Origin of the sequence: Rhodococcus sp. TAF43, assembly GCF_052113525.1 — a bacterium.
Taxonomy (GTDB): domain Bacteria; phylum Actinomycetota; class Actinomycetes; order Mycobacteriales; family Mycobacteriaceae; genus Prescottella.
In genome coordinates, this window is the sequence record NZ_JBFRDL010000034.1 from 1 (window position 1) to 52,302 (window position 52,302).

At 68.1% G+C, this 52,302-nt stretch carries 59 protein-coding genes, 1 tRNA gene and 2 pseudogenes; 32 read left to right on the forward strand and 30 right to left on the reverse strand.

The window, feature by feature from the left end:
- Nucleotides 1–206 precede the first annotated feature (206 nt).
- The 7 genes from AB4Z09_RS19320 to AB4Z09_RS19350 all read right to left on the reverse strand — a co-directional run bounded on the left by AB4Z09_RS19320 (nucleotide 207) and on the right by AB4Z09_RS19350 (nucleotide 6,880).
- Nucleotides 207–1,550 (reverse strand): MFS transporter, encoded by a 1,344-nt coding sequence (locus AB4Z09_RS19320; RefSeq protein ID WP_114721091.1) that lies wholly within the window; start codon nucleotides 1,548–1,550, stop codon nucleotides 207–209.
- A 165-nt stretch (nucleotides 1,551–1,715) separates the two neighbouring features.
- Nucleotides 1,716–2,720, reverse strand: a complete 1,005-nt coding sequence (locus AB4Z09_RS19325) for an amidohydrolase family protein (protein ID WP_114721093.1) — start codon at nucleotides 2,718–2,720, stop codon at nucleotides 1,716–1,718.
- 3 nt (nucleotides 2,721–2,723) lie between these two features.
- Nucleotides 2,724–3,245 carry a 3-hydroxyanthranilate 3,4-dioxygenase gene (locus tag AB4Z09_RS19330; protein WP_442240474.1) on the reverse strand — a complete coding sequence of 174 codons (522 nt, stop codon included), beginning with the start codon at nucleotides 3,243–3,245 and terminating at the stop codon, nucleotides 2,724–2,726.
- Nucleotides 3,242–3,709 carry a RidA family protein gene (locus AB4Z09_RS19335; protein ID WP_114721097.1) on the reverse strand — a complete coding sequence of 156 codons (468 nt, stop codon included), beginning with the start codon at nucleotides 3,707–3,709 and terminating at the stop codon, nucleotides 3,242–3,244. Before AB4Z09_RS19335 ends, AB4Z09_RS19330 begins: the two co-directional genes overlap by 4 nt.
- Nucleotides 3,706–4,485 carry a 2-keto-4-pentenoate hydratase gene (locus AB4Z09_RS19340; protein ID WP_442240475.1) on the reverse strand — a complete coding sequence of 260 codons (780 nt, stop codon included), beginning with the start codon at nucleotides 4,483–4,485 and terminating at the stop codon, nucleotides 3,706–3,708. The genes AB4Z09_RS19335 and AB4Z09_RS19340 overlap by 4 nt, the downstream gene beginning before the upstream one ends.
- 38 nt (nucleotides 4,486–4,523) lie before the next feature.
- Nucleotides 4,524–5,999 (reverse strand): 2-hydroxymuconic semialdehyde dehydrogenase, encoded by a 1,476-nt coding sequence (locus AB4Z09_RS19345; protein WP_114721101.1) that lies wholly within the window; start codon nucleotides 5,997–5,999, stop codon nucleotides 4,524–4,526.
- A gap of 122 nt (nucleotides 6,000–6,121) precedes the next feature.
- Complete coding sequence (locus AB4Z09_RS19350; RefSeq protein WP_442240476.1) at nucleotides 6,122–6,880, reverse strand: TetR/AcrR family transcriptional regulator C-terminal domain-containing protein; 759 nt, start codon at nucleotides 6,878–6,880, stop codon at nucleotides 6,122–6,124.
- A 121-nt stretch (nucleotides 6,881–7,001) separates the two neighbouring features.
- Here AB4Z09_RS19350 and AB4Z09_RS19355 point away from each other — a divergent pair, with 121 nt between their 5' ends.
- Nucleotides 7,002–8,765 carry a DEAD/DEAH box helicase gene (locus AB4Z09_RS19355; RefSeq protein ID WP_442240477.1) on the forward strand — a complete coding sequence of 588 codons (1,764 nt, stop codon included), beginning with the start codon at nucleotides 7,002–7,004 and terminating at the stop codon, nucleotides 8,763–8,765.
- Nucleotides 8,765–9,322: an SWIM zinc finger family protein gene (locus AB4Z09_RS19360; RefSeq protein ID WP_442240478.1), complete on the forward strand. Its 558-nt coding sequence runs from the start codon at nucleotides 8,765–8,767 to the stop codon at nucleotides 9,320–9,322. Before AB4Z09_RS19355 ends, AB4Z09_RS19360 begins: the two co-directional genes overlap by 1 nt.
- A gap of 13 nt (nucleotides 9,323–9,335) precedes the next feature.
- Here the strand turns inward: AB4Z09_RS19360 and AB4Z09_RS19365 are convergent, their stop codons facing one another.
- On the reverse strand, nucleotides 9,336–10,121 hold the full coding sequence (locus tag AB4Z09_RS19365) for an MBL fold metallo-hydrolase (RefSeq protein WP_442240479.1): 786 nt from the start codon (nucleotides 10,119–10,121) through the stop codon (nucleotides 9,336–9,338).
- A gap of 113 nt (nucleotides 10,122–10,234) precedes the next feature.
- Nucleotides 10,235–10,999, reverse strand: a complete 765-nt coding sequence (locus AB4Z09_RS19370; protein ID WP_114721111.1) for an SDR family NAD(P)-dependent oxidoreductase — start codon at nucleotides 10,997–10,999, stop codon at nucleotides 10,235–10,237.
- Nucleotides 11,000–11,132: 133 nt separating this feature from the next.
- Here AB4Z09_RS19370 and AB4Z09_RS19375 point away from each other — a divergent pair, with 133 nt between their 5' ends.
- On the forward strand, nucleotides 11,133–11,756 hold the full coding sequence (locus tag AB4Z09_RS19375) for a TetR family transcriptional regulator (RefSeq protein ID WP_114721113.1): 624 nt from the start codon (nucleotides 11,133–11,135) through the stop codon (nucleotides 11,754–11,756).
- A gap of 54 nt (nucleotides 11,757–11,810) precedes the next feature.
- Here the strand turns inward: AB4Z09_RS19375 and AB4Z09_RS19380 are convergent, their stop codons facing one another.
- The 3 genes from AB4Z09_RS19380 to AB4Z09_RS19390 form a co-directional block, all read right to left on the reverse strand.
- Nucleotides 11,811–12,641, reverse strand: coding sequence for an enoyl-CoA hydratase-related protein (locus tag AB4Z09_RS19380; RefSeq protein WP_254622775.1), 831 nt, complete (start codon nucleotides 12,639–12,641; stop codon nucleotides 11,811–11,813).
- Between the two features lie 120 nt (nucleotides 12,642–12,761).
- On the reverse strand, nucleotides 12,762–13,232 hold the full coding sequence (locus AB4Z09_RS19385) for a RidA family protein (RefSeq protein WP_442240480.1): 471 nt from the start codon (nucleotides 13,230–13,232) through the stop codon (nucleotides 12,762–12,764).
- Between the two features lie 5 nt (nucleotides 13,233–13,237).
- The gene (locus AB4Z09_RS19390) at nucleotides 13,238–13,402 is read right to left on the reverse strand and encodes a DUF4177 domain-containing protein (protein ID WP_005515911.1); all 165 of its coding nucleotides are present in this window, start codon (nucleotides 13,400–13,402) and stop codon (nucleotides 13,238–13,240) included.
- A gap of 54 nt (nucleotides 13,403–13,456) precedes the next feature.
- Between AB4Z09_RS19390 and AB4Z09_RS19395 the strand changes: the two genes are divergently transcribed.
- Together AB4Z09_RS19395 and AB4Z09_RS19400 are read left to right on the forward strand one after the other, a co-directional pair.
- Nucleotides 13,457–14,497 carry an ArsA-related P-loop ATPase gene (locus AB4Z09_RS19395; protein WP_114721119.1) on the forward strand — a complete coding sequence of 347 codons (1,041 nt, stop codon included), beginning with the start codon at nucleotides 13,457–13,459 and terminating at the stop codon, nucleotides 14,495–14,497.
- Nucleotides 14,494–15,633 carry an ArsA family ATPase gene (locus AB4Z09_RS19400; RefSeq protein WP_114721121.1) on the forward strand — a complete coding sequence of 380 codons (1,140 nt, stop codon included), beginning with the start codon at nucleotides 14,494–14,496 and terminating at the stop codon, nucleotides 15,631–15,633. The genes AB4Z09_RS19395 and AB4Z09_RS19400 overlap by 4 nt, the downstream gene beginning before the upstream one ends.
- 144 nt (nucleotides 15,634–15,777) lie before the next feature.
- Here AB4Z09_RS19400 and AB4Z09_RS19405 read toward each other — a convergent pair whose 3' ends face one another.
- Nucleotides 15,778–16,101, reverse strand: a complete 324-nt coding sequence (locus tag AB4Z09_RS19405) for a WhiB family transcriptional regulator (RefSeq protein ID WP_114721123.1) — start codon at nucleotides 16,099–16,101, stop codon at nucleotides 15,778–15,780.
- A 316-nt stretch (nucleotides 16,102–16,417) separates the two neighbouring features.
- On the opposite strand from AB4Z09_RS19405, the gene AB4Z09_RS19410 reads away from it, so the two are divergent.
- From AB4Z09_RS19410 to AB4Z09_RS19425, 4 genes are all read left to right on the forward strand, one after another.
- Nucleotides 16,418–18,724: a penicillin-binding protein gene (locus AB4Z09_RS19410; RefSeq protein ID WP_442240488.1), complete on the forward strand. Its 2,307-nt coding sequence runs from the start codon at nucleotides 16,418–16,420 to the stop codon at nucleotides 18,722–18,724.
- 97 nt (nucleotides 18,725–18,821) lie between these two features.
- A complete protein-coding gene (locus AB4Z09_RS19415; protein ID WP_442240481.1) occupies nucleotides 18,822–18,977 on the forward strand; it encodes a DUF6131 family protein in 156 nt (51 codons plus the stop codon).
- A 66-nt stretch (nucleotides 18,978–19,043) separates the two neighbouring features.
- The gene (locus AB4Z09_RS19420) at nucleotides 19,044–19,685 is read left to right on the forward strand and encodes a DUF2231 domain-containing protein (protein WP_174907843.1); all 642 of its coding nucleotides are present in this window, start codon (nucleotides 19,044–19,046) and stop codon (nucleotides 19,683–19,685) included.
- Nucleotides 19,682–20,245 carry a type 1 glutamine amidotransferase domain-containing protein gene (locus AB4Z09_RS19425; RefSeq protein WP_442240482.1) on the forward strand — a complete coding sequence of 188 codons (564 nt, stop codon included), beginning with the start codon at nucleotides 19,682–19,684 and terminating at the stop codon, nucleotides 20,243–20,245. The genes AB4Z09_RS19420 and AB4Z09_RS19425 overlap by 4 nt, the downstream gene beginning before the upstream one ends.
- A gap of 3 nt (nucleotides 20,246–20,248) precedes the next feature.
- Here AB4Z09_RS19425 and AB4Z09_RS19430 read toward each other — a convergent pair whose 3' ends face one another.
- Both AB4Z09_RS19430 and AB4Z09_RS19435 read right to left on the reverse strand, forming a co-directional pair.
- On the reverse strand, nucleotides 20,249–21,034 hold the full coding sequence (locus AB4Z09_RS19430; protein WP_174907840.1) for a hypothetical protein: 786 nt from the start codon (nucleotides 21,032–21,034) through the stop codon (nucleotides 20,249–20,251).
- A 98-nt stretch (nucleotides 21,035–21,132) separates the two neighbouring features.
- Nucleotides 21,133–21,609, reverse strand: coding sequence for a GatB/YqeY domain-containing protein (locus AB4Z09_RS19435; protein ID WP_114721129.1), 477 nt, complete (start codon nucleotides 21,607–21,609; stop codon nucleotides 21,133–21,135).
- A 64-nt stretch (nucleotides 21,610–21,673) separates the two neighbouring features.
- Here AB4Z09_RS19435 and AB4Z09_RS19440 point away from each other — a divergent pair, with 64 nt between their 5' ends.
- Together AB4Z09_RS19440 and AB4Z09_RS19445 are read left to right on the forward strand one after the other, a co-directional pair.
- Entirely contained in the window at nucleotides 21,674–22,654 is a 981-nt protein-coding gene (locus AB4Z09_RS19440; RefSeq protein WP_114721131.1) for a metallophosphoesterase, read from the forward strand.
- 54 nt (nucleotides 22,655–22,708) lie between these two features.
- Nucleotides 22,709–22,782: transfer RNA gene (locus tag AB4Z09_RS19445), tRNA-Pro, on the forward strand.
- A gap of 85 nt (nucleotides 22,783–22,867) precedes the next feature.
- Here AB4Z09_RS19445 and AB4Z09_RS19450 read toward each other — a convergent pair.
- Nucleotides 22,868–23,077 carry a tyrosine-type recombinase/integrase gene (locus AB4Z09_RS19450; RefSeq protein ID WP_254622773.1) on the reverse strand — a complete coding sequence of 70 codons (210 nt, stop codon included), beginning with the start codon at nucleotides 23,075–23,077 and terminating at the stop codon, nucleotides 22,868–22,870.
- A gap of 230 nt (nucleotides 23,078–23,307) precedes the next feature.
- Between AB4Z09_RS19450 and AB4Z09_RS19455 the strand changes: the two genes are divergently transcribed.
- From AB4Z09_RS19455 to AB4Z09_RS19495, 9 genes and pseudogenes are all read left to right on the forward strand, one after another.
- Nucleotides 23,308–23,469 carry a hypothetical protein gene (locus tag AB4Z09_RS19455; RefSeq protein ID WP_174907838.1) on the forward strand — a complete coding sequence of 54 codons (162 nt, stop codon included), beginning with the start codon at nucleotides 23,308–23,310 and terminating at the stop codon, nucleotides 23,467–23,469.
- Between the two features lie 217 nt (nucleotides 23,470–23,686).
- A complete protein-coding gene (locus tag AB4Z09_RS19460; protein WP_174907836.1) occupies nucleotides 23,687–23,830 on the forward strand; it encodes a hypothetical protein in 144 nt (47 codons plus the stop codon).
- A 196-nt stretch (nucleotides 23,831–24,026) separates the two neighbouring features.
- The gene (locus tag AB4Z09_RS19465) at nucleotides 24,027–24,332 is read left to right on the forward strand and encodes a type VII secretion target (RefSeq protein ID WP_174907834.1); all 306 of its coding nucleotides are present in this window, start codon (nucleotides 24,027–24,029) and stop codon (nucleotides 24,330–24,332) included.
- Nucleotides 24,333–26,027, forward strand: a complete 1,695-nt coding sequence (locus AB4Z09_RS19470) for an alpha/beta hydrolase (protein ID WP_442240483.1) — start codon at nucleotides 24,333–24,335, stop codon at nucleotides 26,025–26,027.
- Complete coding sequence (locus tag AB4Z09_RS19475) at nucleotides 26,024–26,587, forward strand: LppA family lipoprotein (protein WP_442240484.1); 564 nt, start codon at nucleotides 26,024–26,026, stop codon at nucleotides 26,585–26,587. Before AB4Z09_RS19470 ends, AB4Z09_RS19475 begins: the two co-directional genes overlap by 4 nt.
- Before the next feature lie 65 nt (nucleotides 26,588–26,652).
- Nucleotides 26,653–27,048: a YbaB/EbfC family nucleoid-associated protein gene (locus AB4Z09_RS19480; protein ID WP_174907832.1), complete on the forward strand. Its 396-nt coding sequence runs from the start codon at nucleotides 26,653–26,655 to the stop codon at nucleotides 27,046–27,048.
- Nucleotides 27,049–27,076: 28 nt separating this feature from the next.
- Nucleotides 27,077–27,607, forward strand: a pseudogene (locus tag AB4Z09_RS19485) (integrase core domain-containing protein); the annotation flags it as partial.
- Between the two features lie 349 nt (nucleotides 27,608–27,956).
- The gene (locus AB4Z09_RS19490; protein WP_114721136.1) at nucleotides 27,957–28,997 is read left to right on the forward strand and encodes an ABC transporter substrate-binding protein; all 1,041 of its coding nucleotides are present in this window, start codon (nucleotides 27,957–27,959) and stop codon (nucleotides 28,995–28,997) included.
- A gap of 64 nt (nucleotides 28,998–29,061) precedes the next feature.
- A complete protein-coding gene (locus AB4Z09_RS19495) occupies nucleotides 29,062–29,337 on the forward strand; it encodes a hypothetical protein (RefSeq protein ID WP_174907830.1) in 276 nt (91 codons plus the stop codon).
- Between the two features lie 191 nt (nucleotides 29,338–29,528).
- On the opposite strand, the gene AB4Z09_RS19500 is transcribed toward AB4Z09_RS19495, so the two are convergent.
- Nucleotides 29,529–29,936, reverse strand: a complete 408-nt coding sequence (locus AB4Z09_RS19500; RefSeq protein WP_174907828.1) for a RidA family protein — start codon at nucleotides 29,934–29,936, stop codon at nucleotides 29,529–29,531.
- 194 nt (nucleotides 29,937–30,130) lie between these two features.
- On the opposite strand from AB4Z09_RS19500, the gene AB4Z09_RS19505 reads away from it, so the two are divergent.
- Nucleotides 30,131–30,640 (forward strand): TetR/AcrR family transcriptional regulator, encoded by a 510-nt coding sequence (locus tag AB4Z09_RS19505; RefSeq protein WP_254622770.1) that lies wholly within the window; start codon nucleotides 30,131–30,133, stop codon nucleotides 30,638–30,640.
- On the opposite strand, the gene AB4Z09_RS19510 is transcribed toward AB4Z09_RS19505, so the two are convergent.
- The 3 genes from AB4Z09_RS19510 to AB4Z09_RS19520 form a co-directional block, all read right to left on the reverse strand.
- Nucleotides 30,637–31,098: a MepB family protein gene (locus tag AB4Z09_RS19510; protein WP_217487178.1), complete on the reverse strand. Its 462-nt coding sequence runs from the start codon at nucleotides 31,096–31,098 to the stop codon at nucleotides 30,637–30,639. The two genes, AB4Z09_RS19505 and AB4Z09_RS19510, sit on opposite strands and share 4 nt — an antisense overlap.
- Before the next feature lie 130 nt (nucleotides 31,099–31,228).
- Nucleotides 31,229–32,980 (reverse strand): cholesterol oxidase substrate-binding domain-containing protein, encoded by a 1,752-nt coding sequence (locus AB4Z09_RS19515; RefSeq protein WP_442240489.1) that lies wholly within the window; start codon nucleotides 32,978–32,980, stop codon nucleotides 31,229–31,231.
- 185 nt (nucleotides 32,981–33,165) lie between these two features.
- Nucleotides 33,166–33,981 (reverse strand): metal-dependent hydrolase, encoded by an 816-nt coding sequence (locus AB4Z09_RS19520; RefSeq protein ID WP_174907824.1) that lies wholly within the window; start codon nucleotides 33,979–33,981, stop codon nucleotides 33,166–33,168.
- Nucleotides 33,982–34,147: 166 nt separating this feature from the next.
- On the opposite strand from AB4Z09_RS19520, the gene AB4Z09_RS19525 reads away from it, so the two are divergent.
- From AB4Z09_RS19525 to AB4Z09_RS19535, 3 genes are all read left to right on the forward strand, one after another.
- A complete protein-coding gene (locus AB4Z09_RS19525; protein WP_442240485.1) occupies nucleotides 34,148–35,518 on the forward strand; it encodes an MFS transporter in 1,371 nt (456 codons plus the stop codon).
- Nucleotides 35,518–36,981, forward strand: coding sequence for a pyridoxal phosphate-dependent decarboxylase family protein (locus AB4Z09_RS19530; protein ID WP_442240486.1), 1,464 nt, complete (start codon nucleotides 35,518–35,520; stop codon nucleotides 36,979–36,981). Before AB4Z09_RS19525 ends, AB4Z09_RS19530 begins: the two co-directional genes overlap by 1 nt.
- A gap of 152 nt (nucleotides 36,982–37,133) precedes the next feature.
- Nucleotides 37,134–38,063 (forward strand): ABC transporter permease, encoded by a 930-nt coding sequence (locus AB4Z09_RS19535; RefSeq protein ID WP_217487177.1) that lies wholly within the window; start codon nucleotides 37,134–37,136, stop codon nucleotides 38,061–38,063.
- A 185-nt stretch (nucleotides 38,064–38,248) separates the two neighbouring features.
- Here AB4Z09_RS19535 and AB4Z09_RS19540 read toward each other — a convergent pair whose 3' ends face one another.
- A complete protein-coding gene (locus tag AB4Z09_RS19540) occupies nucleotides 38,249–39,715 on the reverse strand; it encodes a catalase (RefSeq protein ID WP_174907818.1) in 1,467 nt (488 codons plus the stop codon).
- A 19-nt stretch (nucleotides 39,716–39,734) separates the two neighbouring features.
- Nucleotides 39,735–40,265 (reverse strand): Fur family transcriptional regulator, encoded by a 531-nt coding sequence (locus AB4Z09_RS19545; RefSeq protein WP_174907816.1) that lies wholly within the window; start codon nucleotides 40,263–40,265, stop codon nucleotides 39,735–39,737.
- A 374-nt stretch (nucleotides 40,266–40,639) separates the two neighbouring features.
- Here AB4Z09_RS19545 and AB4Z09_RS19550 point away from each other — a divergent pair, with 374 nt between their 5' ends.
- Complete coding sequence (locus tag AB4Z09_RS19550; protein ID WP_174907814.1) at nucleotides 40,640–40,846, forward strand: hypothetical protein; 207 nt, start codon at nucleotides 40,640–40,642, stop codon at nucleotides 40,844–40,846.
- Between the two features lie 30 nt (nucleotides 40,847–40,876).
- Entirely contained in the window at nucleotides 40,877–41,263 is a 387-nt protein-coding gene (locus AB4Z09_RS19555) for a TraR/DksA family transcriptional regulator (protein ID WP_174907812.1), read from the forward strand.
- A 32-nt stretch (nucleotides 41,264–41,295) separates the two neighbouring features.
- Here AB4Z09_RS19555 and AB4Z09_RS19560 read toward each other — a convergent pair whose 3' ends face one another.
- Nucleotides 41,296–41,733, reverse strand: coding sequence for an SRPBCC family protein (locus tag AB4Z09_RS19560; RefSeq protein ID WP_174907810.1), 438 nt, complete (start codon nucleotides 41,731–41,733; stop codon nucleotides 41,296–41,298).
- Nucleotides 41,734–41,785: 52 nt separating this feature from the next.
- Nucleotides 41,786–41,941, reverse strand: coding sequence for a hypothetical protein (locus AB4Z09_RS19565; RefSeq protein WP_174907808.1), 156 nt, complete (start codon nucleotides 41,939–41,941; stop codon nucleotides 41,786–41,788).
- A 9-nt stretch (nucleotides 41,942–41,950) separates the two neighbouring features.
- Here AB4Z09_RS19565 and AB4Z09_RS19570 point away from each other — a divergent pair, with 9 nt between their 5' ends.
- Together AB4Z09_RS19570 and AB4Z09_RS19575 are read left to right on the forward strand one after the other, a co-directional pair.
- A complete protein-coding gene (locus tag AB4Z09_RS19570; RefSeq protein WP_302675472.1) occupies nucleotides 41,951–42,085 on the forward strand; it encodes a hypothetical protein in 135 nt (44 codons plus the stop codon).
- Between the two features lie 99 nt (nucleotides 42,086–42,184).
- Entirely contained in the window at nucleotides 42,185–42,784 is a 600-nt protein-coding gene (locus AB4Z09_RS19575; protein WP_174907806.1) for a hypothetical protein, read from the forward strand.
- A gap of 64 nt (nucleotides 42,785–42,848) precedes the next feature.
- On the opposite strand, the gene AB4Z09_RS19580 is transcribed toward AB4Z09_RS19575, so the two are convergent.
- The 6 genes and pseudogenes from AB4Z09_RS19580 to AB4Z09_RS19605 form a co-directional block, all read right to left on the reverse strand.
- Complete coding sequence (locus AB4Z09_RS19580; protein ID WP_174914379.1) at nucleotides 42,849–43,724, reverse strand: formylglycine-generating enzyme family protein; 876 nt, start codon at nucleotides 43,722–43,724, stop codon at nucleotides 42,849–42,851.
- A 76-nt stretch (nucleotides 43,725–43,800) separates the two neighbouring features.
- Nucleotides 43,801–44,742 carry an HAD family hydrolase gene (locus tag AB4Z09_RS19585; RefSeq protein WP_174907804.1) on the reverse strand — a complete coding sequence of 314 codons (942 nt, stop codon included), beginning with the start codon at nucleotides 44,740–44,742 and terminating at the stop codon, nucleotides 43,801–43,803.
- Nucleotides 44,743–44,747: 5 nt separating this feature from the next.
- Nucleotides 44,748–46,286 (reverse strand): arylsulfatase, encoded by a 1,539-nt coding sequence (locus AB4Z09_RS19590; RefSeq protein WP_174907802.1) that lies wholly within the window; start codon nucleotides 46,284–46,286, stop codon nucleotides 44,748–44,750.
- 123 nt (nucleotides 46,287–46,409) lie between these two features.
- Nucleotides 46,410–46,780 (reverse strand): annotated as a pseudogene (locus tag AB4Z09_RS19595) (AI-2E family transporter); the annotation flags it as partial.
- Entirely contained in the window at nucleotides 46,781–47,269 is a 489-nt protein-coding gene (locus AB4Z09_RS19600; RefSeq protein ID WP_174907800.1) for a DUF1269 domain-containing protein, read from the reverse strand.
- Nucleotides 47,270–47,426: 157 nt separating this feature from the next.
- On the reverse strand, nucleotides 47,427–49,286 hold the full coding sequence (locus tag AB4Z09_RS19605; protein ID WP_174907798.1) for a multicopper oxidase family protein: 1,860 nt from the start codon (nucleotides 49,284–49,286) through the stop codon (nucleotides 47,427–47,429).
- Nucleotides 49,287–49,543: 257 nt separating this feature from the next.
- Here AB4Z09_RS19605 and AB4Z09_RS19610 point away from each other — a divergent pair, with 257 nt between their 5' ends.
- The 4 genes from AB4Z09_RS19610 to AB4Z09_RS19625 all read left to right on the forward strand — a co-directional run bounded on the left by AB4Z09_RS19610 (nucleotide 49,544) and on the right by AB4Z09_RS19625 (nucleotide 52,203).
- The gene (locus AB4Z09_RS19610) at nucleotides 49,544–50,467 is read left to right on the forward strand and encodes a hypothetical protein (protein ID WP_442240487.1); all 924 of its coding nucleotides are present in this window, start codon (nucleotides 49,544–49,546) and stop codon (nucleotides 50,465–50,467) included.
- A gap of 9 nt (nucleotides 50,468–50,476) precedes the next feature.
- Nucleotides 50,477–50,818, forward strand: a complete 342-nt coding sequence (locus AB4Z09_RS19615; protein WP_254622769.1) for a sigma factor-like helix-turn-helix DNA-binding protein — start codon at nucleotides 50,477–50,479, stop codon at nucleotides 50,816–50,818.
- A gap of 275 nt (nucleotides 50,819–51,093) precedes the next feature.
- Complete coding sequence (locus tag AB4Z09_RS19620) at nucleotides 51,094–51,639, forward strand: hypothetical protein (protein ID WP_114721179.1); 546 nt, start codon at nucleotides 51,094–51,096, stop codon at nucleotides 51,637–51,639.
- A gap of 294 nt (nucleotides 51,640–51,933) precedes the next feature.
- Nucleotides 51,934–52,203, forward strand: coding sequence for a hypothetical protein (locus tag AB4Z09_RS19625; protein WP_217487176.1), 270 nt, complete (start codon nucleotides 51,934–51,936; stop codon nucleotides 52,201–52,203).
- The last annotated feature ends 99 nt before the right edge of the window (nucleotides 52,204–52,302 follow it).

Below are 52,302 nucleotides of genomic sequence, written 5' to 3' on the forward strand. Positions count from 1 at the left end.
CGCTGGATCCGATCGGCCACGCTGGATCCGATCGGCCACAGCGTCGGGGTCACGCTCTCGGCCGGTCGCACGCTGAGCCCGTCCGCGGCCGCGCTGGTGGACTTCCTCGCCGAGTTCGCGGCCGAGATCGCGCCCCAGCGAGGCTGATCCGGAACGGGCGGAGCCGCCCACCGGAAAGGTGGACGGCTCCGAATCCCCCGACAGGATCAGACGTGGACGACGGACGGCGCCTCGTCGTGCTGCAGGCCGCGGGACGAGTCCGGCACCACCCGGAACAGGGCGATGGCACCGAACAGGCTGACGGCGCAGATGATCGCGAGGTACCACGTGACGCCGGTGGACGATCCGGTGGCGTCGAGCAGCGCGGTGGCGATCATCGGCGCCAGGCCACCGCCCAGGATCGCTCCGCTCTGCAGGATCAGCGACGATCCCGAGTACCGAACCTTCGTGGGGAACGTGTCAGCGATGATGCTGCCCTGCACGCAGTGCGTGACGGGCACGATCAGGCCCATGCCGAGGAACGCGATCACGGCGACGACGGAGTTCTCGGTGTTGAGCAGCGGGAAGAACACGATGCACCACACCAGGATCGCGGCGGAGCCGGCGATGAACATGGTGCGCCGGCCGTGCTTGTCGGCGACCCTCGTCCACACCGGAATAGACGCGAACCACAGGACCGCGGCCGCCGTCACGCTCAGGATCAGGAACTGCTTGTCGTAGCCGAGGTGCTGCGTGCCGTACGACAGCGAGAACACCATGAAGGCATACGCGACAGCGGAATTCGCGAGGACCGCGAGCAGGGTCAGCGACAGTCGGGGGAAGCCGACCTTCAGCGCCTCGCGGAGCGGGAACTTGGCCACCTCGTTGTTCTCGACGATCCCGGTGAACGACGGCGACTCGGTGACCCGCAGGCGGATGACCAGACCGATGGCGACGAGGACGAAGCTGAGCAGGAACGGGATCCGCCAACCCCAGGAGGCGAACGCACTGTCCGACATCACCGAACTGGTGGTGAGGAAGATGCCGTTCGCGAGCACCAGACCCGCCGGGGTGCCCATCTGCGGGAACCCGGCGTAGAGGTTCTTCTTGCCGGCCGGGGCGTGTTCCATCGACATCAGCGTCGCGCCGGCGCCCTCACCGCCCAGTCCGATGCCCTGCACGACGCGCATGGCGACGAGCAGGATCGGGGCCCAGACGCCGATCGCGTCGTAGTTCGGGATGAGGCCGATCAGGGTCGATCCGATGCCCATCATCACGAGTGAGACCACGAGGGTCGCCTTGCGGCCGATCCGGTCCCCGAAGTGACCGAACACCAGACCGCCGAGCGGGCGGGCGATGAATCCGACCGCGAACGTGCTGAACGCGGCGAGGGTTCCGGCGGTGGGGCTCAGGCTGGGGAAGAACTGCTTGTTGAAGATCAGTGCGGCGGCGGTGCCGTAGAGGAAGAAGTCGTACCACTCGAGGGTGGTGCCGGCCAGGGTCGCCATGGCGACGCGGCTGCGCGCGGCCGCGACGGGGGCGGTGCCCCGGCCTGGTGTGCTGTCGGTCATCGCAGATACCTATCGGGTGTCGGGGGAGGCGGTCGGATCTCCGAGATCCGTTCTTCGCCAGGAGAATCCGGCGGCCAATTCGGCCTTGTACGGAAGATTCTGCACACGTGAGACATGACTCACAAATGCCGAATCGGCCGCCGGGTATCTCAATTTGGCTATGCCTCAGGCGATGTCGGAGAGCCCGAGGAACCGCTCGGCGTTGCCGCGCTGGATCAGATTGCGTGCGGTCTCGTCGAGGAACTCACTCTTGCGCACGACCTCCCCGACCGGCCGCTCCCCCAGCGGGTACGGGTAGTCACTGCCCACCATCACCCGGTCGACACCGACGGTGTCGACCAGCAGGCGCAGTGCGCGGTCGTCGAACACGACGGAGTCCACATAGAAGCGACCGAGGTAGTGTGACGGCGGCATCTCCGAGGTACCGATGATGTCGTTGCGCCGATGCCACGCGTTCTCCATCCGTCCGAGCCAGAACGCGAAAGATCCACCGCCGTGCGCGAATCCGATCTTCAGTCGCTCGTCGATGCGGTCGAAGACGCCGCCGAGGACCAGGGCGAGGATCGACAGGTGGGTCTCGGCCGGCATCGCGGTGAGCCACTGCGCCATCCACCGGTTCAGGCGCGGCGACGAGTCCATGTCCCACGGGTGCACGAACACCGGGACGTCCAGCGACGCGCAGTGCTGCAGGAACGTCACCACGCCCTCGCTGTCGAGGTCGCGGTCACCGACGTGGTTGCCGATCTCCACGCCGCGGTGCCCGTTGGCGACGCTGCGCTCCACCTCACGGCAGGCGGCGTCCGCGTCCTGCAGCGGGACCTGACAGAACGGGATCAGCCGGTCCGGGGCGGGTGCGACGATCTCGAGCGCGAGATCGTTGAAGATCCGCGAGATGCGGGCGGCCTGCTCGCCGGTGCGTCCGTAGTTGAAGAACGCCGGCGTCGGCGAGACCACCTGGGTTCGGACACCGTCGGCGTCCATGTCCCGCAGCCGGGTCTCCGCGTCCCACGCGTCGGCCTGGATCCGACGGAACTCCTTGGAGCCCATCATGATGACGGCCTCGGACTCGCTCTCGACCCGCAGCCACGGCGCCTCCGGCCCGGCGTCCGCGGTGAGGTCGGGCCACCCCTTGGGGACGTAGTGCGTGTGGATGTCGATGATGCCGGACACTCGTCAGCCCTTTCCGGGGTGCAGGGCGCCGCACTTGTCGCACGTGCGCGCCTGCTCGTCCTCGTAGAACTRCACGAACACGGGCGGCAGGTCGGCGACGATGTCGCGCACCTGCAGTTCGATCTCGTGGATGAGGTGGTTGCATTCGAGGCAGTACCACTGGAACTTCTCGAGGGTGCCCTCGCGGCGCACTCGCTCGATGACCAGGCCGATCGAACCCGCGGTGGGCCGCTGCGGCGAGTGCGGCAGGTTGCCGGGGAGCAACCAGGTCTCGCCCTCGCGGATGTGGACCCGCTCGGGTCCGTCCTCGGTCATGACGTCGACGTGGATGTCGCCCTCGAGCTGGTAGAACCACTCCTCGTACGGGTCGAGGTGGTAATCGGTGCGCTGGTTGGGTCCACCGACGACCTGCACGATGAAGTCGTCACCGAGCGCCATCGTCTGGTTGTTGACCGGCGGCGCGAGCAGGTGGCGGTTCTCGGCGATCCACTTCTGGAAGTCGATGACGGGCGGGATACGGGTCACGAGTGGTCCTCCGAGTCTGCGGCGGTGGTGATGTTCTTGCGACGGTCGGCGGGCAGATACGCCACGCCCTGGATCTCGATCAGCAGATGCGGGTGCGGAAGCTGGTGCACCGCAACCGTGGTGCGGGTGGGTCCGGTCTCGTCGAACATCTCGGCGTACACCTCGTTGTACCCACCGAAGTCGTTCATCGAGACCAGGTACGACGTGACCTGGACGAGATCGCTCAGTTCGGCACCGACCTCGGCGAGGATCGCCTCGATGTTCTCGATCACGGCGCGAGTCTGGGCCCGGATGTCGAGCTTGGTGGTGCCCATCTCGTCCACCTCGACGCCGACGAACGTGTTGTCCGGCCGACGCGAACTGGTGCCCGAGACGTACACGAAGTCGCCGGCCACCTTCACGTGCGGGAACCGTCCGCGCGGGGTGGCGAGGCGTTCGATCACTTTGGCTGCGTTGTCGCTCATGCGATTCCCTTCACCGTGACACTGCCCAGACCCTCGACGTCGCACTGTGCGGTGCCCGCGGCGAACGGGATCGCCGCCGTCGCCGCACCGGCGAGGACGACGTCCCCGGCCCGTAGCGGAATCTGCCGGCGTCGACTCATGTCGAGCAGCGCGTGCAGCGCGTTGACGGGATCGTCGAGGATCGCCGCCGTCGAGCCGGTGACGGACTCGCCGCCGGCCTCGAGCCGCACCGCGAGCTCGCCGACCCCCCGCACCGGCTGCCACGGGCCGATCACGTACGCGGCCGCAGAGGTGTTGTCGGCGACGACATCGGTGTAGGTGAAGCGGAAGTCCCGGTAGCGGGAGTCGATGATCTCCATCGCGGGAGCGACGGCGTCGACGCAGGATTCGATGTCGACGGTCGGATCGTCGACRTCCACGTCGCGCGCGAGACGGTACGCGATCTCGGGCTCGATCTTGGGGTGGATGAAGCGGTGCAGGTCGACGTCGCCGCCGTCCTCGACGCACATCGCATCGGTGAGCCGGCCGACGATCACATCGGAGACACCCATCTGGGCCATCTTCGCCTTGCTCGTGAAGCCGAGCTTCACACCGAGGAGCGTCTCGCCGCGCCCGCAGCGGAAGCCGATGAGCGACTCCTGGATGCGGTACGCGTCGTCGATGTCCACGGCGACGTCGTCGGCGAGGCTGAGGGTGTCGTGCACGCCGACCTGAGCGTCGTCCAGGCGCCGGGCCAGCGCTTGGATCTCGTTGCTGTCCAGTGGTTTCGTTTCCATCAGTCCTCGTTTCCCAGAAGTCCCATAAGTCCCAGAAGTCACAGCGCCACGCACACGTTCGTCGGCTCGGTGTAGAAGTGCAGCGAGGACTCGCCGCCCTCCCGCCCGATGCCGGACAGCCCGACGCCGCCGAACGGTGACCGCAGCTCACGGGTGAACCACGTGTTGACCCAGGAGATTCCGACGTTCATCTTCTGTGCGACACGGTGTCCGCGACGCAGGTCGTTGGTCCACACCGAGGCGGCCAGACCGTACTTGGTGTCGTTGGCCAGCGCGATCGCCTCCTCCTCGGTGTCGAAGGGCACCAGCGCGGCGACCGGCCCGAAGATCTCCTCACGGAGCACAGGATCCTCGTTGGTCAGCCCGGTCCACAGGGTGGGCTCCACCCACGATCCGAACGCGAACTTCGAGCCCAGGTCGGGGATTCCGCCACCGGTGAGCACCTTCGCTCCGGACTGCTCGGCCATCTTGAAGAAGCTCATGACCTTGTCGCGGTGTGCCTGCGAGATCAGCGGGCCGGTGGTGGTGTTCTCGTCGGTGGGATCGCCGAGCCGCAGTTGCTGCGCCCGCTCGACGAGGCCCGTCGCGATGTCGTCGAAGATCGCCCGGTGCACGTACACCCGTTCGGTGCACAGACACACCTGGCCGGTGTTGGTGAACACCGACTTGGTCAGCCCGGTCAGCGCCTCGTCGAGGTCGACGTCGTCGAACACGACGGCCGCGTTCTTGCCACCGAGCTCGAACGACACCGGGCGCACCCGCGGGGCAACGGTCTTCATCACGTGCGAGCCGGTCGCGGACGAGCCGGTGAACGTGACGCCGTCGATGCCGGGGTGCGTCGTGAGGTACTCGCCGGCGGAGTTGCCGCCGAAGCCGTGCACCACGTTGTACACGCCGGCGGGCAGACCGACCTCGGCGAGCACCTCGGCGAGCAGCGTCGCCGTCGCGGGCGTCTCCTCGCTGGGCTTGACGACCACCGCGTTGCCGCACGCCAGCGCGGGCGCCACCTTCCAGGTGAGCAGCAGCAGCGGCAGGTTCCACGGCACGATCACCGCCACCACGCCGAGCGGCTTGCGCACGGCGTAGTTGAGCGCCTGACGACCCCCGGCGAGGTCGGTCATGAACGATTCCTGACCGGCGGCCGCCGCGACGTCGGCGAAGGTCCGGAAGTTGGTGAGCGCGCGGGCGACATCCAGTTCGCGGGCCTGCGTGATCGGCTTGCCGGTGTCCGCCATCTCGGCGGCCACGAACTCCTCGAACCGCTCCTCGATGCGGTCCGCCGCCCGACGCAGCAGCGCCGTGCGCTCGCGGACCGGGGTGTCGGCCCAGCCGTTGTCCAGCGCGCGGCGCGCGCCGGTCACGGCACGGTCGACCAGCACCTGGTCGGCCTCGTGCACCTGGGCGAGGACCCGCCCGGTCGCCGGGTCGATCTGGTCGAAGCCGCGCTGCGGGTCGGGATCGACGAATGCGCCGTCGACGAAGTTACGGATCCAGCCGTCGAGGGTTGAAGTCATGGATCAATGGTCGAGCCCCGATCCATGCCGAACAAATGCCAAATCGGGTTCTACCCATGCCCTTGTAGGCATACGTCCCGCGCAGAGCCCACGGAGAACCGGCGCAGGGTTGCGGAGATGTGTCAGTCTGCCGAAACCTCACGCTCGATCCCGTCCAGCAGCTTGGCGAGCCCGTACTCGAACGCGCCGTCCGGGTCTGCGGGCGCCTGGTACAGCTCCCCGACCGTCGAACCCACCCGCGACGACAGCGGGAACAGACTCGGCGGCATGGCCGCAGCGAACAACGGGCCGTGCACCTCCCACCACTGGGCGTCACTCAGTTGCCGCGTCGCATCGATCGCCGCGACCGCCACTCGGGCGTTGCCCGTGGCGAACTCCGACAGCACCGCGATCACCCGGTCCATCGCAACATCCGACAGGCCGATGCCCTCGATCGCGGCCAGCTGCTGTTCGTAACGCCGCATGCGCCCCGGCCCGAGCACGAGCCGCCAGGGCGGCACTTCCAGGAGCCAGGGATGCGCGATCAGTTCGGCGCGGACCTGACGGGCAATGGAGGCCATCCGTTCGCGCGGTGCGAGGTCCCCCGAAATCGAGGTGGTGTCCTCGTCGGCGACCGCGTCGACCATGAGGATCGTGAGTGCGTCCTTGCTGGGGACGTAGGTGTACAGGCTCATCGGCCGCAGACCCAGCTCGGTGGCGACCGAGCGGATGGAGACGCTGGCGTAGCCCTCCCGGTCGGCGAGCGCGATCGCCGCGGCGACCACCGCGTCGACACTGACCGTCTGCTTCGGGCCGCGCCTGGCAGGCTGCGGCGGAAGCTCGTGCCGCCACAGCAGGTTCACCACCTGTTTCGCCTGCTCGGCGCTGATCTCCTCGCCCACGGAGCCCCTTCGGAACAAATCCAGTACGGTGTACGTTGTCAGGGATACTCCGTACACCATACGCTACTTTCGGGGGTCTACTCTGCCCAGCACAAACGCCACCTACCTGCCGGATCGGCACATGTTCGCGCTCTGGACGTGGACGGGCCGCGGCACCGGCCCCGCCCCGAGCGTCCACGGCGACCGCGAGACCCTGGCGCTCGCGCTCCCGGTCGGCGCGGACGGCGCGATCGAGGTTGCCGACGTGGACACCACGCTCGTGGACACCACGACCCTCGCCGGACTGACGCTCGAACCGGCGGGAGAGTCGGTGACGCTGTGGCAGGACGCAGTGCACGCCACCGACGGCGGCCCGCTCACCCCGCCGGCCACCGACAGGCCGTCCCTGCCCGTCGCGGCGCACGCGGTGCCGAACGCCTCCGGCACCGCGATCGTGTCGGCGGAACACGCCGTTCGCGTCCTGCGCGAATCCGAGGCCGTGGCGGCCGAACTACGTTCGACGCTGGAGGCGCAACTCCGGCCCTACCAGGCACGTGGCGTCGGCTGGCTGCGGGAGACCGTCGACGCTCACGGCGGCGCGGTGCTCGCCGACGAGATGGGCCTCGGCAAGACCGTACAGACCATCGGCTTCCTCCTCGGTCGCGCGGAGGCGGAGCCGCAGCTCGTGGTCTGCCCGACCTCGCTGGTCGGCAACTGGGCACACGAGATCGGGCGATTCGCGCCGGGACTACATGCGACGGCGTGGCGCGGCGGGCAGATCCCCGCCGAACCGGGAACCGTCGTCATCGTGGGATACCCGACCTTGCGCATACACGGCGAACTGCTGGCCGGACAGCACTGGAGCACGGTGGTCTTCGACGAGGCGCAGGCGCTGAAGAACCCGCGCACCCAGATCTCGAAGGCTGCGCGGGCGTTGGACAGTGCGGCGAAGATCGCGCTGACCGGCACACCGGTGGAGAACCACCTCGACGAGCTGTGGGCGCTGGTGAACCTGGTCGCGCCCCGGATGCTCGGGCACCGGGCGCAGTTCCGGCGGCGGTTCGTCCAACCGATCCAGGAGGGCTCGGTCGCCGCCGCGACCCGGTTGCGCGACACCATCGAGCCGATCATGCTGGCGCGCAAGAAGGTCCAGGTGGCCGCGACGCTACCGCCGAAGATCCACAACGACATGCTGTGCGATCTCACCGCCGAGCAGGAGGAGATCTACGACCTCCTCCTCGCGGAAGCCATCGATGACGGGTTCGGTTCCGGTATCGAACGCCACGGCCGTGTCCTCGCGGTGCTGACCTCACTGAAGCAGGTCTGCAACCAYCCCGGGCTGGTCACCGGCGAACTGGAGTCACTCGCCGGCCGGTCCGGGAAGCTCGACCTGTGCACCGACATCCTGGCCACCAATCTGGAAACCGCCAGCCCGACACTGGTCTTCACCCAGTATCGCCGGACCGGTGAACTACTCGTGCGCCATCTCGCCGATCAGTTCGCCGTCACGGCGCCGTTCCTGCACGGCGGGCTGGCCCCGGCCGAACGCGCCGAGATCGTGTCCCGGTTCCAGACCGAGGACGGACCGCCGGTACTGGTCCTGAGCCTGCGCGCCGCCGGCACCGGTCTGACACTCACCCGCGCCGCCGACGTCATCCACTTCGACCGCTGGTGGAATCCCGCGGTCGAGGCGCAGGCCTCCGACCGGGCACACCGGATCGGTCAGACGCGCACGGTCACCGTCACCACACTCACCTCGACCACCACCGTCGAGGAGCACATCGCGGGCATGCACGACCGAAAGGCTGCACTCACCGATCTGAGTGACACGGCGGGCATCGCCGCGCTCGCGGGACTCGACGACGACCAGTTGATCGAGATCCTTCGCCGCAAGAGGGAGAACTGATGGTGGACAACGAATTCGGATACACCGCATGGGGCATGGACTGGGTGCGGCTGGCCCAGCCGCTGCGCCAGAGCGGACCGGCGCGCCTACTCCTGCCTCGTGCTCGCAGCCTCGCACGCAACAACCTCGTGAAGGCGACGGTCGAGGGAGGGATCGTGCGCGCCTCGATCCACCGCGGGGGTCAGGCATCGGTGACCCAACTGGAGGTGGCGCCGCTGACCAGAGCGTCGATCACCGGCATCGCGGCGATAGTTCCGGACACCGCCGTGCTGACCGACGACATCCACCAGGACATCGTCACCGCCGGGATCGCGCTCGCACCCGTTCTCGCGGACACCGACTGTTCGTGTTCGGCGCGCTCCGCTCCCTGTCTGCACCTGCTCGCCGTCCTCTACGAAATCGCGCACCGAGTCGACGAGAACCCACAGCTCGCGCTGGACATCCAGGGCTACACCACTGCGATGCTGCATGATTCGGCGGTACCGGCGTCGACCGCGCGTTGGACACCCGTCAGCGCGCTCGATCCCGCGGCATTCTTCGAGAGGGCGTCGGGCTGAGCCCTGCCGGGACTCAGCTCCGCAGGTACTCCAACTGCACCCGCACCGACTGCTCGGCAGCCGGCCACAGCGTCTCGTCGACGTCGGTGTAGACGTGCTCGACCACCGCGCGGACGTCGGCGTCGGCGCCCAGGACGTCGAGTGCGCCGCGCACCTGCGCGAGTCGCTCCTCGCGGTGCGCGAGGTAGTAGCGGGCCACGGTCTCGAGGTCGGGCAGTTCGGGTCCGTGCCCGGGCAGGACCGTCCGGCCGGGGCCGAGGTCGATGAGGAGCCGCATCGACGCCAGGTAGTCGCGCAGATTTCCGTCGGAGGCGTCGAGGACCGTGGTGCCGCGGCCGAGGATGGTGTCGGCGGTGAGCACCGACCCGTCGTCCTCGATCACGAACGACACCGAGTCGGCGGTGTGGCCGGGGGTGCGCAGCACGCGCAGGGTGAGTCCAGCCGCCTCGATCGACTCGCCGTGCCCGAGTCCGCCGCCAACGCCGCGACGGAACTCCTCGCGGACCGCACGCACCGGCGCCCCGGTCAGTTCGTGGAACCGATCGAGGCCGCCGGTGTGGTCGTGGTGTCGGTGCGAGACCAGCGTCAGCACCACCGTGCCGACGCCCGCGACCCGTGCGAGGTGCTCGGGGTCGTCGTCGCCCGGGTCGACCACGATGCACTCGTCGCGACCCGGGCTCCGCAGGATCCAGGTGTTGGTGCCGTCGAGCGAGTACATGCTCGGGTTGTTCTCGAGCATCACCGCCGCGATCGGCGTGACCTGGCGCAGCTGGGCGTACGCGGGGTGCTGAAGCGTCATGGACGCCCCTTTCGTGACGGGCCGACAGCGTCTTCGGCGAAACCGAGCATCACTGTACGACTCCTGCCACGCCGCGGCCGCCCCGGACGACACCTACTGCGCGGCAAGCGCACTCACATGTGGGTGCCGCCGTCGATCCGGATCTCGGTGCCGGTGACGAACGCACCGTCGTCGGACGCGAGCATCGCGACGACGCCGGCGACGGTCTCGGGGCCCGCGAAGCCCTCGCCGATCCACGGGTACAGCTTGCCGATCAGGCTCGCGTCGACGTCCTCCGGGAAGCCCGGGTTGCTGGTCATGCCCGACGCGATGCTGCCCGGTGCGACCGCGACCGCGCGCAGGCCCTGCCTGGCGTACTCGAGCGCGATCGCATGCGTGAACGACTGGATGCCACCCTTCGACGCCGCGTACGCCGCCATGTAGGGGTGCGCGAACTGTGCCGACGTCGAACTGAAGTTCACCACGACGCCCTTGCCGGTCTCGAGCAGCGCGGGCAGCGACTGGCGGGTCACCAGGAACGTCCCGGTGAGGTTGGTGCCGATCACCTTGTTCCAGAAGTCGAGTTCGGTCTCGTGGGTGTGCGACGAGCGCAGGATGCCGGCCGCGTTGACCAGGACGTCCAGGCCGCCGAGCTGTTCGATCGCGCCGCCGATGTTCTCGCGGACCGAGTTCTCATCGGAGATGTCGGCGGTGACGGTGCGCAACCGGTCGGCGACTCCGGCCTGCTCGGCGCGCTCACGCGTCACTGCCAGGCCGTTCTCGACCACGTCGACGCCGGTGACGATGCCACCCTCGTCGAGGATGCGGGCCACCACGGCCTGACCGATGCCGGATCCGGCTCCGGTGACGAGTACTCGGCGTCCTTCGAATCGCTTCATGATTTCTCCTGTTCGCATAGAGTTGATTCACAGCTCTACTGGCACGGTAGGCCGAGATGGCACGTTGTGTCACGCATTTTCCGGAAACAAGACCGGTAGTCTGCGATCCGACACCACCCGAGGAGCCCAGAACATGCCCGGCGCACAGCCCGCCACCTCGCTGACCGAGCGACGGAAAGCGGAGACACAACTCGAGATCTCCCGACGCGCCGCAGAACTGTTCTCCGCACGCGGCGCGTCCGCGGTGACAGCCGAGGAGATCGCCGCGGCGGCCGGCATCGGCCTGCGCACGTTCTACCGCTACTTCCGCACCAAGGAGGAGGCAGTCGCACCCCTGCTCGCCGGCGGGGTCACGGGCTGGATCGCACACCTCACCGGCGACGGGGACGCCCCCTCGGACGAATCCGTGCAGGCCGCCCTCGAGCGGGCGACGCGCCAGGCACTGACGCCGTCCGACGACATCGCCGAGGAGATGCTGCAGTGGACCCGCGGACTGCTGCGGACGGTGCACGACGAACCCGGTCTACGAGCCGTGTGGCTGCGCGTACAGGCCGACTCGGAGGACGGACTGGTCGCGGCGCTCACGACGCTGATGGGGCCGACTGCCGACCCGCTGACCGTCCGGCTCACCGCGGCCTCCGCGAACGCCGCGATGCGGATCGCGGTCGAGACGTGGGCGGCGACCGACGCCCCGAGCACCGGCCCCGGCGGACCGGCGGATCTCGCGGCGCGCTGCATCCGCACCCTCGTCGGCTGAACCCCGAAGACAACTGAGCCGCACGCACCTCCCCACGGTGAGCACCCGGGCGGACTAGCCGAAAAGGTCGGGAAGGCCCTCCGAGATCCGATCCGGGAACACCGGTTCGCGTTTGGCCAGGAAGGCTCCCACGCCCTCGCGCACATCACCCGACGCACCACGCACGTAGATCGCCTGCGAGTCGGCACGGTGGGCCACCTCGGGACTCTCGGCTCCCAGCATTCGCCACATCAACTGCCGGGTGAGGGCGACGGACACCGGCGCGGTCCCGGCAACCAGTTCCCGCGCGACCTCGACCGCGCGAGCGAGTACCCGGTCGGCGGGGACGACCTCGCGCACGAGGCCGCGTTCGAGAGCTTCCGTCGCGGGCACCATCTTTCCGCCGAGGGTCCACTCCAGAGCGGTGGAGACGCCGACGACCCGGGGCAGGAACCAACTGGAGCAAGCCTCGGGGACGAGACCCCGCCTGGTGAAGACGAACCCGAATCGAGCTGTGTCGGAGGCGATCCTGATGTCCGCGGGCAGCATCATCGTGACACCGACGCCGGCCGCGGGGCCGTTGACGGCCGCAATGATCGGTTTCGTCGAGGCATAGAGGCGCAACGCCACCAGGCCGCCCTGGTCGGCGGGTGCACCGCCGGTCTGCGGATCGGTACCGAGCACGAAGGCCTCCCCGCCGGCAGCGAGGTCGGCTCCGGCGCAGAAAGCCCGGCCGGACCCGGTCAGCACCACCGCACGAATGTCGTCGTCCGCGTCGCACTCGTCCAGCGCCGCGACGATGCGCTCGCACATGTCGTAGGTGAAGGCGTTCAACCGATCCGGACGGTTGAGCCGCACGATCGCGATCTCACCGGACCGCTCCAACAGCACGACGTCGTCGTTCACGAATCCTCTTTCCCGCGACGATGTCGGATCAGCGTCGCCCGAGCCACGATAAGCCCGAAACGGCCTGAGCCGCATCCCCGTTCGGGAATGCGGCTCAGGTCGGACAAATTCGCGGACTGCTCAGCGCACCTCGGCGATGAGCTCGACCTCGACGGGCGCACCCAGCGGCAGTTCGGCCACGCCGACCGCGGAGCGGGCATGGATGCCGGCGTCGCCGAAGACCTCACCGAGGAACTCCGACGCCCCGTTGATCACGCCCGGCTGACCCGTGAATCCCTCGGCCGAGGCCACGAAGCCGACGACCTTGACGATCCGCGTGATCGAGTCGAGACCGACCAGCGCGTCGATCGCGGCGAGCGCGTTGAGGGCGCACGTGCGGGCGGCGGCCTTCGCGTCCGCGTCGGACACGTCCGCGCCGAGCTTGCCGGTGAGCGGCAGCTTGCCGTCCACGAACGGCAACTGCCCCGAGGTGTAGACGTGGTCACCGGTGCGGACGGCCGGCACGTACGCCGCGACGGGGGCGGCGACCGGCGGCAGCTCGATGCCCAGCTCGGCCAGGCGCGCGGTCCAGGACTGTGCGGTGTCTGCCACGAGCCTCAGCCCTTCGGACGCTTGAGGTACGCGACGTGCTGTTCACCCGTCGGACCGGGGAGAACCGTCACCAGCTCCCAGCCGTCCCCACCCCACTGGTCGAGGATCGCCTTGGTCGCGTGCGTGAGCAGCGGCACGGTCGCGTACTCCCAGGTAGTCAATTCACTCATGCCGGTGAGCCTATCCCCCGCACGTGTGGGCTCCTCGATATATAGGCTCGTGCCGTGGCAGCACCGACAGACACAGCCGCGCAGGAGCGGTCGCACCCCGCCGAGCCGGGATGGCCTCCCAACGCCGAGACGGCGCGACTGCACTTCGTCTCCGGCAAGGGCGGCACCGGCAAGTCCACCGTGGCGGCAGCGTTGGCGCTCTCGCTCGCGGCCGGCGGTCGGCGCGTGCTGCTGATCGAGGTCGAGGGCCGGCAGGGCATCGCGCAGTTGTTCGACGTGCCGCCGCTGCCGCCGCAGGAGACCAAGATCGCGACCGCGGACGGCGGCGGCGAGGTGGTGGCGCTCGCGATCGACCTGGAGACGGCGTTCCTCGAGTACCTCGACATGTTCTACAACCTCGGGTTCGCGGGGCGCGCGATGAAGAAGATCGGGGCGGTCGAGTTCGCGACCACCCTGGCTCCGGGCCTGCGCGACGTCCTGCTCACCGGCAAGATCAAGGAGTGCGTGGTCCGCACCGACAAGGCCGGCCGGCGCATGTACGACGCGGTCGTGGTCGACGCCCCACCCACCGGACGGATCGGGAAGTTCCTCGACGTCACGCGCGCGATGTCGGACCTGGCGAAGGGTGGTCCTATCCACTCGCAGAGCCAGGGTGTGGTGCGACTGCTGCACTCGGAGGAGACCGTCGTGCACCTGGTGACCCTGCTCGAGGCGCTGCCGGTGCAGGAGACGGCCGACGCCGTGGCCGAACTCGAGGCCGCGGACCTGCATCTGGGGACCGTGATCGTCAATCGCACAAACACCCCGTTCCTTCCGGAGGACGCTCTCGCCGACGCTGCGAAGGGCCGGATCGACGCGGACGCGATCCACACCGGCTTGGCGAAGGCGGGCATCACGCTGTCCGACGACGACTTCGCCGGTCTGCTGACCGAGACCATCGAGCACGCGGCCACCCTGGCCGCGCAGGACGAGAGCGCGGCCCAACTCGACGAGGTGAAGGTGACCCGGATGTATCTGCCCGCGCTGGTGGACGGCGTCGACCTCGGCGGGCTGTACGAGCTCTCCGAGAGCCTCACCGAGCAGGGTGTGCGATGAACCCGCCGCGGACCGCCCCGGCCCTCGACCTGGCCGGCGTCCTGACCGACCCGAAGACCCGGATCGTGGTGTGTTGCGGCGCCGGCGGCGTCGGCAAGACCACTACCGCCGCGTCGATGGCGCTGCGCGCCGCCGAGCAGGGCCGGCGCGTGGCCGTCCTGACGATCGACCCTGCGCGACGCCTCGCCCAGGCCCTCGGCGTGCAGGACCTCGACAACGAGCCTCAGCTGGTGGAGCTCGCGCCCGGCTCGACGGGCGAGTTGCACGCGATGATGCTGAACATGCGCCGCACGTTCGACGAGATGGTGCTCGAGCATTCCGCACCGGACAAGGCGCAGCAGATCCTGGCCAACCCCTTCTATCAGACCGTCGCGACCTCGTTCTCGGGAACGCAGGAGTACATGGCGATGGAGAAGCTCGGCCAGCTGGCGGCCGACGACCGGTGGGATCTGGTGATCGTGGACACCCCGCCGTCCCGCAACGCGCTGGACTTCCTGGACGCACCACAGCGGTTGGGCGCGTTCCTCGACGGCCGCATGATCCGGCTGCTCACGGCGCCGGGCCGCGGCATCGGTCGCCTCGTCACCGGCGCGATGGGCCTCGCACTCAAGGGCGTGTCCACCGTCGTGGGCAGTCAGATGCTGTCCGACGCGTCCGCGTTCGTGCAGTCCCTCGATTCGATGTTCGGTGGGTTCCGGGAGCGGGCGAGCCGCACGTACCAGTTGCTCCGGCAGGAGGGCACACAGTTCGTGGTGATCGCGGCCGCGGAGCCCGACGCGCTGCGCGAGGCCGCCTTCTTCGTCGACCGCCTCTCCGGCGACGACATGCCGCTGGCCGGTCTGGTGCTGAACCGGACGCATCCCACGTTGTGTTCGCTGCCCGCCGATCACGCCCTCACCGGTGCCGATCTCCTGGACGAGAGCGAACCCGTGGAGCCGGCGGACGAGCTGACCTCGGCTGTCCTGCGGGTCCACGCGCATCGCGCGGTCACGGCGAAGCGGGAGATCCGGCTGCTCGGGCGATTCACCGCAGCGCATCCACGGGTGCCGATCATCGGCGTGCCGTCCCTGCCGTTCGAGGTGTCCGATCTCGAGGCATTGCGCGCCGTCGGCGACCAGCTCGCACGACAGGGCTGAGAGGCACCGCGTAGGCACCGGTCAGGCACTGATCGGGCATGAAGGGCCGCGAGCAGCGGCGCCTGCACACCGCTGCTCGCGAACAAGTTGGGCTACAGATCGGACCTACTCCCCGACGAGGACCGAACTGCTGTGGTCTGAGCTTCAGACCGCCGACTGGTGCTGGCGCTGCGCCTCGAAGAACTCGGCCCAGGACTCCACCTCCGGATGCTGCTTGAGCAACGCGCGCCGCTGACGCTCGGTCATGCCACCCCACACACCGAACTCGACGCGATTGTCGAGGGCGTCGGCACCACACTGCATGAGAACCGGGCAGTGCCGGCAGATGGTGGCCGCCTTCCGCTGAGCCGCGCCACGTACGAAGAGCTGATCGGGATCTACTTCACGGCATCGGGCCTGTGCGACCCACTGAATACGGGCTTCCGCTTCCTCATAGTCGAGCCGTGTGGCTGTGGTGGTCATGTGCATTCGGTTCCCCTTCAGTCCGAACGCCGTTCCCCACGGCGTTCAGGATGTTCGCGCAATCGCTCTCGGTAGCACGTGAGGACTGCACCACATTCCTAATCCAGTGTTAGCTGTATCACACTGACTTCAGCCAATTTAGGTAAAGAACGCGCGGTGCGCAAGATCAGCTACCAAAATTCTGGTACGACCGTGCATGCTTCGCGGCAATTGCCCGAGTCGATCCGCACCTTCACCCCCGATCTCTCACGCCCGAGCGGCTGTCCACCGGGGCAATCGGTTCGTTCGACGTACTCTGTAGGGCGTGTCGAGAGCCAAAACGATCGCCAAGCTCGCGGGGTGTTCCGCACTCGCAGGTGTCCTGCTCGCCGGGTTGATGTTTCCGCTGGCAGGAGGCTTCGGATTCGCGTCCAACCGCGCCGCGGACGCCGTCAACAACGTCTCGGCGGAATTGGTGGAGGGCACAGTCCCCGCCGTCTCGACGATGACCGACGTCGCCGGCAACCCGATCGCGTGGTTGTACGAGCAACGCCGATTCGAGGTCCCCAGCGATCAGATCTCCAACGAGATGAAACTCGCGCTCGTCTCGATCGAGGACAAGCGCTTCGCCGACCACCACGGTGTCGACTGGCAGGGCACGCTGCGCGCGTTCATGACGAACACCACCAGCGGCGAGGTCCAGCAGGGCGCCTCGACGATCGACCAGCAGTACGTGAAGAACTACCAACTTCTGGTGGTCGCCCGGAACGACGCCGAGCGCCGCGCCGCGATCGAGACGACGCCGGCCCGCAAGATCCGGGAGATCCGGATGGCGCTCACGCTGGACAAGAAGCTCACGAAGGACGAGATCCTCACCCGGTACCTCAACCTGGTGCCGTTCGGCAACGGCTCGTTCGGCGTGCAGGACGCCGCGCAGACCTACTTCGGCGTCGACGCCAAGGATCTGAACCTGACGCAGGCCGCGATGCTCGCGGGCATGGTGCAGTCCAGTTCGGCCCTCAATCCGTACACCAACGAGGAGGGCGTCCTCGAGCGCCGGAACACGGTCCTCGACACGATGATCGCCAACATTCCGGACCGGGCCACCGAGATCCGGGCGGCCAAGGACGCACCGCTCGGGGTGCTGCCCGAGCCCAAGGCGCTGCCGCGCGGCTGCATCGCGGCCGGCGACCGCGGCTTCTTCTGCGACTACGCGCTGCAGTACCTCGCCGCCTCCGGCATCAGCCGGGAACAGATCAACAAGGGCGGCTACACGATCAAGACGACGCTCGACCCCGCCGTCCAGAACTCGGTCAGGTCCGCCCTGGCGGCGAACGCCGACCCCAAGCTCGACGGCATCGCGAACGTCATGAACGTCGTCCAGCCCGGGCAGGACCAGCATCGTGTCCTGGCGATGGGTTCGAGCCGCGACTACGGCCTCGACACCTCGGCGGAGCAGACCGTGCAGCCGCAGCCCTACACGCTCGTCGGACACGGCGCGGGCTCGATCTTCAAGATCTTCACGACGGCCGCCGCGATGGAACAGGGCCTGGGCACCAACGCGGTGCTCGACGTCCCCCGACGGTTCGAGGCCCGCGGCATGGGCAACGGCGGCGCGAAGGGCTGCCCGGCCGCCACCTACTGTGTCGAGAACGCGTCGCCCAACTACGCCGCGAAGCTGTCGGTCACCGACGCGCTCGCCCAGTCGCCGAACACCGCGTTCGTCAAGCTGATCGAATCCACCGGCGTCACGCCGACCGTGGACATGGCCGTCCGGCTGGGTCTGCGCTCGTACACCGCCACGAGCTCGTCCGGCTTCGGCGACGAGAGCATGGCCGAGATGCAGAAGTCGCAGAACCTCGGCTCGTTCACCCTCGGCCCCACCTGGGTCAACCCGCTAGAGCTCGCGAACGTTGCCGCGACCCTCGCCTCGCACGGCAAGTGGTGCCCGCCGACGCCGATCGACTCGATCACCGACCGTGAGGGCAAGCCGGTCTCCATCACGCAGGACGCGTGCGAGCAGGTGGTCGCGCCGGGCCTGGCCGACACTCTGTCGGTCGCGCTGAGCAAGGACGACCAGCCGGGCGGCACGTCGTTCGCGGCGGCGAACGCGGCGGGCTGGAAGCTGCCGATGTCGGGCAAGACCGGCACCACCGAGTCCCACATGTCGTCGGGCTTCCTCGGCTTCACCAACAACCTCGCGGGCAGCGTGCTGGTCTACGGCGACTCCACGACGCCGGGCGAGATCTGCTCCGCGCCGCTGCGCCCGTGTGGTGACGGCAACCTGTACGGCGGCACCGAACCGGCCCGAACGTGGTTCCAGGCGATGACACCCGTCGTCGGGAACTTCGGTCCCACGGCGCTGCCTCCGGTCGACGACAAGTACGTCAGGGGATCCCAGAACGCCCAGGTGCCCGACGTCGTCGGGATGACCCAGGACGCTGCGACGGCGGCCCTGAAGGCGGCCGGTTTCACGGTGAACGCGGTCGGCACCAAGTCGGACGCGCCCCAGGGCAGCATCACCGGCAGCGCGCCGTCGGGGCTGGCGGTTCCTGGTTCCGCGGTGACGATCTACGTCAGCGACGGCTCGGTGAAGGCGGCACCGCCCGGCTCCGCGGCACCGCGGCCGAACACGACGCCCGGCGGCTGATCAGCCCGCACGGAGGCGGTTTGCGCTCCCCGCGCCCGGGGTAATCGTGGTGCGCGGGGAGCCGTCCGGGTCCCCTCGACCGGATCGAGGTCCCGTCATGATCGTTCTCGGCTTGATTCTGCTGGTGGTCGGGTTCCTGACGAACATCTCGATCCTGTGGACCATCGGGATCGTGCTGATCGTGATCGGCGCGATCCTGGCACTGCTCGGTGCGACGGGGCGCGCTGTCGGCGGTCGGCGCTACTGGTACTGAGCGTGATATTGAGCGGCCACTCCCCCGCGGCGTTTGCCGGTCGCGATTCCCGGGTAGCCGGACGGGATGAACCTTCGTCATCTGTACAACCGGGCCGAGTCCGCGTCGTTCCTGGACGGCCTGAGCGCCGGGCTGCAGCACCGACTGCAGAACGGGCTGGGCCGCACGCCGGTCGGCGACCGACTGCGGGGCGACTGGCTCGGACACCCGGTGCATCCCGTCCTGGTCGCGATTCCGATCGGGGCCTGGACCAGTTCGCTGATCTTCGACGCGGTGCTGCGTGACCACCGCAGCGCCCGCCGTCTGATCGGCGTCGGGCTGGTCGCGCTGCCACCGACCCTCGCGACCGGCTGGGCGGACTGGAGCGAGCGCGACGTCCGTCAGCGTCGGGTCGGCCTGCTGCACGCCGGCGCCAACGCGGTGGGGATCACGCTGATGCTGGCGTCGTTCCGTCGCCGTCGGCGAGATCCCGCCGCATCTGACGCCCTGGCGGTGGGGCTGTCCGTGGCCGCGCTCGGTGCGGTCGGGGCGGGCGGCGCGCTGGGCGGGCACCTCGTCTTCGGGCAGGGTGCGGGCCTGGCGATGACGCCCGCCAACGACGGTCCGGCGTTCGACCCGGTGCTCGCCGAGGTCGATGCCCGGACCGAGCCGGAACACTCGAACGGCCACCTGGCACACATCGGACTGCACCGGAGGGGGCACCCGTGACCGGCAAGGGAACACTCACCGGACGCACCGTCGCGATCCTCGCGACCAACGGCGTCGAGGAGGTCGAACTCGTCGAACCGCGCAGGGCCGTCGAAGAGGCCGGGGCCACCACACGACTGGTCTCACTGTCGGGCGGCCGGATCCAGGCCATGCGCAGCGACGTGCACGAGGCCGGACGGTACGACGTCGACGTCACGGTCGGTGACACGTCGGCGGCCGACTACGACGCTCTGATCCTGCCCGGCGGGACCACCAATCCCGATCACCTGCGGATGGACGCGAAAGCCGTTTCCTTTGTTCGGGATTTCGTTCAGGCCGGCAAACCCGTCGGCGCGATCTGCCACGGTCCGTGGACACTCGTGGAGGCGGACGTGGTGCGCGGCCGCACCCTCACGTCGTACCCGAGCATGCGGACGGACATCCGCAACGCCGGTGGCAACGTCGTCGACCGCGAGGTGGTGATCGACGGCGCGCTGGTGTCCAGCCGCAATCCCCGCGATCTGCCGGCGTTCTGCGACGCGATCGTCGACGTCTTCTCGTCGACCTCGACGCGCGTGTGAGTCCTACCCGCGGCCAACGGTCACCGAGACCCCGCCCGGCACGGCGACGGCGTCGTTGACGATGCCACCGAGGCACGTGAGGTTCGGCCTGCGCGGCGCGACCAGGACCGGTTCACCCGTGTAGTCGATCGGCGTCGAGAACGACACGGGCGTGCCGAGACGCACACGGGCATGTGGAACTTCTCCGCACGATCCCGACGGACCGTAGTACCCGACGGACTGGTGACCGAACGGCATCATGCGGCGCAGCTCGTTGGTGATCTGGACCCCGCTGATCGACCGCTGCATCGTGCCGTCTCCGACATAGGCATGCCAGTAGTTGGATCCCATCTGTTCGACCCGCAGCGTGTACGTCCTGCCGAGTGCGAGGTCGAAGAACTCGCCGCGACATGTCATCCCACCGGGTCCGGGGACGATGGGTCCGCATCCGGCGTGCTGGACGTCGGGGCCGAAGTAGCTGAAGACCGTGCGGGCAACGAGCGGCGCGTCGATCGCGGGGCGCTGGACCTCGAGCCCGATGTAGCCGCCCTGCCAGTTCTGGAATCCGAAATGCTGCCCGACGGACAGCGTCTGCCCGGGTCCGGTCACACCGATCTCGTCGATCGTCACCGGGAATGCGAACTCGGAGACGCCCTTCGTGCCGCCGTTGGCGGCAAGCCAGTCGATCTGGACGAGTTCGCCGGGCACCACCGCAGCGGTGGCGGTGGCGGGCGACGCCATCACCACCGCTGCCGCGACACCGAATAGTGCGACGAGGGAACGTACTGTCCTCGAACCGATTCCACCCATCTCGACCTCCACCCCGTGGGAGGACCCCCACGGCCCCCGATCATCATGGTCATCATGCGCGGAGGTCCGGGCGTTACGGACGAAATCGGCTCACGGCACTACAGACGGTCCTTGACCGCCTTGGAGACGCGCGATCCGTCGGCCTTGCCGCCGGCGAGTGCGGTGGCGGCCTTCATGACCTGACCCATCTGTCGCGGGCCGGGGCGCTCGCCCAGCTCCTCCGCGACCTGTGCGATCGCGGTGTCGGCGACATCGGCCAGTTCGGCGTCGGTGAGCGGGGTGGGCAGGTAGCCGTCGATGATCTGGGCCTCGGCGCGCTCGGTGGCGGCCAACTCGCCGCGTCCGGCCTCGGTGTAGACCTCGGCGGCCTCACCACGCTTCTTCGACTCCTTGGCGAGAACCTTGAGCACCTCGTCGTCGGTGAGCTCGCGGGCCTCCTTGCCGGACACCTCCTCCGTCTGCACCGCGGCCAGGATCATCCGCAGCGTCGACAGGCGCAGCGGATCCTTCGCCTTCATCGCGGCGGTGAGGTCGGCACGGAGCGTGGACTTGAGCGTGGGAGTGGTATCGGCCATGCGCCGAACGGTACGCGCCCAGCGCGGTGTCCTGCACCTTCATTGCGTGCACCCGTATTCTGAAATGGTGTCTGATCTGTCTCGCAATACCCCGACCCGCCGCACCCTGAACCGCGCTGCCCTGGCCACTGCGGGCGCCGCCGCGCTGGGCCTCGGCTACGCCTCGCTGATCGAGCGCAACGCGTTCGCCCTGCGGGAGGCGACGATGCCGGTACTGGCACCGGGCTCGGCGACGCTGCGGGTGCTGCACATCAGCGATCTACACATGATGCCGAACCAGAAGCTCAAGCAGAACTGGCTGCGGGAGCTCGATCGACTCGAACCGGATCTGGTGGTCAACACCGGCGACAACCTGTCGCACCAGAAGTCGGTCCCGGCCGTGGTGCAGTCCCTCGGCGGCCTGCTGGCCCGCCCGGGCCTGTTCGTGTTCGGCAGCAACGACTACTTCGCACCCAAGCCGAAGAACCCGCTCAAGTACTTCAAGAAGGAGCACCGCCGGGTGCTCGGCGATCCGCTGCCGTGGGCCGATCTACGGGCCGCGTTCACCGAGCGCGGCTGGCTCGACGCCACCCACGTGCATCGCGAGATCGAGGTCGGGGGCGTGCGCATCGCCGCGGCCGGTGTGGACGACCCGCACCTCGAGCGCGACCGGTACGACACCATCGCCGGCCTGCCGAACCCGCTCGCCCACCTGAAGCTGGGCATCACCCACTCCCCCGAGCCGCGCGTGCTGGACCGCTTCGCCGACGACGGCTACGACCTGGTCCTCGCCGGGCACACCCACGGCGGCCAGCTGTGCCTGCCGTTCTACGGCGCGCTGGTCACCAACTGCCAGCTGGACCGGTCCCGGGTGAAGGGCCCATCGCGGTGGGGTGCGCACACCCGGTTGCACGTGTCGGCGGGCATCGGCACGTCGCCGTACGCGCCGGCCCGGTTCTGCTGCCGCCCCGAGGCGACGCTGCTCACGTTGGTCCCCGCACCGCGTGACACCGTGACGGAAGCTCGCGGATCGGCCGCCGTGGAAAGCGCCGTTTTGGGGCGCTGACCAGCCGATTTAACCCCTGAGGAATCGGTCATGTAAGCTAACCGAGGTTCAACACGGGGTGTGGCGCAGCTTGGTAGCGCGCTTCGTTCGGGACGAAGAGGTCGTGGGTTCAAATCCCGCCACCCCGACAGTGTTAGAGCAGGTAGAGGCCCTATCCGGGAGATCGGATAGGGCCTCTACTCGTTTCCGGTCCGCAGTGGGTCCGCAGTAGTTTCACTCGGCTGCACGCACCGCGACATCGAGGGCCTCGGCCACGGCCTCGAGGTCATCCTCGAATAGGTCCGCGTACACGTCGAGGGTCATGCTCGCCTTCGCGTGTCCGAGCATCTTCTGGACCGCCTTGGGGTTGGCGCCGGCACTGATCGCCGGCGACGCGGCCATGTGCCGCAGATCGTGCGGGGTCACATGGGCCGACGACGTCACCCGACGAGTTGCATCGGTCGTCGCTTTGACGTGCCCGTTCGCAGCAAGCCACCGGGCGCCAAGCTCCCCGACAGTCCCCTTGCCAGCAGAGGGCGCGACATGGGATCCCTGCACCAACGACGCAGTGGCCGTATCGAGCCACGACTGCGCGTCGACCTTCTTGCCGAATGCCTTGGAGTGTTCACGGCCAGTGTCATCGACATACCGGGCCCGCCAGCACGTCGCCGCAGATGCAGACGCTGGACTGGGCGCAGGCCTACTCGACCAAAGCGAACGACTACCTCCGCGAAACCAGGACGGAGATCCTCGATGAGCTCGGCGCCGAGGCGTTCGGGTTCGCCGGGGGTGTCCAGGTGGGCACCATCATCACCCAGGACGTGCCGGCGCCATGACTCGGCTGCATCGCCTCGCCGACATGCATGCCCGCGGCTACACCCGGACGATAGGCCGCTGACCGTTCCAGCCAAAGAACCCCGCCCCGCCAGATAGCCTGGCGGGGCGGCCTTGTCGCGTTCAGCCAGGGCCGATCATCGACGAGCCACGTCAGGAGGCCTGCGAATGCGGTGGAGTCGCAGGAGAACTCACCGGGGGCCTCTCCGGACCACCAAGATGACCGTGGAGCTGCCCGACACCGACGTCGAACTACTCGTCGAAATGGCCGAGCACCAGGCGTCGACCATGACTGCCGCCCTCGCCCGCTCCATCCGCATGACCTCGTTCGTCGAGAAGCACGCAAGCGCGGAGCGACCGTGATCCTGCAATAACAAGACGGCGCCCAGAGCCAGATCGTACTCACCTGACCACGACCGAACAGGCATCGCAACCTGCAGTAATTGTGATGGAACCGTTCACCGCTGGGCTGCGTCAAACCAAACAGGGCTCCGCTGTGAGCGCCGTATGAGCGGCGGTGCGCGGTACCGCACATGGCACAGAAGGAACTGGGGGTGCTTTGGGAGATCAGCTGGGTGTCGATACAGAGGCGTTGCGTTCGCTCGCTGCATCGTTGACGGTCGAAGCCGATCGGATCTCGGGTATCGACCCGTCCGGTCCGATCGACGCCGCAGCAGGCGCAATGCCAGGGTCGTCGGTCGGTGCGGCCGCGGCCCGCGCCGGGGCCCCGCTGCTCCGGTCCCACCGCGACACAGCCGAGCGGCTCCGCGACATGTCCGCGAACGCGGAGGCGAACGCCCACGTCTACGACGGTGCCGAGCGCGCCTTCCGGCAGCAGCTCGATATCAAGTCCGGGGAGATCTAGATGGTCACCCTGTCTCAGCTCCGCACCTGGCAACCGGACCTCCTCGCCGCCGCCGGCACCGCCGTCGCCGCAGCGAACCGCACCTTCGGCGACGCGATGCAGGCGGCCGGATCACATGTCGACACCGCCATGTCGAGTTGGCACGGCACCGCCGCCGCGGCCGCCTCGTCGCGGTCCRCCTCGGAACAGGAAGCCGGACGCCGCATCGCGACAGCGGTCACCGCCCAGGCCGACGCATTGACGAATGCCGCGGCCTCGATCGGTCCCGCCCGACTCACCGCCCTCTCGATCGCCGACGAGGCGATCGCCTCCGGATTCGCGGTCGCCGACGACGGACGGGTCAGCGCCCCACCGTTCGTCAGCGGCAACCCGGTCGCCGACATGCTGATTCAGGCACAACTGGGCGAACAAGCGACCGTGCTCGAGGCCCGGCTGATCCCCGCCCTCGCGACAGTCGGCGAACTCGACGCCCGCGCCGGTGCCGCCCTGGACGCCGCGACCGCCCAGCTCGGCGACGCCGGCGAGGCCCGAGCGGGCAACCTCGGAGCCGGCGCGCTCCCCGAGCCGGCACCCGGCGCCACCGCCGCCGACAACAAGAAGTACTGGGACTCGCTCACCGAGGAACAGCGACGTCAGATCATCGACGAGCACCCGGACTGGGTCGGCAACCGCGACGGCATCCCCTCCGCCGTACGACACGAGGCGAACGTCAACCGGTTCGACGACGAACGCGACCGTCTCGAAGCCGAACGCGACCGCCTGCAGGCGAACCTCGACGACAACCTCTTCGGCGGCACGTTCACCAACGACGACGCCGCGCTCTGGTACACCGAGCAGAAACTACGTGACCTCGACGAGATCGAGGGCATCGTGGCCGACAACCCAGACGGCCGCCTGATGCTGCTCGACCTGCAGTCCGGCGAACGCGGCATGGCCGCCTTCGCCGTCGGCGACCCCGACACCGCCGACCACATCTCCGTCACCACCCCCGGGCTGAACACCAACATCGACGACTCCTTCAACGGCATGGTCAATGAAGCGACATACCTGCAGTCCGAGGCGGAGGAACAGCTCGATCGCGCCGGCCGTGCTGACGAGACAGTGGCGAGCATCGCCTGGTTGGGATACGAACCACCGCAGCTCGACGGGTCGTCGAACGTGGTCGCGGACCACGCACGCGGCGGACTGGACGTCGCCCAGACGGACCGCGCGAACGCGGGCGCCGCGAAGCTCGCCGGGTTCTACGACGGCCTCGACGTCGCGTCCACGCAGCCGGACCCGCACATCACCGCGCTCGGGCACTCCTACGGGTCCCTGACCACCGGTCTGGCACTCCAGGACCCCGGTCCCGGCCAACCCATCGACGACGCCGTGTTCTATGGATCGCCCGGCATCAACGCCGACGACGAATCCGACCTGGGCCTCGCCGAAGGACACGGCTACGTGATGGAGGCCGACGAGGACCGCGTCGTCACCGAAATCGGCAAGACGCACCGGTTCGGACCCGACCCCAGCACCTCCGACTTCGAACAGCTCTCCACCAACGCAGGCACCAGCCCCGACGGCGTCACACGAGACGGCGTCCACAAGCACAGTCAATACTCACAGCAAGGCGACAACGGGGAGCTTCGAATGTCGGGATACAACATGGCCGTGATCGTGGCCGGACTACCCGAACAGGCGGTGCGCTTGTGAACCGACACACCCTGCCGCTGCTGGCGGCGATCGCAACAACCGTGACAATCCTGACCACCGGATGCGGAGACCTCGACACCATGGGCAACCCTTACAACCACACCGACGAGGAAATCGCCGCCGCCGCAGCCCTCCTGCCCACCCGACCCTCACTCGAGGACAYCGAAAAGCAGATCACCGACGCGGTGGTGCAGATCGCCAACGCCGCAACAACCATCGCACCAGAACTGCAGTGGGAATGGCGTCGCCAGCGGACCCAGTCCAGCTGCGGCGGCGCCTTCGGCAAAACCGACGGACTCGAGATCGACTTACCGAACTACGTCTCCGCCACCCCGATTCCCGACGCCGACTGGCCCCGCGTGCTCCAGGCGGCCCGTGACATCGCCGCGCCCCTCGGGATCACCCAGCTGAACGTCCGCGTCGACAAGCCGGGCGATCACGACGTGGTACTCACCAGCGACGACGGCAGCCAAATCCACCTCGGCACACAGGTCGCCGCACTCGTCAGCGCCCGAACCGGGTGCCGACTCCCTGCCCAGCGGACCGAACAGACGCCGTAACGCGTCGCCCCCCCCCSATTGCCACCCACCCAGCACACCCGACCGATACCTCCGGGAGCGACACCATGACCAGCGCACCGCTCGACGACCTCGCCGTGAAAGCACGCCGAGTCCACGAGGCGGTGACACTCGTGCGCGGACGGGCCCAATCCGCGGGCGGGCACGTCACCGCCGAAGTCGACGCCGCCGGGCGCATCACCGCACTGACCATCACCGACACCGCCCTCGCGGGAGGCGCCACCACGCTCGCGGCGATCGTCACCGCCACCCACCGCGCAGCATGCACCGAAGCAGAGGAGGCAGCCCAGGCCCTTCGTGGCGAGTTGGCCGCCGACCCACGAGTCGCACAGGTCATCGCCGGAACACGCACAACCGCCCCCACTACGCCGCGCTACCACCCTGGACCCGATGCGGACGAGGACGCGTACTACGCCACCAGGTCGATCCTCCGGAGCATCTGACAACAGCGACCTGGCCGCAGACGAATTGTTGGTGCACATGGATGTCAAAAAGCTCGGCCGGATTCCCGACGGTGGCGGATGGCGTGCCCATGGCCGAGAGCACCGGATCCGGGACTACTCGACGAAGGTGGGGTTCGACTACGTCCACTCCCTCATCGACGATCACTCCCGGCTCGCCTACTCGGAGATCCTCCCGGACGAAAAGGGTTCCACCTGTGCGGGTTTCCTGGTCCGTGCGATCGACTACTTCGCCCGCCACGGCATCACCCGCATCGAGCGGCTGATGACCGACAACGCCTGGGCCTACCGGTGGTCGCTACGGGAGGTCTCCGCTGAGCACGGCATCCGACAGAAGTTCATCACACCGCACTGCCCGTGGCAGAACGGGAAGGTCGAACGCCTCAATCGGACCCTGCAATCCGAGTGGGCCTACCGGCAGGTCTTCACCAGCAACACCGAACGCGCCGACGCGCTTGCACCCTGGCTCGAGTACTACAACACTCGACGACGCCACAGCGCACTCGAAGGACTACCGCCGATCAGCCGACTGCAACCAACCCGATGGCCGGGTACACCCAGTCGCCTGCATCCTCGTGAGTCGCTTTCGATCGCAGGTAAGCGAGTGGGTCCGCAGCACCGCCATTACTCGGCACATCTCACTCACGAAGCTGACCATCCAGTTCGCTGGTTACGGCGTTTTCACTCATGCAGCTCACGCCTCCATATCCTGTCGTCTGCCCAGGTGAGGTCGTTCGGGACGAAGAGGTCGTGGGTTCAAATCCCGCCACCCCGACAGTGAAGAACAGAAAGACCCGGTCCGATTATTCGGACCGGGTCTTTTCCGTTTACAGGACCGCTCCCGCCGTCCCACCGGAAAGCCCCCCTGGACCACAGGCTAGCCTGACCTAATGTTCAATCGATCGTCCCTGCGCAAGCGGACCTCCGTCCGCGTCGCGATGGTCGCCCTCGCGACCGTGTTCGCCGCCACCGCATGCGGCTCCTCCGACAGTGCGACCGACGCTCCGGCCGGCAACACCGACGTCGCGACGGGCGGTCACCTGTTCGCCACCGCCGACGCCGCGACCGCCGAACTGGGCAGCGACGCGCAGCCCGGCGCGTTCCCGCGGACCGTAAAGCATGCGCTCGGCGAGACCGTGATCGAGAAGAAGCCGGAGCGCGTCGTCGTGCTCGACGGCGGCGAGCTCGACGACGTCCTGTCGCTCGGCATCACTCCGGTCGGTATCGCGAATCCGGAGGGTGTGTCCGGACAGCCGTCGTACCTCGCGGACAAGCTGAAGGGTGTGCCGGATGTCGGCACCTCCAACAACCTCAATCTCGAGGCGATCACCGCGCTGCAGCCGGATCTGATCCTCGGTAGCAAGCTGCGTTCCGACAAGCTGTACCCGCAGCTGTCGCAGATCGCGCCCACGGTGTTCGGCATCCGCCCGGGCTTCCCGTGGAAGGAGAACTTCCTCCTGGTCGCCGACACCCTCGGTGAGGAGACGAAGGCCGAGTCCGTGCTCAACGACTACCAGACCCGGGCGAACGAGGTCCGCGACAGCATCCAGGGCGATCCGTCGATCTCGCTGGTGCGCTTCATGAGCGGCAAGACCCGCCTGTACGGCAACCTGTCGTTTATCGGCGTGATCCTGCAGGACGTCGGACTGCGCCGCCCCGACATCCAGAACATCGAGGAGCTGGCCGTCGAGGTCAGCCCCGAGACCATCACGCAGGCCGACGGTGACTGGATCTTCTACTCGACTTACGGCAAGCCCGACACCACCGCCGAGGGCGAGGTGCTGGGCGGCCCGCTGTGGTCGAGCATGAACGCAGTGAAGAACGGCAAGGCCGTGCAGGTGTCCGACGAGACATGGTTCCTCGCGCTGGGTCCGACAGGCGCGATGATCGTGCTCGACGACCTGGACAACCTGCTCGGCGGCAAGCAGTAGACGTTCGACCCGCGGCGAGGCCCGGCACCGATTCGGTGCCGGGCCTCGCCGTTATCGTGGCCGCATGGACGAGTCGCTGACCCTGCAGAAGGCACTGCTCCAGCTCGACTACGGCCGGGTCGAGAAAGCGGAGGTCACGCTGCGTGAGCTACTCGATCGCTCGCAGCCCGGCGTGTTGCGGGTCCGCGCGCTCGTCGTCTACGGCGACCTTCTGCAGCAGCTGGGACGGGCCGACGAGGCGACGGCGCTCCTCGAGTCCGCGGTGCGGGAAGCCTCGGATCTCGATGTCGACGACCTGCTCGACATGGAGCTGGAACGGGCCCGGGACCTCTTGGGATGACCCTGGAATAACCTCGGCGGGGTCGTGGTTGAATGGTTCGGATCGGCGGTTCCGTGTCCCCCGGGCTCAATTTCACCGCCTTCGCAGAGTTCCGTTCGGCTGGAGCTGCGTTGCGCCTTTCGCCGTGAGGCGACCGAGCCGCCGGTCCACCTTCTTTCCGCTCAGCCCGCGGCGAATGCCGATCCGGCACGCTAGGGAATTACTGCGGTCGCTTCGACCTCGACCATGAGATCCGGTTCTCCCAGGGACGCGACTCCCAGCAGAGTGATCGGCTTGACCGGATCGATCCCCATCTTCTCCGCCGCTCGGGTCACACCCTCCCCCAGGAGTGCCATCTTGTCCGGGGTCCAGTCGACAACGTAGACGGTCAGCTTCGCTACGTCGTCGAATGACCCGCCGATCTCGGTGAGAGCTGTTCCGATGTTGAGGTACGCCTGCTCGACCTGTGCGGCGAAGTCGCCCTCGCCGACCGGTCTTCCGTCTGCATCACGAGCGACCTGCCCTGCGAGGAAAACGATCCGCGAGCCCGTCGCGATCGACAGTTGCCGGTAGACGGCGGGCTTCGGCAGTCCTTCAGGGTTGATCAGGGTGACTGGCATCTCAACTCTCATCTCTGTCTGGTCAGGGCGGAGCGGTCACGAGAAAACATAGCAGCGTTATGTATCGTTCTGGCGTGGTCAGAGCGAAGGATCCTGCGGTTCGGGAACTGTTGGTGGAGCGAGCGGCCCGGATGCTCCGCACCCGGGAGCCGATCACGATTCGTTCACTCGTTGCCGGGACCGGCGTATCCACGATGGCCGTCTACACCTACTTCGACGGCATGGACGGCCTGTGGACGGCGGTGCGGCAGGAAGGATTCACACGACTTGCGGCGATTCTCGAAAAGACCCCAGCCTCCGACGATCCCGTTCGGGACCTGGTTGCGCTGGGTTCTGCATACGTATCAAATGCGTTGGCGAATCCTGACCTTTATCGCGTCATGTTCGACGACACCGTCGAACTCGCAGATCCCCTGGCCGCAGATGCGACCCTGAGCTATCTCGTTCGCGCTGTGGAACGAGCAAAGCTCGCCGGGCGGCTGTCCGGCGAGGTCGTTGCGTCCGACCTCGCCACTCAGTGTTGGATCATCGGCCACGGGCTGACCTCGCTGGTTGCGACCGGACCTCTCGCGAGGGAGGTTCTCGACTACGGCGCAACCATGTTGACCGCTCTATTGATCCGCGCCGGCGACGACCCTGCGCAATGCGAGCGTTCGGTAGCGGGCGGATGGGGCGCGCATCCACTCGATGTCGGCGACGTCTAGTGGTTGCTCGAACCCGTGATGGGCTGCTGGATCACCGCAAGGAGGCGACCGGCCCGCTGCAGATCGACGGCCGCTCGGTCACTCAGGTCGAGGAACCAGTCGCACTGCCAACCCTGGGACCGCTTCGCCTGCGGGTTGCTGGTCGCCGACCACGGCGGATACACCCGGAAACCCCGCTTCCCACCGGCACCACGTACCGACACGATGCCGCGGGTGGCCAGCACCTCCGTCGGGAAGACGAACGCGCCGAAGCGGTCCCCCTCGCGGGCGGTGACGACCAGCCCGTCCACGTCGCCCTCGGTCGGGAACGGTTCCGTCGACCCACCGGCCGCGCGACGCCACACCGAGACGAACAGCCCCACCTTCGTCGGGGTCAGCTTGCCGACCCGAAACCGAACCGTCGACCGGCCGACCTCCGAAATCGCGGCACCGTACTCGGCGTTGTCGGGCTCGGACACAGCCGGCGAACACCCGACCCCGAGGCCAGCGAAGAGACGCATCACGAGGGCCACATCCGGATGGACCGCATCAGAAACCACAACAACTCCAAGCAAATCGACCCCGCCCGAAACTACCCGACGGCGCCCTCTACGGCAGCAGTCGGTCGTGGAAGCTGTTGGCGAACACGCGATGCGGGTCGTGCGCGTTGAGGGACTTCCGCGCCGCCTCCCAGTTCCCCGATGCCGGGATTCCTGTCGTGTAGGCGGCGGGCAGGGTCTGCGTCAGCCACTCGGGGTCGCGGTAGCCACCCTGACCGTCGAAGCCCCAGCCCTTGGCCCACTCGGAGCGGAACGTGGCGTAGTCGCCCGAATAGTTCTGCGCCATCCAGCGTTCCATCTCGCGGAAGTAGTCCGCCGCGCCCGGCGTCCCCGGCAGCGTGACGACGTTCATCCAGATGCAGGTGTCCCACTCGGGGTGATCGGGGCGCGGACGCACGGCCGACAGGTTCGGCGGCCCGGCCGATTCCACCAACACCTCGGCCTGGTCGTCGACCTTGCACATGCGCACCTCGAACGGGCCGTTGATCGGATACCTGCCCTGCGCCGCCAGGTCCGTCATCCGCGCGTTGTGCCAGGTGGTGAACTCGTTGATGACCCACTGGATGTTCGATCGCTTCGTCACGACGACACCGCCGCCCGCGGTGACACGCATCGTGGTGTGCCGCAGGTAGAACAGGACGTCCTTGGACCAGCCCCACAGGTCGTCGGTGTCGGTGAGCGCGAGGCCCGCCTGTACGGCCGCCAACTGCCCGATCCCGAAGGCGGGCGTGGCGGCCTGGATGCCCGACGCCACCTGCCCCAGCAGATCGGTGAGCGGCTCGGGCAGGTTGTCGGTGAAGAAATAGTTGTAGGGACCGAACACCTCCCGGGACTCCGGCGGCCTGACCGGCGTCGGCGTCCAGATCTTCAGCCACGGCTTGTCGGTGAACGGGAACCAGATCGCCTCGACACGGCCCGACGTCTCCACGAAGGTCTCGTACGTCCGGCCCGGCGCTCCCGGCTGCGCGAACATCTCCTGCCACGGGATGTCCATGATGCTCTGGCAGCGCAGGCGGGCGTTGACGCCGGCCTGCAGCGTCACCGCCGTGACGAAGCTGCGGCCCAGATGTGTCAGCAGCGCGGTGATCTCGGGATCGGCGCGGGTGAAGTCGCGCAGCACGAAGCGGTCGGTGGCATCGTCCCACACCACCGCGGTCATCGCGGTGACGAGGTTCGACAGCGAGCCGAACGACTGGCCGGGCGTCACCGTCTCCCCCGCGGCCGGGTACGTGGCGCCGTGGGCGCCGATGGCGAGGATCCCGGCGATCGAGAGATCGCCGATGGCCGGCGAGTTGGCCCACCCGAGACCGTGCTGCTGCAGCGCGGTGAGGATGGCCTCGAGGCTGGCACCGCCGCCTGCGGTGACGGTGGCCGGTGACCCGACGGGGTCGACGTTCACCCAGTTCAGATGGGTCATCGTGTCGACGAGCAGGATCTTCTCGACGTTCTCGCCGGGCACGACGGTGAGCGGACTCCACCCGTGCATGGTGCCCTTCGCGCGCACCCGGAAGCCGTTGTCCTTGGCCCAGTTCGCGATCCGGAGCACGTCGTCGGGTGTCCGCGCGGTCGCGGTCCACACGGCGTCGAACCGGATGTCCTTGGCCCAGTTGACGTAGCCCTGTTGGGACAGCGGAATGTCCTGGGGGAACGCGGGCGGYGCCGGAAGGTTCGACACCGGGCCACCACCCGAACCGGTCGAGCCCGCCGCCGGCAGCGCGAAGGCCGGAGACCAGCCCATGCCCGCCGCGGCGGCGGCGCCCGCCGCCCCGGCCGCTCGGCCGAGGAATCCCCTGCGCGACATCCCGTTACGCGATCCGCCTGTCGCCATCTCGCTGCCGTCGACACTCACCGGTTCGACTCCGATCCACTCGTCGGGGTGGCGGCACCGTCGAGTCCGCCGCGCACGATCTCGAGCCAAACTAGAACAAGTTTCGTTCCGATGCCAGTGGTTCCGTAATTCTGGTCGAGGGAATCTCGGAGGCGCCCCTACTTCTCGGTCACCTGCACCGAGGTCCGCAGCGCATCGGTGATCGCCTCCGGCGCCCCGTCCACCGACCAGACCGCGAGACCGACGGCCAGGATCGTCAGTGCCGGACCCAGCACGGCCTTCTCGAAGCCGCCGCCCGCGCGGATCGCCAGGAACGAGGGCAGCCGCAGCTCCCACCATCGACGTCCCCCGAACGGGACGAACGGCGCGAGGAACGGCACCCCCTCCTTGGTGATCATGTCGCCGAGACAATGCGTGGCGCAGCCGAGCGCGACCGCGACGCCGAGCCCGGTCGACCCCACCTGATCCGGGAACCACTGCCACGTCAGGATCGACAGGAACGCCGCGGCGCCGGTGACGACGAGCCACCCCTTGTCCCGCGCCCAGTCCCCGACCAGACCGCGCAGCGCCAAGCCGAGCGTGAAGAACAGCGTGACGATGATGGCGGGCCGGCCGAACTGGCCGACCAGCGCCGAGATCCCCGCGCCCAGCCCCACCGCGAACAACGCGGTGTGGGTGAGGGTGCGGTGCCCACCGCGCCGGTTGGGATCCTTCCGCCCCTTGGTCACCCGGTACACCCCGAGGGACAGGGCGTCGACGCCCGCGGCGAGGGTCCTGCTGATCGGGCCGAACGACCGCGCGACGGTGGACTGGGTGGTGTCCAGATCCGGCAGCAGCGCGGCCCCGGCGCACACGCCGGCGAACGCGAAGGTCTCCGCGGTGGACGTGGGTCCACCCCAGTCGGTGGGCAGCAGGTCCGCGACGGCTAGGCCGACCACGGCACCGGACATTGCATGGGTAGCACCCATAACCATGGGAGACAGCACCTTTCGAGCAGGACAGCAGATCACCGACAGCGAAGGGGTCCGAAGCGGCAGCCCCGGACCCCTTGCCGGGAACGCTAGCAACGACCACCGACACGACGCTCCGACGGCCGCGACCGGACCACCGTCGGCTCCCGGCTGGCCTAGATTGACGCGCATGACGGCCACGAATGTCTCGTCCACCGCGCCAGGGCGGCTCAGCGCCGCCACCATTCGCGGCTACGCGCTGGGTTCGGTCGGCACCGGCGGCTTCTCGACCCTCCCGGGCCTGGTGCTCGCCTACTACCTCACCGACACGTTGGGCATCGCGGCGGCCGTCGCCACCTTCGTGGTGTTCGCGCCGAAGGCGCTGGACGTGGTGCTCAACCCGGCGATCGGGTCGTGGAGCGACTCGTGGGCCCGCCGGACCGGGAGCCGACGGCGGTTCCTCACGATCGGCGCCGTGCTGCTGCCGGTCTTCTTCGCCCTCACCTTCGCGGTGCCCGACGGCGTCGACGCCGCGGGTGGCGCGGTGTGGGTCACGGTCGCGTTCATCGCGTCCGCGGTGGCGTTCAGCATGTTCCAGGTTCCGTACATCGCGATGCCCGCCGAACTCACCGACGACTACCACGAGCGTGCGCGCCTGATGGCATGGCGCGTCGCAGTTCTCGGCATCGCGATACTCCTCTTCGGGGCGGGTGGCCCGAAGCTGCGCGAGCTGGGCGGTGGCGGCCGCTGGGGCTACCTCGTCATGGGCATCGTCGCCGGCGCGTTGCTGGGACTGGGCATGCTCGCGGCGTCCCGTGTGGCCCCGCGCCGGCCGGCATCGGAATCCTCGCTCGGCGAGGACACCTCGTTCTCGGCGTCGCTGCGCGTCGTCCGATCCAGCCGGCCGTTCCGGATGCTGCTGACGGCATCCGCACTGCAGGCCTTCGCGACGGGCACCATGCTGGCCGCTGCGCAGTACGCCGCCACGTACGTACTCGGCAACGAGGGGTCGGTGTCGATCCTGTTCGCCGCGCTGGTCGGTCCGGCGGTCGCGGTGATGCCGCTGTGGTCGCGCTCGGTCCGGGCGTGGGGCAAGCGGCGCGCCTACCTGCTGGCGTCGAGCCTGTTCCTCGCCGCCACCGTGGCGCTGCTGGGTCTGCTCGTGGACACCGGGTGGTGGGTGTACGCGGTGGTGGCGGTGGCCGGTGTCGGCTACGCGGGCATGCAGATGCTGGGCATGTCGATGCTGCCGGACGTCATCAGCGACCACGAGAAGCGCGAGGGCGGCACGGTTCGCGCCGGGGCGTTCAGCGGCGTGTGGACGGCCGTCGAGACCATCGGCCTGGCGCTCGGTCCCGCTCTGGTCCTCGCGATCCTCGCGATCACCGGGTTCGTCTCGTCCACCGACGACCACCACGCCGACCAGTCCGAGACCGCGATCAACGGCATCGCACTGGCGATCTCCGCGGCTCCTGCGATCCTCACCGCGCTCAGCATCGTCGCGCTCGCGCGCTACCGCCTCGCCGCCGAGGACTCCTACTCCCAGAACGGAAGCCACTGATGCAGTTCCGCAACGATCCTGCCGACGTCCTCGCCCGCCTCGATGCCCTTCGCGCGGCGGATGCCCCGACGTCGGGCGGACGCCTGCTGTCGTACGTGTACGACCCGGGCGTCGCCGAACTCGCCGAGCTCGCGGGGGCCGCGGCGTTGCGCGCGCAGTCGCTGAACGGGCTGGACCCCACCACGTTTCCGTCGATCGCGGCGATGGAGCGCGATCTCGTCGAACTGGGGCGCGGCGTGCTCGCAGGTGGCGACCCGGACGTCGTCGGCTCGGTCACGAGCGGCGGCACCGAAAGCTGCATGCTCGCCGTCAAATCCGCACGGGACACGTGGCGGAGGCGAACGGGGGCCGAGCACCGCCCGACACTGCTGATCGGCGCCACTGCGCACGCGGCCTTCCACAAGGCGGCGCAGCATCTCGATCTGCGGCTCGAGGTGCTGCCGGTGGATCCCGTCACCGCGCGGCTGCGGCCGTCGGACGTCGCCGCGGCCTTGTCGCCCGACGTGGCCCTGGTCGTCGCGAGCACGCCGTCGTATGCGCACGGCGCCCTCGATCCTGTCGAGCAGATCGCGGAACTGTGTGCAGCCCAGGATGTCCCACTGCACGTGGACGGCTGCATCGGCGGCTGGGTGCTGCCGTGGTGGCCGGGCCTGACACGGCGGTGGGATCTGACGGTGCCGGGCGTGAGCAGCCTGTCGGTGGACCTGCACAAGTACGGGTACGCCCCCAAGGGCGTGTCGCTGCTGCTCTACCGCGACCGCGACCGACACCGCGCACACTGGTTCGCCACCACGTCGTGGCCCGGCTACTCCGTGGTCAATCCGACGCTGCTGGGATCGCGCAGCGTCATGCCGATCGCGGCCGGCTGGGCGGTGACACAGGCCCTCGGCGAGGAGGGATTCGCAGCCCTGGTCGCGCCGATGGCGCGCGCGACCGAACGGATCCGCGGCGCGATCGCGGGAATCGTGGGCCTGCGGCTCGTCGGCGATCCCGTCGGCCCCCTGCTGGCGATCGCCACGGACGAGGCGGTGTCGCCGGAGCGCCGCGTTGATCCGCACCGGTGGTCCGACGCCGCGGGCGACGCCGGGTGRGCGCTGCAGCCGCAGCCCCGGTACACCCAGTCGGACGGAACGGTCCTGCCGCGCACCACGCATCTGACGATCACGCCGGTCACCGAACGGGTCGTCGACGACCTGATCGCGGCGCTGCAGAAGGCGGCGGACGGCACCCGCGGGATCCCGGGCGCGGACGCCCCCGCCGACCTGGTCGCGGCCGCCGCGCAGATCGATCCCGTCGATCTCACCAGCGAGGTCAGCGCCGCCGTGCTGGGGCTCGCCGGGCTGGATCCGAAGGCCGGGCTCACCGGCCCCCAGGCCGACGTCCTCGCCCTCGTCGAGGCACTGCCCGCACCGGTCGGCGAGCGGCTGCTGATCGAGTTCCTGGCACGCTTTCTCGAACCGTGACGTCGAGAACGCCCACCGCGGCGCCGTGATGTGGGCACACTCGATGTATGGCAGCGACGTCGACGCGGTCAGTAGACGATTCGGAACCGGATCGGTCAGCCGAGCACTCGGAGCCGGAGCGCGACACGGTCGTGCGGGGAACCGTGGTCCCGATGCTGGTCGGTTTGCTGATCGGCGCCATCTTCGTCGCGGTGTTCCTGGCCGCCTTCCACGATCCGAAACCGCACGATCTGCCCGTCGCGGTGGTTGCGCCGCCACCGGCGGTCGCCGCGATCGAGGCCCAGTCGGCGGCCGCCGGCGACGCCTTCGACGTGCGCGTCTACCCGTCCGCCGACACGGCCCGGCAGTCCGTCGAGTCGCACGATGTCTTCGGCGCGTTCGTCGCCGCCGGTGCGCCCACCGCGGAACTGCTCGTCGCGGGCGCGAACGGGCCGGCGGTCACCGAGGTCCTGTCCCGTGCGTTCGGGGCGGCCGCCGCGGCGACCGGTACGCCGCTGACCGTGACCGACGTCGTCCCGTTGGCGTCGGGCGATTCCCGCGGACTGTCGGTGTTCTACACCGCCTTCGGTGTCGTCCTCGCGGCGTTCCTGTTCGGCCTCACCAGCATGCAGGCCGGTCCGCGACTGCCCGTCGTCTGGCGTGCCGTCAGCGCAGTGGCCTTCTCGATCCTGGTGAGCCTCGTCGTCGCCTGGCTGGTCCAGCCCGTTTTCGGGGCGCTGCCGGCGTCGTTCCTCATGACCGCCACGCTCGTCGGTCTGCTCGCGTTTGCCGTCGGCGCCTCGACCGTGGCGCTGCTCAAACTCCTCGGGCCGCCCGGGATCTTCGTCGCCGCCGTCGTCCTGCTGGTGTTCGGAAACGCGACCAGCACCGGCATCCTGCCCGCACAGTTCCTTCCGGGTTGGTTGGAACCGCTGACGAACATCCTGCCGGTCGGCGTCACCGTTCGCGCGCTGCGCGGCACCGCGTACTTCGACAACGACGGCCTCCCCACAGCGATCGCGGTGCTGGAGGCCTGGATCATCGGGGCGGTACTCGTGTACGGAATTGCCGTGTTTGTTCAGAGCCGACGCCGAGGGGCATGATGGAGGCAGTCCTCGAATGCTCGGGAGGCGGTTATGGACACTCTGATTCTGTGGCTGGCAGCAACCTTCATCTACTGGTGGGGCCTGCTCCCCTGACGAGTCGATGAGGCCGACAGGTTCGTGAAAGCCGATGGGCCCGTTCCGGAATTGTCCAATTCCGGAACGGGCCCATCGGGCTCATCGGTCTACTTCTGGCCGGCGCGCACGCCTACCTCGACCTTCTTGCCGAGTTCGGCGTCCACGTTCTTCCAGTACTCGAACACGCGCTGCAGCACGGGTTCGCTGACACCGCCGAGCGCGTGGCCGACGATGTTGCTCACCAGACGTTCGCGGGCGGCATCGTCGAGCACCTCGCGGACCAGGGTTCCGGCCTGCGTGAAGTCGCCGTCCTCCGGGTGCTGGATGTACCCGGCGCGCACCGCCTGACCGTCGAACTCCCACAGGCCCTCGTCACCGGCGGCCGACGGATCCGCGTGCGGCCCGCCGTACGAGTTGGGCGCGTACACCGGGGTGTCGGCGGAGTTGAAGCTGTAGCGCATCGCACCCTCCTTGGAGTAGGAGTTCACGGGGCACTTCGGCGCGTTCACCGGCAGGTCGGCGTAGTTGGTGCCGATCCGGTAGCGATGGGCGTCCGCGTAGGAGAACACCCGGCCGAGCAGCATCTTGTCGGGGCTGAACCCGATGCCGGGCACCACGTTCGACGGTTCGAACGACGCCTGCTCGATCTGCGCGAAGAAGTTCTCCGGATTGCGGTTCAGGGTCCACTTGCCGACCTCGATCAGCGGGTAGTCCTTCTGCGACCACACCTTCGTCAGGTCGAACGGGTTGAAGCGGTAGCCCTCGGCCTCCACGACCGGCATGACCTGAACCTTCATGGTCCAGCTGGGGAACTCGCCCCGATCGATCGCGTTGTACAGATCGGCGCGGTGGTAATCCGGGTCGGAGCCGGCGAGGGTGTCGGCCTCGGCCTGCGTGAGGAACTCGATGCCCTGGTCGGTCTTGAAGTGGTACTTCACCCAGAAGCGCTCACCGGCAGCGTTGACCCACTGGTAGGTGTGCGAGCCGAACCCGTCCATGTGCCGCCACGACTTCGGGATACCGCGGTCGCCCATCAGCCACGTCACCTGGTGCGCCGTCTCGGGACGCAGCGTCCAGAAGTCCCACTGCATGTCGTGGTCGCGCAGACCCGAACCCGGCAGACGCTTCTGCGAGCGGATGAAGTCGGGGAACTTGATGGGGTCCTTGATGAAGAAGACCGGGGTGTTGTTGCCGACGAGGTCGTAGTTGCCCTCTTCGGTGTAGAACTTCATCGCGAACCCGCGCGGATCGCGCCACGTGTCGGGGCTGCCCTGCTCGCCGGCGACGGTRGAGAAGCGCACCAGCGACTCGGTCTTCTTGCCGGGCTGCAGGAACTTCGCCTTGGTGTACTTGCTGACGTCACCGGTGATGACGAGTTCACCGAACGCGCCGCCGCCCTTGGCGTGCACGATGCGCTCCGGCACCCGCTCGCGGTTGAACTGCGCGAGCTTCTCGATCAGGTAGTGGTCGTGCAGCAGGATCGGCCCCTGCGTACCCGCGGTCAACGACTCGTCGTCGCTGCTGACCGGGATTCCGAAGTTGTTCGTCGTCGGACGTGACTGTGCGGACGTCATTTTGCGAAGCCTCCTGGCACTAGTGGGCTGTGGCTGTCTTCGAATGGTTCGACCCGCCCGATCCGGGCACATCGTCTTGATTCTGTGAGCTGGCAACGGTCTCTGCTGTGGTTTTCGCCGAAACACTTCGGCAACCGCCGCACAGACCCCAGAACACCACCTCGGCCTCGTCGATCTCGAAGCCGTGGTCGTTCGAGGGCTCCAGGCAGGGAGCGTGGCCGACGACGCAGTCCACATCGACGACCGTGCCGCACGAGCGGCACACCAAGTGGTGATGGTTGTCCGCGGCGCGGGTCTCGTACCGTGCCGGGGAACCCGCAGGTTCGATCCGGCGCAGCAGACCCGCCCGGACACAGGCCCCCAGCACGTCGTAGACGCCCTGGGTGGAGACGGTCCCGAGCTGACGACGCACCTCGGCAGCGATCTCCTCCGCATCCGAATGCGGATTCGCGGCAACAGCATTCAGAACCGCAACCCGGGGAGCCGTGACACGTAGGCCCGCTTCCCTCAGCAGGGTGCGGGGTTCGATGCCGTGCTCTCCGTGTTGCATGGTTCCCAGTATGCCCCTTTTCTGGAATAAGTCAAAAGAACGACAACCTCCAGGATGCGGCGGTCGCGCGAACCCGGGCCGTCCGGCGAGGACCGCGGGCCGGGCGACCCTCCGGACAGAGGCAATCCCCGCCCCGGTGCGCGCGGCGAACCGGCCGCACCGTCACCGGCCGCGCGGGTGCAATGATCTGCACCCGGAACCCGAAGCGGGATGGATTCGCCCGCAACCACATCCACGCGATCGATTCGGCCAATCTCTGCACCGCAGTACAATTCGGACGATTCCCCACACGCCTCCGCTACCACTCCGCTACCGTCGGGTGCGTACTGCACGGCACAGACGACAGGAGCGCACCACAGCTCACGGGAGACGACATGTGCGAGGCTCCACAACGCGCGCGGCGGGCCGGGATACGAACCACGTCACTGCGATTGGCATGGCTGCTGTGCATCGCACTCATCGTGTTCGTGCCCGGATTGTTCGCACTGATGGTCGGCACCACGCTGCTCGAGGCCGTTTTGATCACAGCCTTCACCCTGGCTTGCGTGTGGATGGCCGGGCTACTGATCAACTTTCGGTAACCGCGAACCGGCTTCGATGGAGGAACACCCATGGTCGACGACACCCCCGCAGGAGCCGACGCGGACGCGACCGCCTCCCGGCATCGGGCCCGGATCGCCCGGGAACGCGCCGACACGGAGCGCCGCATCGCCGCACTCAACCAGCGATTCACCGGAATAGTGGAGGGATCGGAGTTCACCACGGACGACGACGAGCACGATCCCGAAGGCTCGACCATCGCCTTCGAGCGTGCCCAGGTCTCGGCCCTGCTCGACGACGCTCGCCGCGACCTGGAGGACCTGGCGGCGGCAACACAGCGCCTCGAGAACGGCACGTACGGCGTCTGCGTCCGATGCGGAACACCGATCACCGAGGCCCGACTCGATGCGGTGCCCGCCGCCACGATGTGTATCGACTGCTCGGCTCGTCGCCACTAGCAAGCGACGACGAGCCGGCGGTCGGTGCGCGGCTAGTCCGCGAAATACGTTGCCACAGCGTTGAGTCCGGTGACATAGACCCCGTCGCCGAACATCTGCTCCACCGTCGCGACCGCCGCGTCGTCGTCGGCCTGATACTCCGCGCTCCAATGAATCTCGGTGCCGCCGGCGTGCGGCCGCACCGCGAGGGTGGCGATGTAGTCGCTGATCGGCAGCATCGGGTCGAGCACCTGGTAGCTGTACGTGCGCGCCGCTGCATCGCGGCCGACGAGAAGCTCCCGGGCGACGACACGCCCGTCGATCGAGAAGACACGGATTGCACCGACCTCGGTCGGCTCCGTGTCGCCCTCGAGCTCCGAGGGCGGGACGCCCGGATGCCACGCGCCGAGCCGGTCGAAGTCGCCGATGTGGGACCAGACCCGATCGGGATCTGCCGAAACCACGACGCTTCTCACCAGTGACCGAACCATGATTGTCTCCTTGTCTGCCGAAACATGTTGTCTGTCGAACGGATTCGTCGAGCTAGTCGCTTCGCGCCGGAATCTGGACATCGAGGCGTAGGACGGACAGCGCGGACGCCGCCAGCTCACCCACGTCGGCCGGCCCCTCGGGGTCGTCCAGATCGGGCCCGGCCCGCCCCGCCAGCAGCGGTCGCATCCGAGAGTGCGTCTCGAGCACATTGACAGCGTGGCACAAACTGGCGACCTGGCACAGATTGCCACGCTGCTGTCCCGGCTTGTTTCCCCGGAGAATTCGCACGTCACCGGCCACGTCGTCTTCGTCGACGGCGGCGCCGTGCGCCGCGGCGACTCCGCCTGGTAGCCGACGTCGACCGCCGGGCCGTTCACCGGGGCGGTGTGCGGATCGGGCCGGCTCCCCCGTTAGCCTGGGCGTACACGTACGTTTCTCTGGGGGGGGAAGATGTTCGTCAAGGACCGAGGACGGCGCGAATCGTCGGGGCTGGTGATCGCGGCGATCGCGGCGATCGGCATCGCGGGTTGCGCGACCGAACTGGAAGGCACACCGACGAGCGAGGAGGGGGTCGTCGCATCGAGTCGGCCGCCGGATACCGTCGCCTCCGACCTGGAAACGTGGGCCGACGCCTTCTGCACGGCCTACGGACCCCTCGCCGACGCCACAGAGGCGCTCGACGAGATTCCCGCCAGCTCCGCACTGTCACCGGCGAACATCACGAATACCCGCAGCGCCCTCGTCGCGAGCCTGCCTGCGCTCGACACGTTGATCGAGATGCCGGAACCGCCCGTCTCCGACGGTCGTCAGATCAAGGCCATCCTCGACGCGTCCCATCGCGCGTGGAGGAAACTCACCACCGATGTTGTCGCAGTGATCGATTCCAGCCCCGACGGGCTCAGCGTGAACGGAGCGCAGCGGATCCTGGATCTGGCCGCCGATGCAGACGCCGGGTTGACCACGACGGACCTCGACCGGATCGAGGACTTCAACAGCCGGATCGAGCAACTCGGCCTGCCCGCTTGCTCGGCTATGGACGGAAATCCCTGACCCGTCGCCCCGGCGGCCCGGCCGACCATGAGCCGCAACCTGTTCGGAGCCCGTCCGGATTCGACTACGCGGCGCCCGCCACGCACCGGAATCCGATGTGGCTCATCCCCGTGTCGACCATCTGGGGTCGGCGCGCCGCGGGCCGATAGCGGCGGCAGTAGCTGTCGGCGCACAGGAACGAGCCGCCCTTGATCACCTTGCGGGGCACCTGGAACTGGGGCTGACGGCTGTCGAAGCTCTGCGACACGTCCGGCCCACGCGGATTGAGCGGTGCGCAGCACGAGTCCGCCGAGTCGGCATGTCGGTCCGAGTACCAGTCGGCCGTCCATTCCCACACGTTGCCCGCCATGTCGTGCAGGCCGTACCCGTTCGACGGATAGCTGCCGACCGCTGCGGTGGTGCCGTACCCGGAATCCGCTCGCCAGGGGAAGTCGCCGTGCCAGAAGTTCGCGAGACGCTCGTCGTCCGCTTCGCCGTCCTTGCCCCATGTGAAGTCGGCGCCGTCCAGCCCACCCCGCGCAGCGGCCTCCCACTGCGCCTCGGTGGGCAGCGACCGTCCCGCCCATTGCGCGTACGCCGCTGCATCCTCGTGCGCGACATGAACGACGGGGTGGTCCCCGAGCCCGGCGGTCGACGATCCGGGGCCTGTGGGGCGCTGCCAGGACGCCCCGATCGTCCAGGTCCACCATTGACTGAGGTGCCGGAGATCGACCGGACCGGCGGTGCGTGTGAAGACCATCGATCCGGGCTGCAGGTTCTCCACGGGCGCCCCCGGGAAATCGGCGGGGTCCAACGGCCTCTCGGCCACCGTGACGTAGCCGGTGTCCCGCACGAAACGCGCGTACTGCGCATTGGTGACCTGATGGGTCTCGATGGCGAAGGCATCGACCTTCACACGGTGCGCCGGGCCCTCCTCCGGGTAGTGCCGATCCGAGCCCATCGTGAATGTCTGCGCCGGTACGTCTCGGAGGTCGGAGAATGCCGAATCACCCACTGGGCCTCGCTCCTCTTCGGGGTCAGGTGACGGCCGTCGAGAAGACGTTCGTCCAGTCGTTCTTCATGCTTACCACGGTCCAGTCCTTCTCTCGCGCTTGATCGAGGGCCTGTTCGGCACCGGCGACGTAGTCGAACTCGCGTTCGGCATCGTCGTGCAGGATCACCATCCGCAGGGACGGGCGGTCGGGTTGCCCGGAGAACGCCAGCATCGGAAGGTCGCCGTTGGAGTTGCCGACCGACAGGATCGGCCGCCGCCCGATCCTGCTCCAGATCCGGACGGGCTTCTCCGGTCCGTCGTCGAAGAAATCCATCGCGGCCTTGTAGAGCAGATCGGTGGTGTCCTCGCCCTCGCGGTACGACAGACCGAGCGCGCTGCCGATGATGCGTTCCGGCGGCAGCCCGTAGAGCCTTCCGGCGACCGGGCGCATGAAGTCGCGGTCACCACCGGACGCGATGTAGGTCGTGAAGCCGTTCTCCTCGAGGTAACGCAACAACTCGACCATCGGCGTGTATCCGCACCCGTAATAGGGGCGGCCGAGCGTCGGGTGATCCGCCCCGGCGAAGAAGGCCCGGACCCGCGCGTCGTAATTCTCGACGGTGACCGAGTCGAACGCGGCGGTGACCGCGCCCATCAGCAGCTTCAGATCGCCGTCGTCGCCCTGATAATGCTTGACCATCGCCGTGCCGAGCCACTGAAGGTCATTCTCGTAGGCCGCCTTCCACGGCTGTTTCTGGCGCAGATCGGGTTCGCCCGTAGCCATCTCGGCGAAGCGCCGCACGGTGAAGTCGAGTTGGATGGGCATCGGCTTCTCGCACCAGAGTGTGCCGTCGTTGTCGAAGACCGCCACCCGGTCCTCGGGTTCGACGAAGTCCGGTCCGCCGGCCGCCGTGACCCGATCCACGAAATCGACTATGGCGGATCTTGTTCCCCCGTCGGCCCACGACTCGAGTGCATTCACCATGCCGGTCAGTCCCGCGACAGAAAGGCGTGCAGCTTCTTCACCGCATGATCGATCGTGAAGGTGGCTGGCTCCTGCCGCGGCGGAAACTCCTTGAACGTGTCGAGGAAGGCGGTAGCGATCGCGGTGCCGTAGAGGGCGATGTAATCGTGGTCGAGGAACCAGTCCCAGTACGTGTTCGACGTCGAGTCGGCCCGCTCGAACGGATCGGTGCGGAGGTTGAACAGCTTCGGTACCCGCAGTTCCGTGAACGGCTCCGCCCAGATCCCCAGTGTGCCCTGTACCCGCTGCTCCATGAAGACGATCTTCCAGTTCTCGAACCGCACACCCAGCACGTCGCAGTCGTCCGAGAAGTAGACCATGCCCCGGCGCGGGCTCCGCTCCACCTCCCCGGTGAGGTAGGGCAGCAGGTTGTAGCCGTCGATATGGACCTTGTAGGTCTTGTCGCCGGGGGCGTGCCCGGACTTCAGCTTGTCGACGATGTCCGTGTCACCGGCCGCCGCGAGGAACGTGGGGAGCCAGTCGTGATGCTGGACGATGTCGTTGGAGACCGCCCCCGCTTCGATCCTCCCTGGCCACCGGATCACCTGCGGAACCCGGAATGCCCCTTCCCAGTTGGTGTCCTTCTCACTGCGGAAGGGTGTGGTCGCACCGTCCGGCCACGTGTTGGCGTGCGGGCCGTTGTCGGTGCTGTAGATGACGATCGTGTCCTCGGCCAGACCGAGCTCGTCCAGGACATCGAGCACGGAGCCGACATTCTTGTCGTGGTCGATCATCGTGTCGTGGTACGGCGACTGCCAGATGCCGGACTGCCCCAGGCTTTCCGGCTTGGTATGCGTCCGCAGGTGCATGTGGGTGAAGTTCAGCCACACGAAGAAGGGCGTGTCCTCGTCGTGCTTGCGCCGGATGAAGTCGATGCAGGCATCGGCGATCTCGTCGTCGATGGTCTCCATCCGCTTCTTGGTCAGCGGACCGGTGTCTTCGATCCGTTGCTTGCCGACGCGGCCGAAGCGCGGATCCTCGGTGGAATCGTCCTCATCGGTGGCCCAGGAGCGCAGGACGCCCCGCGGCCGTTGCAGGTTGTACAGGCGGGGATACAGATCCGCGTCGGGGTAGTCCGGGAGTTCCGGCTCCTCCTCGGCATTGAGGTGATAGAGGTTGCCGAAGAACTCGTCGAAACCGTGCACGGTCGGCAGGTACTTGTTCAGGTCACCGAGGTGGTTCTTACCGAACTGACCGGTGGCATACCCGAGCGGTTTGATCAGTTCCGCAATGGTCGGGTCCTCAGCCGAGAGACCGATCTCGACGCCCGGCATGCCGACCTTGCTCATCCCCGTCCGGTAGACGCTCTGGCCGGTGATGAATGAGGCGCGGCCGGCGGTGCAACTCTGCTCACCGTAGGAGTCGGTGAACTTCATGCCCTCGTCGGCGAGACGATCGATGTTCGGCGTCCGGTATCCCATCAGTCCGTCGCTGTAGCAACTGAGGTTGGAGATGCCGATGTCATCGCCCCAGATCACCAGAATGTTCGGCTTCGAGTCCGGCATCGCACATCTCCTCGTCCGCTCCGCATGTCGTTGAGTCCGTGTCCCCATCAGGGTGCGCCCTCCGCCGGCCGTCCACATCACCCGTTCGGGATGAGGCTCGGGCGACCGACGAGGACACAGATGTCACGTCGCCGGCACGACCGACTCCGGCTCAGGACTCGGATCATCGACTTCCTTTGCAGGAGAGGGAATGTCGGGGTCCGGCGGAACCGCAACGTCCTCCGCCTTCTCGCCGATCAGGACGTTCACCCAACGGGTGGCGGGGTCTATGTCCAGCAGCATCGCCTTGACCAGAAGCGTCATCGGAATTGTAAGCAGCGCACCCAGCGGGCCGAGCACCCAGGCCCAGAACACCAGCGCCAGGAAGGTCATCGTCCGCTGATGCCGACGGCGTCGCCGACGAACTTCGGCTGGATGATCGACTGGATGACGAAATTGATCACGCAGTAGACCGCGATCACCCACACCATGAGACCCGGCCCGCCGTCGAGCAGTCAGTCCGCGAACACCTCGCGAAAGTGCGCCTCCTGCTCATGGGACAGGTTCGTGGAGATCAGTTCGGCGTGCTGACCATGGAATTCGTCGTGCACGCGATCGACCGTCGCGTCGGACGTCAACACGAACAGGGCCGAGGTTCCGGGGGTGATCTGTTCCTTGAGCCGCTTGATGAAGTCGTCGTCGATTCCGACGTCGGTCAGCGCCCCTGTCAGTGCGCCGACGGCGGCACCGACGGCCACCCCGATCAGTGGGATGAAGAACAGAATGCCGAACAGCAGCCCCCAGAAGGCGCCGCCGAGCGCGCCCGCGCCCGCGAGATCGGCGAGCTGGTGAGTCTTCGGCTTCCTCCTCCCCTCCGGCCAACTCACCACTGCCGCATCGTGAACGGTGATCAATTCCTGCTTCTGCAGGGCTTCCAACGTCGCGACGGCGGTGTCCGCTCCGGACGGAGACGCGAACTTCCAGACGGTCAGCGTTCCTGCCATGCGAAACTCCTCGAGATGGTGGGATCCAGCCACATCGGCCTCTCAGGCACCGTACGAACAGAATCGCCTCGGCGGCCTCACACCCATCGGATGAACTGCCCCGCGGACACTCCGGTCCGCGGGGCCCCAGAATCTCGAATCGGCCCTCGCCTACTCCTCATCCCCCGGCGACGGTGCGGAATCCCAGCATCATGTCGTGGTCCTCGTGGTCGAGCATGTGGCAGTGCCACACGTACCCCTGCAACGGACCCGCCGCCGCCGGCGCGGCATCGTGTCCCGCAGGGGCGGGCATCCGGTGGTCGGGCATCTGAGGTGAGGCCTCCACCGGGGCGGAGATCTCTCCCACCCCGAAGGTCGCATCGGGGTCGAAACCGAGGCGCTCGGCGGTCGGGAACACCGCGACGATCCGGGTGATCGTCCCCGGATCCGCGATGACTGTGTCCTTCGAACCGGTCTCCCACGGCTCCGGCGGTGCGAGCGGGGAGGTGACGAAGTCGTCGGCGGGCGGCGTCCACTTGGTACCGATCGGTGGCTGCGGGTACTGCCTGGTGTACGCCGCGACATCGATGTTCTGCCGGCCCAGCACGCGGAAGTTCACCAGGTGGAGGTGAATCGGGTGCGGCTCAGGCGCGACGTTGACGATGTTCCACTGTTCGACGGTGCCCTGCCGAGGCATCTCGATGTCGGGGTCGCCGAACATCAGGTTGTTGAGCGACATGATCGTTCCGCCGGTCGACTGGTCGATCAACTGCATCACAGTGACCGTTCGCTGCACCTGCGGCGTCGGCACCGGTTCCAGATCCGCGGGCTGCCCCGACCCTCCGCGCAGCGTCTCCGGAACCCGCCCGGAGAAGCCGCGTCCCGCCGACATCCGGAACCGGCAGAATAGCGGCATCGCCCGGGCACCGCGCTGGGACGCCCCGAGCGGCGGGGGCTCGTCGTTGCAGAGTTCCACCGTCGCACCGGGTTCCAGTGCCCCGAAGTCGACGAGGAGATCGACCCGCTCTCCGGGTGCGAGCCGCACGCGGTCGGAGGCTACGGGCGCGGGCAGGAGCCCGCCCTCCATGCCGAGAATCCAGAACCGCATCCGGTTGCCGAAGAACAGATTCCACACGCTGAAGGACGCGGCGCTGACGATGCGCAGGCGGTAGAAGCCCCGCGCTACCTCGAGTTCCGGCCATATCTTGCCGTTCACCACCCCCACGTCGCCCGGGGTTCCGCCGTCCCACCGCCCCTGCGGCACCAGCGGGGTGGCCCGGATGCTCTGCCGTCCGTCCGCGGTGAAGATCTTCTCCTGCAGGACCAGCGGAATCTCGAACTCCCCCGACGGCAGCCCCCACGCGTTACCGGTTGCACCCGTGTCGAATTCGTCCCGCAACAGGAACATCCCGGCGAGTCCGGCGTACACGTTGAGGCGGGTGATCCCCATCGCGTGATCGTGGTACCAGAGTTGGGTGGCCTCGTGGCCGTTCGGGTAGTGATGGACGTGCCCCTGTCCCGGCCGCTGCAGGAACGCGGGGTGCCCGTCGTGCTCGGGAGGTGTCACGGCGCCGTGCAGATGCATCGACGTGGGCACCGACGTCCGATCCTGCTCGGTCACGCCGTGCAGTGTGGTGTCGAAGTCCGCGGCGAGGGGATGGACCCCGATCTCGTTGCGGTAGGACACCGTCAGCGGGTCGTTGCTGTGCGCCTCGATGGTGGGACCGAGATAGTCCATGCCGCCGTACGCGAGCGCCGGAGAGGGATCGAGGTCACGGTGGAACCGATGTGTCGTGCTCGTGGCGCGCAGCTCCAGCTGCGAGCCGGACAGCACCGGAATGCGGGGCAGTTCGTCGACGAAGGGCTCGATACGCGGCGACGCGAACAACTGCGGGCGGGACGGGTCGATATTGCCGAGATCGCCCAGATCCTGCGCCCGCACCCCCGGCACTCCTGCGGTGATCGCCCCTACACCCACGGCGCCGGCCGTCCACGCGAGGCCGCGGTTGAAGGCTCGCCGCGAGATCCGTCCGCTCATGTCACACTCCCTGTGGTTGCCCGCCGGAGCCCGTTCGATCGCGTCGCCCCGACGGTACGCCGGCGACTCCTGGGGCCCCGCCGGTTTCCCCGGATCCGTCCCGATTCCGACGACGGTTGCGGACGAGCCGGACGAATCGCGCGGACCCGCCGTGTTTCGTCGATTCGGCAACCCGATTCGGCTGCGCACGTCGCCTACGCTGTCGGAATCATCGAGACCGGCACGGCCGGCTTCTCATCGGGCATGAGCGGGGTGCTGTGAAGTCGTCGAAGTTCAATGTGGCGCTGGCCAAGGAAGCCCTCGCGGCCCGCTCGCAAACGGCGCAGGGCTGGCTGCGCGGCACCGCGCCCGGCCGTACGGTGCAACGCGTCTTGTCGGGGCTCGTCGACATCGAGTTGGTCGACCGCTCGATGACCCTCGCGGCACAGTCGTTCACGTCGGTACTGCCGGTCGTCATCGCGGCATCGACGATCGGCAGCCACGACAACTTCACCAAGGGATTCTTCGACCAGTTCGGTGTCGATATGGACGCCGTCGACTTCTCCCCGGACAGCCTCTCCATCGATGATCCGTCGTTCGCCGCGTTCGGGATCGTCGGGCTGCTCATGGTGATACTCAGCGGCACGTCCTTCGCCCGCGTGCTGGGCCGGTTGTACGGGCGGGTGTGGCACGTCCCGACACTCCGCCTCGCGAGTTGGTGGCGGTGGGTGGCCGTGCTGCTGTCGGTGGCGGCGTCCGCCGCACTGGTCGGCGGGACCCGGATATTGCGGGACCTCGCGTACGTCGGCGGTCCGCTCGCACTGGCGGCACAGTTCGCGGTCTGGATGGGATTGTGGACCCTGGTGCCGCACCTGCTCACCGAGCGTCGCCTGTCGGCCCGGGTGCTGTGGTCGACCGGGGCGATCACCGCGGTGGGCCTCACGGCGCTGCGGCTCGTCGGTAACGTCGCTCTTCCGCGGATCGTCGCGTCGGCGGAGACCAAGTTCGGCGACCTGGGGCTGGTGTTCACGGCGATCGGCTGGATGTTCGTCGCGTGCGGCATCATCGTCGGTGCGACCGTGGTCACCAAGGCACTCGCGCTGGACGAGGGACCGATCGGACGGTTCCTGCGGGGACCCGCGGAAGAACTCCCAGGAAGTTCACCGGTTGTCGAGAGCAAGACCCCAGTCGGCACCAGTTAGCTGTGCAGGGTGAGTACCCGGTACGCCTCGCCCCCCACCGACCTGAACGACGTCGCGGTCGCCGCCGCTCTCGGAGACCGCGCGGCGATGTCCGCCGTCCTGGTGCGCATCCGCCCGATGGTGCTGAGTTTCTGCCGGTCGCGGATGCAGGGGATGCGCTACCCGTCGTTGAGCGCACAGCAGCGGACGATTCTGCACCTGAGGATCATCGACGGCCGTACGGCCACCGACACCGCGGACGCACTCGGCATGACACCGGGCGCCGTTCGGGTCGCGCAGCATCGCGCGCTCGCCCGACTCCGCGAGGAATTCGCGACGAACTCTCGAAACACCAAGAGTCGCAACGCCTGATCCACACCGGGAGCGATACCGTTATCGTATCGTTATCTATTGCGGGACATCCCGGATCGACGCTGCTCATCGGCGAATCGGGAAACCGTCACATCACTGCGACACCGGCACGGACGTCGCCGATGTCGCATTTGCCCGACCCTCCTGTTGCAGCCCCGGCGCCGAGCCCCGATGGTGGAGTGGTGATCTTGGTTTCGAGATCCCGACACGGAGATCCCGCCGCGATCCCGACACCCCGATCATGCCCAGCGTCCCACCTTCGGAAGGGGTTCTACATGCAGTTGCGTAACCGGAAAGTGTTCTCCCGCACGGTCGGCGGCGCCGCGATCGTCGCCGCCTCGGCGCTTGCGGTACCCGCCCTCGCATCCGCCGAACCGGTCGAGCTCACCGGCCCGACGGTCACGACGAACGTGGAAGCGAACACACTGAACGTCACGCTGAAGAACACCAACAGCGAGCCCACCAGCACGTGCGGCGCCTTCGCCCTCGAGTCATCCAAACTGGCCGAACTCGAGGCAGATCCCGGCAAGATCGACGACCCGGGTTTCCTGTCGTGGCGCACCGACATCGCCCAGCGCGTCGGCCCCGGCGACGAGGACACCTTCAGCGCGGAGCTAACTGACGGCCTCTACGCCGTTGTGGGCGAATGTGTTTCGCCGAACAGTGAGGAACCGGCGGTGAGCCGGCCGCAGATCGTGTCCGTCCCGGACGGCGGACTGCTCGGCAGCGTCGATCTCGGCAGTCTCGAGGACGGAATGCTCGACGGCATCGCCGAATTCGTCCAGGGCCTTCTCAGCGGGTCGGCCATGCCGGCGGCCTGACCGCCCGCCCGTCGTGCACCGGCGTCGGCACCCGTCGGGGGTGCCGGCGCCGGTGACCGGTGCTCGCCGACGTGGCGGACCACAGGAGCACGATCTGCGCGTCGATGTCGGCAATGCGGTCCGCGAACGTGGAACCACTATCGCTTCCAGCGAACCGTGACACGTCCACATCGGGAGCGGCACAGACACCCGGCGCCCGATGTTTCACCCGCCGCGGGTGACGGCGTCGGGATGGTCGCCGACCTACGTTGTCCACAGGACGGTTCCCCGACCGGCGACCGGAAGGAACACTCGATGACCGCATACCCGCCCGGCCCTCCGCCGGCACCCACTCTCGATGCGAAGCGTCTGTGGGCCGGCGGGGCCGCCACCGCGATCGTCGCGGCCCTCGCCGCAGTGGTGGGGCTCCTGCTCGTCCGCGGCCTGCTCGACATCCCGGTGATCACCCCCGCCACCGTCTTCGGCGATTCGCAGGTCACCACGCTCGCCGGGTACGCAGCTGTCGCGGCGCTGCTGTCCGGCGTGGCCGCTACCGCACGTACGACGGCACCGACGCACCCGTGAGCCGCTAGCTGTACCTGGCCATCAGGTTGGTTGCAGTCGGCTGATCGGTGGGAGTCCTCCGAGTGCGCTGTGGCGTCGTCGAGTGTTGTAGTACTCGAG

Bases quoted from the DNA above. Each gene is read 5' to 3' on its own strand.
- AB4Z09_RS19520 (WP_174907824.1), bottom strand. From the start codon at position 33,981: ATGGTTATGGGTGCTACCCATGCAATGTCCGGTGCCGTGGTCGGCCTA.
- AB4Z09_RS19405 (WP_114721123.1), bottom strand. From the start codon at position 16,101: ATGCACATGACCACCACAGCCACACGGCTCGACTATGAGGAAGCGGAA.
- AB4Z09_RS19360 (WP_442240478.1), top strand. From the start codon at position 8,765: ATGGTGGACAACGAATTCGGATACACCGCATGGGGCATGGACTGGGTG.
- AB4Z09_RS19580 (WP_174914379.1), bottom strand. From the start codon at position 43,724: ATGGGCTCGGATCGGCACTACCCGGAGGAGGGCCCGGCGCACCGTGTG.
- AB4Z09_RS19320 (WP_114721091.1), bottom strand. From the start codon at position 1,550: ATGACCGACAGCACACCAGGCCGGGGCACCGCCCCCGTCGCGGCCGCG.
- AB4Z09_RS19585 (WP_174907804.1), bottom strand. From the start codon at position 44,742: ATGGTGAATGCACTCGAGTCGTGGGCCGACGGGGGAACAAGATCCGCC.
- AB4Z09_RS19480 (WP_174907832.1), top strand. From the start codon at position 26,653: ATGACCAGCGCACCGCTCGACGACCTCGCCGTGAAAGCACGCCGAGTC.
- AB4Z09_RS19500 (WP_174907828.1), bottom strand. From the start codon at position 29,936: ATGCCAGTCACCCTGATCAACCCTGAAGGACTGCCGAAGCCCGCCGTC.
- AB4Z09_RS19620 (WP_114721179.1), top strand. From the start codon at position 51,094: ATGCAGTTGCGTAACCGGAAAGTGTTCTCCCGCACGGTCGGCGGCGCC.
- AB4Z09_RS19370 (WP_114721111.1), bottom strand. From the start codon at position 10,999: ATGAAGCGATTCGAAGGACGCCGAGTACTCGTCACCGGAGCCGGATCC.
- AB4Z09_RS19590 (WP_174907802.1), bottom strand. From the start codon at position 46,286: ATGCCGGACTCGAAGCCGAACATTCTGGTGATCTGGGGCGATGACATC.
- AB4Z09_RS19390 (WP_005515911.1), bottom strand. From the start codon at position 13,402: ATGAGTGAATTGACTACCTGGGAGTACGCGACCGTGCCGCTGCTCACG.
- AB4Z09_RS19505 (WP_254622770.1), top strand. From the start codon at position 30,131: ATGGCCGTCTACACCTACTTCGACGGCATGGACGGCCTGTGGACGGCG.
- AB4Z09_RS19575 (WP_174907806.1), top strand. From the start codon at position 42,185: ATGTTCGTCAAGGACCGAGGACGGCGCGAATCGTCGGGGCTGGTGATC.
- AB4Z09_RS19430 (WP_174907840.1), bottom strand. From the start codon at position 21,034: ATGGGTGGAATCGGTTCGAGGACAGTACGTTCCCTCGTCGCACTATTC.
- AB4Z09_RS19550 (WP_174907814.1), top strand. From the start codon at position 40,640: ATGTGCGAGGCTCCACAACGCGCGCGGCGGGCCGGGATACGAACCACG.
- AB4Z09_RS19455 (WP_174907838.1), top strand. From the start codon at position 23,308: ATGCAGACGCTGGACTGGGCGCAGGCCTACTCGACCAAAGCGAACGAC.
- AB4Z09_RS19605 (WP_174907798.1), bottom strand. From the start codon at position 49,286: ATGAGCGGACGGATCTCGCGGCGAGCCTTCAACCGCGGCCTCGCGTGG.
- AB4Z09_RS19435 (WP_114721129.1), bottom strand. From the start codon at position 21,609: ATGGCCGATACCACTCCCACGCTCAAGTCCACGCTCCGTGCCGACCTC.
- AB4Z09_RS19625 (WP_217487176.1), top strand. From the start codon at position 51,934: ATGACCGCATACCCGCCCGGCCCTCCGCCGGCACCCACTCTCGATGCG.
- AB4Z09_RS19335 (WP_114721097.1), bottom strand. From the start codon at position 3,709: ATGAGCGACAACGCAGCCAAAGTGATCGAACGCCTCGCCACCCCGCGC.
- AB4Z09_RS19365 (WP_442240479.1), bottom strand. From the start codon at position 10,121: ATGACGCTTCAGCACCCCGCGTACGCCCAGCTGCGCCAGGTCACGCCG.
- AB4Z09_RS19495 (WP_174907830.1), top strand. From the start codon at position 29,062: ATGGACGAGTCGCTGACCCTGCAGAAGGCACTGCTCCAGCTCGACTAC.
- AB4Z09_RS19545 (WP_174907816.1), bottom strand. From the start codon at position 40,265: ATGCAACACGGAGAGCACGGCATCGAACCCCGCACCCTGCTGAGGGAA.
- AB4Z09_RS19560 (WP_174907810.1), bottom strand. From the start codon at position 41,733: ATGGTTCGGTCACTGGTGAGAAGCGTCGTGGTTTCGGCAGATCCCGAT.
- AB4Z09_RS19460 (WP_174907836.1), top strand. From the start codon at position 23,687: ATGACCGTGGAGCTGCCCGACACCGACGTCGAACTACTCGTCGAAATG.
- AB4Z09_RS19375 (WP_114721113.1), top strand. From the start codon at position 11,133: ATGCCCGGCGCACAGCCCGCCACCTCGCTGACCGAGCGACGGAAAGCG.
- AB4Z09_RS19420 (WP_174907843.1), top strand. From the start codon at position 19,044: ATGAACCTTCGTCATCTGTACAACCGGGCCGAGTCCGCGTCGTTCCTG.
- AB4Z09_RS19600 (WP_174907800.1), bottom strand. From the start codon at position 47,269: ATGGCAGGAACGCTGACCGTCTGGAAGTTCGCGTCTCCGTCCGGAGCG.
- AB4Z09_RS19535 (WP_217487177.1), top strand. From the start codon at position 37,134: ATGCTGGTCGGTTTGCTGATCGGCGCCATCTTCGTCGCGGTGTTCCTG.
- AB4Z09_RS19490 (WP_114721136.1), top strand. From the start codon at position 27,957: ATGTTCAATCGATCGTCCCTGCGCAAGCGGACCTCCGTCCGCGTCGCG.
- AB4Z09_RS19400 (WP_114721121.1), top strand. From the start codon at position 14,494: ATGAACCCGCCGCGGACCGCCCCGGCCCTCGACCTGGCCGGCGTCCTG.
- AB4Z09_RS19415 (WP_442240481.1), top strand. From the start codon at position 18,822: ATGATCGTTCTCGGCTTGATTCTGCTGGTGGTCGGGTTCCTGACGAAC.
- AB4Z09_RS19345 (WP_114721101.1), bottom strand. From the start codon at position 5,999: ATGACTTCAACCCTCGACGGCTGGATCCGTAACTTCGTCGACGGCGCA.
- AB4Z09_RS19440 (WP_114721131.1), top strand. From the start codon at position 21,674: ATGGTGTCTGATCTGTCTCGCAATACCCCGACCCGCCGCACCCTGAAC.
- AB4Z09_RS19525 (WP_442240485.1), top strand. From the start codon at position 34,148: ATGACGGCCACGAATGTCTCGTCCACCGCGCCAGGGCGGCTCAGCGCC.
- AB4Z09_RS19555 (WP_174907812.1), top strand. From the start codon at position 40,877: ATGGTCGACGACACCCCCGCAGGAGCCGACGCGGACGCGACCGCCTCC.